This is a genomic window from Reichenbachiella sp. MALMAid0571, assembly GCF_040151475.1.
Classification (GTDB): domain Bacteria; phylum Bacteroidota; class Bacteroidia; order Cytophagales; family Cyclobacteriaceae; genus CAXBNB01.
In genome coordinates, this window is record NZ_JBDKWG010000120.1 from 1 (window position 1) to 57671 (window position 57671).

Here is a 57671-nt window from a genome sequence, read left to right on the forward strand (position 1 = left end):
ATCACCCCTAAATCCCCTAAAGGGGACTTTTTGATCACCCCTTCAGGGGACGGGGGTAGTTTTAGGAAATCGAAAAAATCTTTTCTCATTTCGTTTAAACGTACTTTTTCAGGGTATTTAAAATTTAGTCGGACGCCACTAAATATTTTCTACAGATTCATATTTTCAACTTTACTCATTTATCGAAATTCTTTAGTTGGAGCAGATATAACTCCAAGCTTATGAACGTCTTCGAACAACTCGGTATGCATGATGGTTTCTGATTCTACCGACCAGGTGATTTCAAAAGTGCCATTTGGCTCTGCATCAATTTCTTTATAAGTAAAATTGACTTCCGGATATTTCTTTTCGAGCTGAGCCATTATTGGGTGGATGGATTCGGGTATTTCCTTTGTGTATGAAAAGTCAACATTTGTAAGTGATTCTTCTTTGCAGGTAAAGAGGGTTATCATAGACGCTGTAACACCCAGACACACCAAACCTTGAAACCAATTTCTGTTTTGATGATCCATAAAAGTCGAATACCAACTAATTACTTAGTTAAAGAGCTTAAAAAAATATTATTTTTGATATGCGATTATTACCATTTCTTCTAGTTGTGGTGCTTCGATTTTACCCAGTCGCTTTGAATTGTAGTTAGGAGTATTTTCTCCTGGTTTATCAAGTTTAAAAGTAATAGGAAGAATCATTCTTACATTTACTTCTCTGCCTTTTTGCTTGCCTGGAGTCCATAGACCAGCATTTTCAATTACTCGAACTGCTTCCTCATCGCATCCGGCACCAATACCCTTTACTGGTCGTATGTTGGTTAGTTTTCCTGACTTATCTACAACGAATTGCACAAACACACGCCCTTCAATTCCCAAATTTCTGGCCACCTGAGGATACTTCATGTTCTGAGCTATATATTGATAAAACTGTGACATGCCACCTATTGGAGTGGGTTGATTCTCAACTATGTCAAAAACCTCATCGCCTTCATAGCTAACATCTTTAGTGAGTTCTGCCAATTTATGAAAATTTGCCGTGGCTGATAGTATGAGCCCTAGTTTGTTTCTTTCTGTTACTTCAACTATAAATTGCACTGTTTGCATGCTTATGTTGTTTTCTTTTAAAGTATTCAACATAACTTCTCCTTCGGCAGGCTTGTTCACTTCTACATAAACAAAATTTTCCTTCGGGAAATTATGCTTTAAATTATCCATAGCATCTTGTGCTTTTTGCGGAAGTTCCACTACCATTTCAGCCGACTGGACAACTTCGACCAATTCATCATTGCATGCAAAAAAGCACATCATTGTTATCGTAGAGGCCAGAGCTGCTCCGGCCTTCACCCAATTGGGTTTACTCCTTTTTTCATTCATCATATTTATTCGTTTTAAAGTTTGAATTTTAGCAAAGTAATTCCCTACCAATTGCATCTGATCGACGGTCATTTTTATGAGTAATTGCTGGTATTCGGATATGTCGTGCTGCTTCAGTGTGAGTTCATCGGCAATGAACTCATGGTTTTCGGCTTGGGTCTTTCTAAAAAACCATACACCGGGATTGATCCAAAATACTGCCCTCATGACTTCCAGCATTACGATATCAACACTGTGCCCTTGTTTGATATGAACTTGTTCATGAGCTATAATTTGGCTTCTTTCCAGTTCATTGATGTTGTCATAATTTCGAATGACCAGGTACTTGAAAAAGGAGAAAGTAGGATAATTTTTCGTCGTTTCAATCAAAGCGTAACCATCCTGACGACATCTTTTTGCGGTACTGTCCTGCACGATTTTCCAAATAGAAAAAAGCTGCTTACTAAACCTTGCCAAAAACACCATTGCAACCAACCCATAGCTTAAGATGAGATAATGAGACCAGTGTAAGTGTGATATTGTGCTTATTGATTTTCTTTCCTCACCCATCACAAACTCAGGTAGCATTATGGTAGCAATACCTTTTGGTAGAAAGTTTTCAGTAGCAATATTCTGGCTGAAACTCACAGAAACCAAAGGAATCAATAGTGTGCTTGTGATTGCAGTGAGGATAAATATCCTCCTGAACTGGAAGTTGGGCTGGTCCTTAACTAATGTGTAATAGACCAGTGCAAATAACAGCAATATGATATTTGCTTCGAGGAAATAGTTGAGCAGGTTAATCATTTTGGTCTTTAAGATTTTGTTTCACTTTGGACAACAGTTCGTCCAGTTCATTGACATCCATATCATTTTCCTTAGCAAAAAACGAAACCATATTTTGGAATGATCCTCCGAAATATCCTCCAATAAAGTTGGAAAGGAAGAATTTGCTGTATTTGTCTTTGTCAACCAGGGGGTGGTATTGATGTGTCTTGCCAAATGCCTCATAGCCAACAAATCCTTTTTTCACCAGAATCCTGACTATTGTAGATACAGTATTGTAAGCGGGTTTAGGATTGGGCATTTTTTCGATAATGTCGTGAACAAATCCCTTTTCGATTTTCCAAAGGATTTTCATAACCTGTTCTTCTGCTTTCGTTAATTCTTTCATTTTAAAATGTGCTAGTTGTACTGGTTAAAATATTGCTTCTATAAAAGATACGAGCCAAATATATAACTAAACATATAGTTATGCAAATAACATGTTTACTATTTTACTGTACATAAAGTAAGGGCACAAAAAAACCCGCTCAGGGCAGGTTTCTTCAAAACTGTGTTTTTCTTAAAATTACTTCTGATCTGCAGGAGGAGTGATTCCTAATTTTTTAAAGATCAGATTGTTTACATCATACTTTTCATCAGCAGCAAGTACTACGTCAAGACCCTGAGTTCCTGTACTCAATATCATTGCGTATCCGTTTTCGCTTTGTACATCTTTGATTGCCTTTCCTATTTTATCAAATAGAGGTGCAAAAAGTTCTTGTTGCTTCTTTTGAGCTGACTTCTGAGCCTCTTGCTGAAAAGCGTCAAGACGTTGCTTTAATCCCTGTAATTCAGCTTCTTTGTCTGCTCTTACCAATTCAGTCATAGTTGCAGCGTTAGCCTGGTATTCCTGCCCTTTGGTTTGAAATTCCTGTCCTTTAGCCTGAATTTGGTTTTGTAGCTGAGTTTCGAATGCTTTGTATTCAGCTTCTATTCCTTTTAATTCCGGCATCAGGCTTAATATATATTCAACGTTTGTATAGCCGATTTTGAACTCTTGCGCCTGAGCTGTAAAAGCCAAAATAGTAGATACAAAAACAAAAATTAATGATTTGATTTTCATGGTTTAATTCAATTAGTTATTACTTATTACATCGTTTTTATCACCTAATTTTAACTCTTCCAAAACATAATCGGTGTAATCGTGAATTGGGTCTGTATATATCATTACTAAATCACCAGATTTATCGAAAACAATACTTAATCTGTGATTCTTTGCCACTTTTTCGACAGCTTCAAATACCTTGTCCTGCACTGGCTTGATTAATTCTTTTTTCTTTAGGAAAAGAAGTCCTTCAAAGCCAAAAACCTTTTTTTGGTATTGCTTCACCTCGTCCCATTTTTCATTTATTTCAACCAACCGGTCATCTTTCATTTCTTTGGTTAGCAAAATCTCTTCTGCCTGCAAGGCCGATTCTTTCTTTTGTACTTCTTTGTACATAGCTTGAATCTCCTCTTCCCAAAGTAATGAAATTTTACTAATTTCTTCCTTGGCCTGTTGGTATTCGGGCATTTTATTCAACACAAAATCTGCATCAACATACCCAAATTTTTGTGCAAAAGTATCATTTAAATTGAAAACGAAAAGAAAGAGACAAAGAGATAATATTTTAATATGTATATATTTTGTTCTCATATCGTTTGAAGAATTTATTTCTATTCGAGAAACTTTTACTCTTAGTACTCAAAAGCTGTGCCGGATTAACTGAGTATCCTGATTCTCAAATATATAATGTGATTCTTTTGTTCTATTTAATTTGAATAAAATTACACTAATTGCTGATTATATAATCGTATTTATTTGAAAGTTATTGTTTGTTATCTTAATAATTGTCCGATTGAGAAATGGAACTGCGCTCCGCTTCTCTGACCCGTAGTTGGGTCGTTATCAAATCCATATCCCCAATCCAATCCTAGCAGTCCGAATGCCGGCATGAATATTCTGGCACCAAATCCCATGGATTTTTTCAATACATTGGGGTTAAAATCGCTGAATTTGTTCCAGTTGTTTCCTGCTTCCGCAAATGCCAGCACATAAATAGTAGCAGAAGGGTTGAGTGAAACCGGATATCTTAATTCCATCACATATTTGTTGAAGATGGTGCCACCTCGGATATCATCACTACTGTCTGTTGGTGTTCCAGAGTCGTCATTTGGTACAATGGAGTTGTTAGGATATCCTCTTAACCCAATTACTTCATTGCCTAAAAGGAAGTTGGTACCCGTCAGTCCATCACCACCCAGTTGAAACCTTTCAAATGGCCCAATTCCTGCTTTGCTGGTGTATTGCCCTATTACTCCGATATGTCCTCTTGATTCCAACACAAGGTTGCCGATTAGCTTCAAATAGTATTTGGCATCAAACATCCATTTATGGTATTCCACCCATTTGTATTTATCAACGTTTTCGGCTGTTTCGTAGTTGATATTTCTAAACAACGAGAACGGAGGAGTTAACGCTATGTTCAACGATACTGATGATCCTCCACGAGGGAACATAGGATTATCAATACTGTTCCTGGCAATGGTTGTGTTGAAAGTGAAGTTGTTTGCCACACCTGAGCTAAACCCGAGAGACTGCCCAAAGTTGTACAAATCATAATTGAGATACGACACAGAGTTGCTTATGGTGAAATAATCATCGGGCCATTTAACCCTTCGCCCTAAACTTACAGTAGCTCCTAATACCTTTAGAGATCCCAGTGTTTCATCAGTAATATAATTGATCGATCTTTGAACAGAATAGTTGAAACTTACACCAAATGAGTTTGGTTTTTTGCCTCCTAACCAAGGTTCAGAGAAGCTTGTGGAATAGCTTTGAAATTGCCTTCCATTTGCCTGGAATCTTAAGGATAACTTTTGTCCATCTCCTACAGGAAGAGGTCTCCATTTATCAAAATTAGGAATGTTCCTAAGTGAAAAGTTGTTGAAAATCAAACCTAAAGTACCTACAAATCCAAAGGTACCTCCCCAGCCTCCTGAAAGTTCGATTTGGTCACTTGGACGCTCTACAACTGACCATTCAATGTCAACAGTTTCATCTGCCGGATTTGGCAGTGGAGTAGGCGATACCTGTTCAGGATCAAAGTAGCCTAACTGAGACAATTCCCTTTGAGTACGGATTAACTCTGCTCTACTGAAATATTGCCCTGGTAAGGTTCTGATTTCCCGCATGATCACGTGATCATTGGTTCTGTCGTTACCTGTCACATATACCTTATTAATTTTAGCCTTTGCCCCTTCAAAAACTCTCATTTCTACATCTATAGAGTCACCTTCGATCTTAACTTCCACAGGGGTAATGCTTGAAAATAAGTAACCATGATCAAGATATTGAGAACTGACATCAAGACCGTTTGGATTGAATTGTAGCTTTTTGTCAAGCAATTCAAGGTCGTAAACATCTCCTTTTTCTATGGCTAAAATTTTATCCAGATATTCATCTTCATACACGTAGTTGCCTTTCCACATGATATTTCTGAAGTAGTATTTTGTACCCGGGCTTACGTGAAAGTCTATGTCAACAGATTTTTCGTCGTATCTATATAACGTGTCTAAAACTATTTCGGCATCTCTGTATCCTTTCGAATTATAAAACGAGATGAGCTTTTCTTTGTCTTCTTCATATTTGGCTTTAACAAACTTGGAAGACTTAAAGAAGTTAAGTTTCACGTTGTTGTTTAAGAACGATTTGGCTCCTTGCTTGGTAATCAGAGCAGACGTATCCATCAAAGGTTTCTTCTGTTCTCCACTTTTAACAAATTGAATGGTTTTTGAGATTAAAGCACTAGGAAGTTTGAAACGAACTCTTTCTCCAGTATTTTTTAGCTTTTTCTTAAGCTTTGAAGAAGAAAAGTTCTCATCACCATAAAAATTAATATCATGAACTTTGACTTTTGATTTCTTATCAACATCTACCTCAAGCACCACATTGTTATTCATAATGGTATCTTTCACATAGTTGATGTCAACTTCAGTATTTAAATAACCTTTTTCTGCAAAATATTTTTTGACTGTTAATTCAGCATTTTTGATAACAGCATCCGTCATTACCCTTCCTCTTATCAGGTTGATTTTTTCCCTTATTTCTGATTCCTGACTTTTAGTAATACCTGTAAAGTTGAATTTGCTTAATCTCGGTCTTTCCGTTAGAGAAATAGTTAGAAATACTTTTCCATTTTCCACTTTGGATGCGAATACCTTAATGTCACCTATTAGTCCTTGTTTCCAAAGTTTTTTGATAGCACTACTGATATGATCTCCCGGTATTTTAATTTTATCACCGATTTTCAAACCTGAAATAGAGATTAGGGCATTAGAGTCTAAAAACTCCGATCCTTCTACATTTATTTCTGCAATTTCATAAACCTGTGGGTTGGAATAACTCATACTGATATTGCCATCAGACTTAGGGGATGTGTTTCCTCCATACCGTATTTGCGCAAAAGATAATGATGAGAATATCAGTGCAGATACTAAAAATGTAATTTTTAAGCGCATTCTGTATTTATTACTTTCTTTAATTATTTCAACAATTGTTCACTTGTTTTACCAAATCTACGTTCTCTTGCCTGGTAGGAGACAATTGCCTCGTGTAAATTAGATTTTCTGAAGTCAGGCCACAATATATCCGTGAAATAGAATTCAGTATAGGCCATTTGCCAGAGTAAAAAATTACTTACCCTCATTTCTCCACTTGTTCTAATCATTAATTCAGGATCAGGTATATTTTTTGTATATAAATATTGTGAGATCAGACTTTCGGAAATGTCTTCAAGGCTAATCTGCTTTTTGTTAATATCAGAAATCAAGGCTTTCACTCCGTCACATATCTCTTGTCTTCCACTATAGTTCAATGCCAACATCAATGTCATTCCATCATTATTGGAAGTTTCTTGTACTCCTTCTTTTAATTTCTTCTGAGCTTCCTCTGGTAAATGCGATATATTCCCAATAGGTTGCAACCTAACGTTGTTTTTCATTAGAGTTGGTATCTCCTTGGTAATGGTAGAAACCAGTAATGACATTAACCCATCAACTTCACTCTTAGGTCTGTTCCAATTTTCAGTAGAAAAAGCATAAAGTGTCAGAAATTTCACGCCAAGTTCTGCACAACCTTCAGTTGTCTCTCTCACAGCAGTGATGGCATTCTTATGGCCAAAAATCCTGGAAGCCCCCCGGGATTTTGCCCATCGTCCGTTTCCATCCATGATTATGGCTATGTGATTGGGTATTTTTAGCAGATCAATCTTCTCTTGCATTCCTTCTTATTGGCACAAGGCCAAAAAAATAAGGCACAAAGTTGTGTATTTTTTCAGTGATATGGAATAATAAGACTAATTATATATTGACTTATTTGGAATGTACTTGTAGAGACAGGGGATGTTGTATAGGATGTAACTTAACGAAATCCCTCCGTAATGGTACCAATCCTTGTCATTAGGGTTACCATACTGATAATCTTTGTTGAAAATATCTACAGTATCTGAAACTCCATCGAGTTCATCCAAAAATATTTTCCGGGCTCCCAGTTCTAAATCGATGCTGAAGCGTTTGCCAATCAAATGTTTGAAGCCCAAACCAAAAGGCACTACGGGTTGTATTTTACTAAACTTATCAACGGCCGGATCCACACCGAATACTTTAAAAAAACCAAATCCACCAAACACATAAGGAGACCATTTAACTTGCGATTTGTCATCCTTATAATCCAGAAAATGGTATTCAAAAACAGCAGCAACTTCCATAATTGAATGGCTAAAGGAAGCATTTCTCAAGCCTGCTGCTGCATCAATAGGTGAACTATCATCTCCTGATATCTTTCCAAAGGTAGCACTGAATTTAGTGCTTACTATTTTACTCAAATTCATCCTGTAATGACCCTGAAATCCAAAGTTTTGATTGGCGGCTTTGATTCCCCTGGACAAATCTCCGGCATAACTCATAGTACCAACCCCTCCCCCGAATTCTATCAGCTGAGCATTTAAAGTAAGCGAAAATATAAGAAAGGCCGATAAAATCGGCCATTTAATGAGTTTGAACATATCTTGTTAACAGTGTAACATCTAAATTATTATCTGAACTTGGCTTTCTTTCTTGATACCTGACCAAAAATATAAACCAGTCTTAATTGGGTAATAATATAAAGATCTTTTTGTGCAGAACTGCCTCTTACTCCCCCTTTCTCAGCTATATTATCATATCCGTAGTTGCCTCCTACACGATAGGATACTGTAGATCCATCAGAAGTTTTGAATCCCCAATTGGTTGAAGTAATTGGAGCGTCGTTGTATATCCTTTCTTGTTGAGCAAGTACTGCGGTAGTTTCTCCGGATCTTTCAGACATTGCACGTGCCAAATCGCTATCAAGTAAGCTTAAATTAGGATATGGCCCCCCAACATCATCTAAATAGTCTGTAAATAATTGTCTGAATCCAATTTCAAAATGAGCATCAAAATTATTTGGAAGTCGAACCTTTACACCTAGCCCTACCGGCAATGCCAGTTGGATTAGACTATAGGGTTTTCCTCCATCCAAATTTTGACCTTCAGTTCCGAGTGGCTGTAAATCTACCCACTGACCAGCTTCGGGTAACCTATTGCCAGAGAGGTCAAATTCGGGAGCCATTGCCTGAGGATTGTGCTTGAATACTGCTATTCCCAGAAACAAATAAGGATTTAATGGAAATCTGTTATTAGCTCCCCCATTATTAGGTATTAAATTAAATTCTATGCCCCAGGATAATTCCAGAATAGAATTTTTAAAATGGAGATTTCTAAGGTACAAGTATTGGGTTGGAGGAGCACTGTTATCAGCATTGAAATCATCTCCTGATATTGTGCCATAGTTCAATCCAAATCGCCAAGCTGCTTGCGGATGGAATACCTTGGAATAGGTGATACCAATTCCTGGTTTTGTATATGCTACGTCAGTACTAAATCTCGATGGTGTAGGTGTGATATCACCAAAATAGTTCATAGCATTTAAACTAAGGCCTACTGTAGAGTATCGTTTGATACCAATACCTCCATGACCGACACGCCCGCCACGATAAGCTGTTTGTTTTCTACTAGTATTCATCCCATACTTTCTGTTTTGGGCATACACTTGCGTGCATAAAGCCAAAATCAGAAGAGCAATTAAGGGTATTAATTTTTTCATTTTTGGAAAATAGACAATCTGTTAAATACAAATTAGTCCATAGCTATTCTGGTGTAATTCTCACAAAAGTAATTAAAATGTATTGTTTAAAAAAAATACAAGCTTCAATTAATTCCTTATATCATGACCCCAATTAAGTTTATTCCTGAGGGTGTCAAAAAAATTATAACCTTCTAACTTGATTAATTTGGCTTTGAAGCTTTCTCTTCTCAGGGTCAGTTTCACCTTGTTATTCAACGTGTATGACCTTGAATCCAGAGAAGTGAGGAATTTTCGGCCATCTCCATTTATTTCCAATGTAATGACACTGGATCCGGAAACTATGAGTGGTCTTACATTCAGGTTGTGTGGACTTATAGGGGTAATAATAAAATTGTCTGACTGAGGTAGTACGAGTGGGCCGCCACAACTCAAAGAATATCCGGTGGAGCCGGTAGGGGTTGCCACCATGAGACCATCTGCCCAATAAGTATTGACGTACTCGCCATTTATTGAGCAGTTTACAATTATCATAGAAGAAGTGTCTCTTTTAATAACAGCAACTTCATTGAGCGCAAAATTTTGATCTCCAAAAATCTCTTTTTCACTTTCCAGATGTATTAAAATACGTTCGTCGAAAGTGAATTTCTTTTCAAAAAATAAATCTATAGCTTCCTGAATATTGGTTTTGGATATGGTAGCCAGAAATCCCAATCTTCCTAAATTGATTCCTAAAATAGGGATTCCAAGTGATCCAACGTGTGTCACTGTTTCTAATAAAGTACCGTCACCTCCAAGGCTGAAAATATAATCAACATTTTTCAGGTCAGATTTACTTTCGTACACAGGGTATTCTCCAAAATTGATTCCTGAGTTTTTACTTTGTATGACAAATGCTTTAGAAACTATTATTTCAATATTTTTCCGAATAAGCTCTTCGAAGATGGAATTGACATAGGGATAGCTTTCTTTATTGATTTTTCTGCCGTGTATTGCTATCCTCATTTTGTAAAATGTATGTGGTGTCGAAACGAATGGTATAGAGACACTGGTTTAAATTTTCAAATACTTCATCAAAGTATCTAATCTCTCTTTTTCTATTTGGTCTTCATCTTCTTTTCCAAATATAGATGATATGGTAAAACCAAACCTTTCTAATGCAGATATAATGTTTTTTGCATTTTCTACATTTAGCTTAATGGTAAGCCTGATCATCGATGAATCTTCAGGATGGTTTTCGATAAAGCTACTTAATATCTTGCCATATTCTGATTCTATGATCCTGGCTATTTCTGACAAGGAATAGTCAATCTGTTTCATCGGAATAACGAGTATTACCCCGGGACTCCTTACCGAAGACATTTTGGAGAAAGCCTCAACAACATCCTGGATTGAAATGACTCCAATATACTGATCGATATCATCAATAACGGCAACCAGATTCAAATTTTGGGTGTAAGACTTTTTTAATATTTCATAGTAATGCTCTTGAGGAAATACAAAAATGTCTTTACCTATTAAGTCATATTCTGCAATCGTTTTTTTGTCGTTTTTATCATCAAAAATTAAGTCCTCATTAAACACCCCAAAGTATTTGCCATTATCAACTACCGGGAATTCCCTTGTATGAAATTCCCTCATCCATTCCTGAGCTTTTTCAATTGTATCAGAAAGCTTTAATGGAGGGATAGTATAGTTGATGAGGTCTTTTGCTGTCATGCTACTTCTTTATTTAAAAACTCTTCCAATATTTTATTGAATTGTTCAGGTTGTTCCATCATTGGGGCATGACAACACTTGTCAATAAACCTCAATTGTGAGTTGGCAATAAGCCTGTTGAAATCATGTCCTACCATTGGGGGGGTGATAGTGTCATTTAATCCCCAAATCAACAATGTTTTAGCTTTGATTTTATGTAATTCTTTTGCAAGGTTGTTTCGTTGGGCGGATTTGGCAATACTTACAATTCTCAAACACTTGGGTATGTCTTTTGTTGTTTCAAAAACTTCCTGGATGTACTCTTCAGTAGCAGTATTTGGATCGTAAAAAGTATATTCCACTCTTTCTTTGATATAGTCGTAGCTTCCACGTCTGGGAAAAGATCCACCCATTGCATTTTCGAACAGACCGGAACTTCCTGTGAGTATCATTCGGTTCACCTTTTCAGGGTGCTTTAATGTGTACATAAGAGCCATATGGCCACCAAGAGAATTGCCCATTATATCAAATTTTTCTAAGCCCATGTGGTCAATAAATGACTCAAGAAATTCAATTAATTTTTCCAGGCCTGCCTGACGTACAGGGAGTTCATATATTGGCAGCATTGGAATGATGATCCGATGTTTGCCGGAAAATTTATTCACAACTTCTTCCCAGTTGCTTAGAGCTCCAAAAAGACCATGCAGTAGCAGCAATATTTCTCCTGATCCCTGATCAATATACTTAAAGCCCTGCTCTTCTTTCATTCCTATAGCTTGTAACATGTGGTCAATATTGTGAATTAATTTAATTAAACGATTAAAATAAAGATATTATTCGAAAAGCGTACGGTCAAACTGAAAATTCTTTTTCCTCTATAAACTCTTGTGAGTTGTTGAAAAATTCTTCAATAAAAGGAAATATAGATGAGATCATTCCAAATAGCCTGGGGGCAAAGTTTGAAACAGGTTCGTAAAATATAGAATCTGCTGTCAACTCTGCGTCGAGTTTGCCACCAAAAGAGCTAAAAACCCATAAGAATATACTTAGAACCAATGCCCATTTTACAATTCCCAAAATAGCACCGGTTATATCATCGAGGCTACCAAAAAGTGTCATATCAAGTACTTTTTTGAGTAATCTTCCCAGCCAATTTAGTAATACGATAATACTGATGAAAATTACAGTAAAGACTATTACCGGAAGGATGTTGTCGTACCCGACAATGTAATTGGATAAAAATGCTACACCAATATCTAATAATTTTATTCCTCCGATAATGGCAACAAAAAAAGCACCTAACGATATAATTTCAAGAATAAAGCCTTTTCTGAAACCGGAATAAGCACCAATTCCAAAAAATACAAGTATGATGATGTCTATTACGTTCAAGATATTAGTGTATAAATGAAACAGGTAAAACGGACTGATTCAGTTTTTTTAAGTATTAAGACAGCAAAGTTTTTACTAATGTGGAAATGATCTTGCCGTCTGCTTTTCCGGCCAGAGATTTAGTAGCAACACCCATTACTTTACCCATGTCTTGTGGACTGGAGGCCCCTACTTGTGCTATTATTTTTTCCAGTTCAGTTTTTATTTCGTCTTCTGATAATTGTTGAGGTAAATAGGTATTGATCACATCAAGTTCATCCTTTTCTATTTTCGCCAGATCTTCCCGGCCTTGTGCAATAAAAAGCTCGTATGAATCTTTACGCTGTTTCACAGCTTTGGTCAAAAGTTTCATTTCCACATCCTGACTGAGCCCGTCTCCGGCTCCTTTTTCAGATTCTGCAAGTAAGATCATGGATTTGATCGCACGTAGTGCCCTTAGTCTGTCTTTTTCTTTTGCAAGCATTGCAGATTTTATATCACCATCTATTTGTTGTTTTAAGCTCATTTTTGTAAAATTTAAATTCTATAATGATTATTTTGCGGCAAATTTAATCATAAAGACTTCATTGAGTAGGATTTTTTGAGAATCTGACTGAGAGTGTTAAAAATGCAAATAATTTGATATTTAAAATGTAGTCTGCTAATTTCAGTTCATATATTTCACTGATTAAGATGGTGAAAGTTCTCCTTTAACAAATAAAAATCTTTAAATATTGTACTTATATATGTTTGATTCAAACGATAGGGAGCTTTGAAACTTAAGGAGAATATCTGATTGTTCTATTTTTCTAAAAGTAGAATTTACTCTGATGTTGTGGGGAATAGTACGGATGGTAACTGAACTGAATACTGTTATATTTGTATTGTGAAGAAAATGTACATCATAGCAGGACCAAACGGAGCAGGTAAAACTACTTTATCTTATACTATTCTACCTGAAATCTTCGACTGTGATGAGTTTGTTAACGCTGATGAAATCGCAAGGGGTATCTCTCCTCTGAACCCAGAAAAAGCTGGCATCAGAGCTGGTCGCATAATGCTTGATCGCATCAACGAACTTGTCTCAAATGGAGAATCCTTTGCATTTGAAACAACTCTTTCTACCAGATCATACGGAAGCTTTATTAAAAAAGCAATGTTACTGGGCTATGACACAACCTTGCTTTTTCTTTCTTTGGATTCAATTGAACTTGCCAAACAGCGCGTAAGAACCAGAGTACTGGAAGGTGGGCATAACATACCAACAGATACTATTGAAAGACGGTATTCCAATGGTCTTTCTAACTTTTTCAAAATATACAAATCACTAGTTAATAGATGGATATTAGTTGATAATTCAACCGAGAACTTTGAATTTATTGCTGAAGGATCTGGTACAGATGTCATTATACGAAGTGAAACAAAGTGGTCACAATTAAAAAATGCATACAATGGGAATTAACGAACAACTCCGCGAACTGGAAGAGAAAGTAAATATCGGGCTGAAAGAAGCCTATAGAAAAATGGTTGAGTTCAAAAAAAAGAATAACAGCCCTCTGGTTGTTTCCCGAGATGGAAAGGTAGTATCAATACCTGCTGATGAAATACTCCCCACAACAAACGCTAAAAATGAACCTGCCTAAAGGACGGCAGTCAGGTTTGCGAAATGAGCACTTGGAAAGTGCTTTTGCAAAATAGAAACTTAATCATGTCTAGCTACTGGGGCGCATACTCATTTTAGCTGGACGGTAATTCTTAATTGATAGAATTCTCTGAGGCTCTTTTTCAAGATTTTTTTACTGATCAGGATAAATAACAAAATCGACATGGTTAGCATACAAAAAGAAATTACTTTATCGGCTTACTCTCGTGGTTTTCATCTTATAACTAATAAAATATTACGTGAACTGCCAGAATTAGAGGCCGTTGATGTTGGAGTATTGCAGGTGTTTATCAAGCATACATCAGCTAGTTTGACTATTAATGAAAATGCAGATCCTACTGTGCGTATTGACATGGAAGCGAGTTTCAACAAACTTGTTCCGGAAAATGCTCCTCATTATAAACATACCATAGAAGGTTCGGATGATATGCCAGCTCATATCAAAACTTCTCTATTGGCTAGTTCGGTGAGTATTCCGGTCACCAGAGGTAGATTAAATATGGGAATTTGGCAAGGGATTTACCTTTGCGAGCACCGCAATTATGGTGGAAACAGAAATTTAGTACTTACTTTGATGGGTAGTTAAGTTATTCCTTTTCAAACATTATCAAAACTTCTAAATCTTCTTCAAGGCCAAAAAACTGGTGAGGTACTTTATCTTTTACATATAGAAAGGTGCCGGGTACTACATTTACAGTGTCATTTTTACCAAGAGCAAATTTACCTTTTCCGTTTATGACAAGGCTAAATTCGTCAACTTTGTGTTTCACCATTTCATGCCCGTTTTTCACTTGTGGCATCATGGAGAGTCCGAGGTTCATGGTTGGGGCAATTAGGAATGAATTGGTAGTATTAAACTTCGGATGACCTTCTTTAAGCAATTCCTCATAGTCGAAGTATTGGTATTGGGTGTTACTTGGCTTGGGGTGTCTTTTACTAAAAAAAACCAAAACCAACAGGTCTTCGGTAATATTTTCAAACTTATGTTTTGCATTGGCCTGGACGTAAACTATTGATCCTTTTTGTACATCTTGTTTTTTGCCCTGAACATCCAGAGTTGCTTTTCCTTTCACTATATAATATGCTTCATCAAGCCTGTGGGGTTCTTGCACATCTTCACTACCTGCCGAAAGCCTGTAAAGCCCACAATCCATGGAAAGCTTTTCAATGAAAGGCAACCAATTTTTTCCAGACTTAACAATAACCTTTTCCAATGAATCCATTGGGTAAGCCGCCCAGTTTTTTCCATATTGGGCAATTGATGTTTGGGACATAAAGAGAAACAAACAACCGAGTAGTGCAATATATCTTTTCATTTTTTTGTGAAAATAGTGTGTTGTTTCAAATTTATGAAGATATGTAGAAAGAGGAAGTATATGTAAAGAAGTATTATGATTTTCTATTTTTTTAACCTGACTGTTAATGAGGCATTTAACGCTAGGCCATTGATCGAAATTGATAATTTATTTCCTGATGTGGATTCGTTTTTTGTAGCTGTTAGTTATTTTAATCGCATTAATAATATGTTATAACATTTATTAATTATGATTGTTTTATGAAATCACAGTGGTTAAATATTGCCATAAACTCATTTAAATGCTTAAAAATACGTTATTTTGACAAAACAGACATTATGTAAGAAAAATATTAAATAGTGTTATTATTTGTTATCAAATGAAATAAATAATTCAAATATTATATTTATATTGCTTATAATTGATTTCAACCATCAAGTGATATTTATTATTTAAGTTATTTTTTTCAAACAGCTATGAACGGATATTTTATTAGACCAACAAGGGTATCTCCCTCCATTTATTTTAATCCCCAAAAAGGACTAATGGATATGAGAGGAAGATCTTGCCCGGAAAACCCTCTGAAGTTTTACGATCACTTGTTTGACAGCCTTGACAGGTTTATGTCCGAGGGTTATCATACTCTAAAGACCAACATTGCTTTTGAGTACTTCAATACCAGCTCGTCAAAATGCTTGTTCATTTACCTTAAAAAACTAGAATTAATGCACAGGAAGGGAAAGAAGATAATTGTGAATTGGTTTTATGAAGATGGAGACAATGACATGTATGAGTCGGGAGAAGACTTGAGTAGTTTTTTCTGCCTTCCGTTCAATTTTGTCATGGTAGATGAGATTAAGATACTAGGTCAAAAAAAAGAAATCTCTAAATCTCAGCTAGTGGCTTGAGGAAGCCCTGAAAATCTGGTACTACATTATATTCGTTAATTCTCTTTGTGGTCAAAGAGAATCAATATATTTGCTGCTTTGTTAAAAATGATCCTACAAGCAGAAAATATTAAAAAGTCCTACGGAGATCTTCCGGTTTTGAAAGGCATCAATGTATCTATTCAAAAAAGTGAAATAGTTTCTATAGTCGGATCATCCGGTGCAGGAAAAAGTACACTTCTTCATATTCTTGGGACTTTGGATCAGCCCGATTCTGGTTCTTTAGCCATCAACAATAAATTGATAGCATCTTTTTCTCAAAATCAACTGGCCGCATTTAGGAATGTTGAAATAGGTTTTGTTTTTCAGTTTCACAATCTTTTGCCGGAATTCACCACCTACGAAAATATTTGCATGCCTGCATTTATCCGTGGGGAGAATAATGGAGCCCTGAAAAACAGGGCAGATAAACTAATGAAATTGCTCAATATCACTAATCGAAAGAATCATAAACCATCTCAACTTTCAGGGGGCGAGCAGCAAAGAGCTGCTGTAGCCCGGGCACTCATCAATGATCCTTCCATTGTGTTTGCTGATGAGCCTAGCGGCAACCTCGATTCCGTCAATGCCAAAGAATTGCATAGTTTGTTTTTTAACTTAAGAGAAAGCCTTGGACAAACTTTCGTAATTGTCACTCACAACGAAGAACTGGCAGATATGGCAGATAGAAAAATTGAGATGAAAGACGGAATGATTCTTTGAATTATTCCATTTCAAAGCATTGATCCTCAAATATGACAAAAGGTGTTAGGTACATGTTGTATGCTACTTTCATTTTCACGTTGATGAAAGTGTTGGTGAAATCTCTTCCAAACATTCCCCCAATAGAGATTATTTTGTTCAGGTCAATTATTTCATTGGTTATCAGTGGCTCAATTTTAATGTCAAAGGGCATTTCGGTATGGGGCAATAATAAGAAAATTCTGATTTTTAGAGGTGTAGCTGGTGCGGTAGCACTATCTTCATTTTTTATGCTTTTGCAACAAATTCCGTTGGCCGCTGCTTCTACATTGCAATATCTTTCACCTGTTTTTTCGGCCATTTTAGGAGTTTTTATTTTGAAAGAAAAAGTGAAATGGTATCAATTTGTGTTTTTTACTTTCTCATTTCTGGGAATAGTATTGATTCAGGGTTTTGATTCCAGGATTTCATTGGAGCATACTTTGATAGGGATAGGGTCTGCCTTTTGTACCGGGCTTGCTTATAATTTTGTAAGGAAACTAAAGACTACCGAGCATCCACTTGTCATTATCTTTTATTTCCCTCTGGTTACTTTGCCTTTGGCACTTACCTACTCCCTGTTCCATTGGGTTACTCCTGTAGGAATGGACTGGGTGTATCTTTTACTTATAGGTATTTGTACGCAGGTGGCTCAATATTTTATGACCCGATCGCTTCAAATAGAGGAGATAGCCAAAGTCTCTATTTTGAACTACACTGGTATCATTTACTCCCTTGGATTTGGCTTTTTTATTTTCGGAGAACAATACAATCTTTTTACTTATTTGGGAATGGCTTTGGTTCTATCTGGAGTTGTGCTGAATGTGTGGTACAAGAGTAGAAATTCATACAAAGAAGAAGTGTTGAATTAGTAAAGGGCTGGGTGGTTAATGAATTTTAGTTTCATCTCCTCACAACATTGATTGTATTTGGTTAAATTAGAGAAGAAATTACATAGAATCCATGCGATAATCGTCCAAGCAGCCATAATCCTCAAATGTAGATTTAGACAGAGCTTTCAAACTTGACTCTATTATTAATATTACATGAAATTACTCTCCGATTTATATTCCGGTTCTTTGACCTTACTTACTGATTTGTATCAATTGACCATGTCTTATGGTTACTGGAAATCTGGTAAAGCCAATCAGGAAGCTGTATTTAATCTTTTTTTTAGAGAAAACCCATTCAAAGGTGGTTACACTGTGGCTTGTGGTTTGGAGTATGTGATCGACTATATCGATAACTTTGAGTTTACTGAAAAGGATCTGGAGTATCTATTGGAAATGAAAGGCAATGATGGAAGACAATTATTTGAACCAGATTTTATCTCATTTTTGAGAAATATGGAATTTGAATGCGATATAGATGCGGTACCGGAAGGCACAGTGGTTTTTCCTCACGAACCCATGATTCGAATAAGAGGCCCGGTATATCAATGTCAATTGCTGGAAACTCCGCTTCTGAATATGCTCAATTTTCAGACTTTAATCGCAACCAAGGCTTCCAGAATTAAGGCGTCTGCAAAAAATAATTCCGTACTTGAGTTCGGTTTGCGCAGAGCGCAAGGTATAGATGGAGCCCTGGCTGCAAGTAGAGCTGCGTATATTGGCGGTTGTGATTCTACTTCCAATGTATTGGCAGGAAAGCTTTTTGATATTCCTGTAAGTGGTACTCATGCGCACAGCTGGGTAATGTCATTCGAGGAGGAAAAAGAAGCATTTGCAACCTATGCTAAAGTTATGCCCAATAATGTTGTTCTTTTGGTTGATACCTATGACACCATAGAAGGTATAAAGACAGCAATAGAAGTTGGTAAAGAGATTAAGCAAAGGGGGGAGGTATTTTATGGTATCAGGCTTGATTCCGGAGATTTGGCCTATTTCAGCAAAGTAGCTCGTCAAATGTTGGATGAGGCTGGTTTTTCTGAAACTAAGATTGTAGCCAGTAATGATCTGGATGAGCATTTGATTGCTAGTTTGAAAAATCAGGAAGCAAAAATTGATATCTGGGGTGTAGGCACAAAGTTGGTCACCGCATTTGACCAACCAGCACTTGGAGCTGTTTATAAACTTTCCGCAATAAAAAATAAGGTTAATGAATGGGACTATAAGATAAAACTTTCGGAGCAGACTTTGAAAATCAATAACCCGGGAATTCAGCAAGTAAAGCGGTTCTCCAAAAATGGTAAATTCATCGGAGATATGATTTATGATGAAAGCTTGCCAGACAAAAGAGCATTTAAAATGATTGACCCTTCAGATGCTACTAAGCGTAAATCTTTTTCCCTTGAGGAAGAACAGGTTTTGAATCTTTTAATTCCGATTTTCAGGAAAGGAGCTAAAGTTTATAATCCTCCGAAAATCAGAGAAATAAAAAAACATGTTTTTAAACAGATGGAAAGTATGGATGGTAGTGTAAAGAGGTTTGAGTTTCCACACAAATATCCGGTAGGCTTGGAAGAGAGCCTTTTTGCGCTAAAAAATGAATTGATACTGAAACTTAGAAATCATTAAGAGGGATGAAAAACTGCTTAATAATTGTTGATGTACAAAATGATTTTTTGCCGGGAGGAGCATTGGCTGTTCCAAATGGAGATGAAGTAATACCATTCATTAATAGTATTCAGAACCAATACGACTTGGTGGTGGCTACTCAGGATTGGCATCCGGCCAATCATGGTAGTTTTGCTGCCAATCACCCGGATAGAAAACCAGGAGAAATCATCAATTTAAATGGGCTTCAGCAGATACTCTGGCCGACTCATTGTGTACAAAATTCTTTGGGGGCGAAATTTTCTGAAAAATTGAGAATGGATATAGTTCAAAAAGTGTTTGTGAAAGGAACTGATCCGGGTATTGACAGTTACAGTGGTTTTTATGATAATGGAAAATTACAATCGACAGGTTTACATAATTATTTGCAATCTCAAGATGTGGGGAGAGTGACTGTCGTTGGGCTGGCTGCCGACTATTGTGTGAAATTTACAGCTATAGATGCTACGGAATTAGGGTACAGTGTGAAAGTTCTGAAGCAAGGTACCAGAGCAGTTAACCTGAAGCCAACGGATTTCGAACAATCAATATTGGAAATGAAATCTGTAGGAATCATTGTAAAATAAAAAAGGCTGCCAATGGCAACCTTTTAATTATTTTAACAATGCTGTTGGTTAACCTTTTGAATTAATAAATTCTACCAGTTCAACAACTTTAGTAGAGTAGCCCCATTCATTGTCATACCAAGCAACAACTTTCACAAAAGTATCGCTCAATTGGATGCCGGCACCTGCATCGAAGATTGATGTTCTACTATCTCCCAAGAAATCAGTAGAAACCACATCATCTTCAGTATATCCAAGAATCCCTTTTAGCTCACCTTCAGAGGCTTTTTTCATGGCAGTCTTGATTTCCTCATAAGTTGCGGGTTTTTCAAGATTTACCGTTAAATCTACTACAGATACGTCAGCTGTAGGAACACGGAAAGACATACCTGTTAATTTTCCATTTAGTTCAGGAATTACTTTACCTACCGCCTTGGCAGCTCCTGTAGATGAAGGAATAATATTTTGGTAAGCACCACGTCCGCCTCTCCAGTCTTTTGCCGAAGGCCCATCAACAGTCTTTTGTGTTGCTGTAGCAGCATGAACTGTTGTCATCAAGCCTTCTTTGATTCCAAAGTTGTCATTCAAAACTTTGGCAATAGGAGCAAGACAATTGGTAGTACAAGAAGCATTTGATACAAATTGCATATCAGAAGTATATTTGTCCTGATTTACCCCCATTACAAACATAGGAGTATCATCTTTAGAAGGAGCAGACATAATTACTTTCTTAGCACCTGCATCGATGTGCCCCTGAGCAGATTCCTTTGTAAGAAAAAGACCTGTAGATTCCACAACATAGTCAGCACCTACATCACTCCATTTCAAATCTGCTGGGTTTCTTTCAGAAGTTACTCTGATTTCATTGCCGTTTACGACCAACTTGCCGTCTTTTACTTCAACAGTTCCGTTGAATTTTCCGTGAGTAGAATCATACTTTAGCATGTAAGCCATATATTCTACATCAACAAGGTCATTTATACCTACGACCTGGATGTTAGATTTCTCTGCTGCAACTCGGAAAACCAATCTTCCGATTCGTCCGAAACCATTAATTCCAACTCTAATCATTTCTCTTTAATTTAAATTTATTTCAAATGTTTTGTGCAAAAGTAATATTCTGCTTTGCTATTCCAAACAAAATATGCTAATCAATAGTTTCATGAGGTTGTATTATTTACAAAAGCATTTCACTTTATTTTTAATAGTATTATTTTTAATGTTATTAAAATGTATAAAATATTTGATTATTTTACTTTATAATATAAATTAGCGATAAATAACTATCTAATGGAGTTATTACCAGCTATTACTAATGTTATTTGATTACTCCATTTAGATCTTTTCAACCGGCAGGAACAGGTTATTGATGTACAGGTTAATATACTAGGGCTGGCTTTTATAGAGCTAGCTTTAGTTCCTGCTCTAGTCTAATTTCTTACAAAAAAATTCAGATAATTTATATTTGACAGGCATTCATTGCTTGATCCGAATTGATTTTGAAATCCAAAATTCGGAAAATCCAAAAACAAGGTTGTTCAATTTGAATGTATCAGAATATGTTAACTAAACTTTTCTACCTGATCATACCATTGTGCCAGTTTAGTGAACCCTACACCTTTGTCTTTTACATTTTGTGATAGATGCGGTCTAATTGCTAAGCCAGTTCATAGGCTTTCTCAAGGTGTGGATAAACTGCTACTTCGATTTCCGTACTTCTCTCTGTTGTAATTTCATTCGAAAAAAACTTATCTTCGAATGCCTATCATAACAAATGAGCAAAGATTGGAATGAAAAAAAAGTGGCTGCCATATATGCATACCCAACTAATCAGGTTTTTACTTGGAATAATCTCTTTCTTCTTACTGTCTCATCAATCTCAATCCAAAAACAGTGATCCTGTAAATCGCCAGGACAGTATCAGTGCGGGAGAGTTTCATCTTACTATGTGTTTGTTTTATTCCGATCAAAATAAATACGACAGTGCGATCGTCCATGCCGAAAATGCAATAGCTATTTTTACAGATATAAAAGACTCCTTAGGTCTCATAGATATGTACCATGAATTGTCTTTGATCAATCTGGATATTGGTATTTATGACGAGGCACTCGCTTACAATGAACGTGCTCTAAATATTTCAAAAATACTGGGTGATTCTTCCAGAATAATTCATCACTATAAGGACAATGCCATTATTTACCATGATTATAAAAAATATGACAAGGGTATCGAAGATGGTAATATTGGATATTCTCTGTCCAAAATATTTTCAAGGGTAAAGTCTTCAGAAATAGCCGACGTGTTGAACAGTATTGCGGTAAATTATCAATCCAAACAACAATTCTCAAAAGCACTAGACTTTCACTTCAAATCTCTCAATGCCTTTGGAGATATCCAAAAAAACAATATTGAGTTACTCACTTATGAGGACTCAATAAAACTCGCCAAAGTAATGAACAGTATTGGTGGTATTTATCTGGAAACAAAAGACTATCAAAAAGCAAAATCCTGGCTCACCCGTGCTCTTAGTTTGAATACCCTGCTAGCTGATGATTTTGAACTAGCAAACAATTTCAATAATCTGGGAACTACTTTTTCTATGCTCAAAAAATATGATTCGGCAAGTTACTATCTTAATAAAGCTCAGCAACATGCCATTTCCAGTGGCAGTATTGAAAACCTCATGGATGTATATGCCTCATTAAATATCTATAACCGATCACTGGGAAAATTGAATGAAGCTCTGATATTTCAGGACAAACGACTACAACTTCAGGATTCGGTCTCTCAACTCAAGCAAAACAGGGCACATGATGCATTGGAAGCTCGCTATCAAATCATTAAAAAACAACAAAAAATAGATAATCAAAATGCTGAACTCAAGGAACAGGAAGCGCAATTAAAAGTCAATATATTAATTATCATTGGATTATTCCTTACACTTATAATAGCAGCTCTTATTTTCGTGTTTTGGCAATATAACATTAGAAACAAGCAAAAAGAAACTCTGAGGGTACAGGAACAAAAATTGAAAGAACAACAAACCTCCGCAGTAATAAATTCTCTTGAGAATGAAAGAAAACGGATTGCACGAGACATTCACGATGGACTAGGCCAATCGGTTTCTGCATTGGGACTCAATATATTTAGCCTCCACAAGTCCGATAGTTCTGATGCTTCCAATCAAACAACCTTCGAAAACTCTCAGGTAATACTTAATAACATTCATGATGAAATTCGAAGCATTGCTTTTACATTGATGCCGCATAAACTTATGAAAGCCGGTTTGACAGAGGCTCTATCAGAGTTGATATTCAGAATCAATGAATCAAAAACTTTGAGTATAAAACTGAATACGTTCGACGTTCCAGAAAACTTAAATGAGACTGTAAAATTATCGCTCTTCCGGGTAATTCAGGAATTGTTGTCTAACATAGTAAAATATGCAAAAGCAACTAATGTGGAGCTTCAATTGACCGGATATTCAGATGAATTGATCATTCTGATAGAAGATGACGGTACCGGATATGATATCAATCTGTTCAAAAATAGCAAGGGAAATGGGTGGAACAATATACAATACAGACTAAACTTAATTAACGCCAAAATTGATTTTGATACCCAACCAGAGAGAAAAGGCTCTACCATTACAATTGAAGTACCCTGCCAATAAAGTATTCTGGAATAGAAGATCAATAGTTATTTCCTGTGATGAACAAAACACCTTTATTCTTATATTGCTTTTTCACAAAAATGAATGACCTCATCTTTTGGCAGAGCATATTTTGTTTGTTGTTCGATAGAAAGTTGGTTTACAAAATTATCCTCTGCTACCACAAAGCCTACTGACCTCAAACGATCAGGGTAGTCCTTACCATAAAGCCTTACATGATCATCCTGGCCATAATGCTTCTCTCTGTCTTTTGGATCTGTAATACCAGAATCCTCTAAAGTAATGTCAGGAACAGGATGAAATATTGGAATTTGAATAATAGCAAAACCACCTGGCTTAAGAACCCTAAAAATTTCCCCCATTGATTTAAAATCGTCAGCTACATGTTCCATCACATGATTACAAAATACTACATCGAAACTATTGTCTTCAAATGGCATTTCGTGTATGTCCATTTTCACCTTCGCCAGAGGAGATTCTAGGTCGGCGGTGATATAGTTCTCCTTATGGATATTCTCAAAAAGCTCTATAAAACATATTTCAGGGGCAATATGGAGCACTTTCTTTTTTGAAGTAAAAAAATCTGTTTTTTCCTTCAAAAACAACCACATTAGTCTATGGCGTTCCAAAGAAAGGCAGTTTGGACACAATGCATTCTCTCTTGCTTCTCTCCCATAAGGTAAAAACTTCCTGAAGTTACTTTCACAAACAGGGCATTGTACTTTATTTCCTACGTAAAAAATAGAAACTATTTTCAATACAACATGACTGAAAAGCTGCAAATATTTCCTGGGAACATTCTTTAAAAAGAAGCTGATAATTTGTTTCAATAGTCTTGATTTTTTGGAAAGCAAATATATGATTTTGATTTTAGATAACTCAGCGTTGAGTCTAAGACATCCAGTCCAAATAACATTGAATAATTCCAGCCAGCCTAACGGTGTGCATTTTTCAAGAGTGCACACTCATTTATTGGCCATAAAGTGGTATAAAATAACTACTTACACTTTGTATTTTATGCTGTTCATATATCTTTGCGCAAGTTTTTTAAAAGGGCTTCATGCCCTTTTTTAATTATGCAAATGACTAACTAAATCTTTAAATAATGAATAACATAATTTATGTGCCAATTGCTTTGGCTTGTGTGGGTTTAATATTTATGCTGATCAAAATGGCATGGGTAAAAAAGCAAAACCCGGGAAATGAAAAAATGCAGGAAATTTCCAAAGCAATTAAAGAAGGTGCTCTTGCCTTTCTTAATGCAGAATACCGTCTCCTTTTGATATTTGTCGTAGTTGCTTCAGCTGCTCTGTTTGGCATTTCAACCTTGGTAGATACAACTAGCTGGATGATAGTACCAGCATTTATTTTCGGTGCGGTTTTTTCTGCCCTTGCAGGAAACATAGGAATGCGGATTGCAACAGACTCGAACAATCGTACCGCAGAAGCAGCCAGAACCAGCTTACCTGAGGCTTTAAAAGTTTCATTCAGTGGAGGTACCGTTATGGGATTAGGAGTAGCAAGCCTGGCCGTTCTTGGTTTGAGTCTGTTCTTTATGTTTTTCCTAAGTCAGTTTATGGGAATGGAAGGCTCTTTCTATGAAAACATGACTGTTGTACTTGAAACTCTGGCAGGATTTTCTCTTGGTGCAGAGTCGATTGCATTGTTTGCAAGAGTAGGTGGGGGAATTTACACAAAAGCAGCTGATGTAGGAGCTGATTTGGTAGGTAAAGTGGAAGCAGGTATTCCTGAAGATGACCCAAGAAACCCCGCAACTATCGCTGATAACGTAGGTGACAATGTAGGAGATGTTGCAGGAATGGGAGCCGATTTGTTTGGCTCGTATGTAGCAACTGTACTTGCCGCTATGGTTCTGGGAAATTATTTAATAAAAGACATGTCTGCTGCTGGTCAGTTTACGGATGGATTCAATAATATGGGACCAATTTTACTTCCAATAGTTATTGCAGGTGTAGGTATTCTTGCTTCTATCATTGGAACTGTATTCGTAAAAATTTCCAGCAATGAAGCTAAGGAATCTCAGGTTCAAAAAGCACTGGATACAGGAAACTGGGTGGCTATTTTAATCACCCTAATTGCAAGCTGGTTTTTAATCGACTGGATGTTACCAGACATACTTACGATGAATTTCTTTGGAGAAGGAATGAAAGAAATACCTTCCAGACATGTATTTTATTCAGCTATGATTGGATTGGCTGTAGGAGCATTAATATCTTTTGTAACTGCCTACTACACCAGTTTGGGTAAAAAACCAGTAATGGATATTGTGCAAAACAGTTCTACCGGAGCTGCTACCAACATTATAGCAGGATTGGCAGTCGGAATGAAATCAACATTCGCTTCAGTAATCTTGTTTGCTGCTGCTATTTATGGTTCTTATGCTTTAGCAGGATTCTATGGAGTAGCCCTTGCGGCATCTGCGATGATGGCTACCACTGCAATGCAATTGGCCATTGACGCTTTCGGTCCTATTGCTGACAATGCAGGCGGTGTTGCTGAAATGAGTGAATTACCAAAAGAAGTTCGTGAGAGAACTGATATTCTTGATTCAGTGGGTAATACCACTGCTGCAGTTGGTAAAGGTTTTGCCATTGCTTCAGCAGCCTTAACAGCATTGGCACTGTTTGCAGCTTATGTCACATTTACGGGAATCGACGGCATCAATATATTTAAAGCTGACGTACTGGCTATGTTATTCGTTGGGGGAATGATTCCGGTTGTATTCTCCGCTTTGGCCATGCAGTCTGTTGGAAAAGCTGCTATGGAAATGGTGCAGGAGGTTAGAAGACAGTTTAGAGAAATTCCAGGAATCATGGAAGGAACTGGAACTCCTGAGTATGCAAAATGCGTTGATATTTCAACAAAAGCAGCACTCAAAGAAATGTTACTTCCGGGGTTAATCACCATCATTACACCTATCGTCATAGGATTGGTTTTTGGTGCTGAGCCACTTGGTGGATATATGGCCGGAGTATGTGTTTCCGGTGTGATGTGGGCCATCTTCCAAAACAACGCAGGAGGAGCGTGGGACAATGCCAAAAAGTCTTTCGAGGCTGGAGTAATGATAGACGGTGAAATGACTTACAAGGGGTCTGAGGCTCATAAGGCAGCCGTTACTGGCGACACAGTAGGTGATCCTTTCAAAGACACTTCCGGTCCATCAATGAATATATTGATCAAATTGACTTGTTTAGTAGGTTTGGTAATTGCTCCAATTTTAGGAGGAAACCATAATAGTTCTCATGAGGTTAAGGCTAAAACCGAAATAACTACAAAAGAAACCGCTCAAATCATCAAAGATTTGAAAAAAGATATTGAAGTAACAGAAAGTAAAAAATAATTTTTTTTACAACCCTGAAAAGCCTTCTCGAATTATTTTGAGGAGGCTTTTTTGTATCCTTTATCCCGTACTTTAAAATCCCACTTTAGATAATTTAATAATCTATTTTTAATTTAAAGTAGAATTGTTGAAATTGACCCGTTATGAAAAACTTTATCAAACAACATTTCACTCATTTGTTAGTATTGCTTGTACTGGCTTCTTGTTCTTCTGGCAAGAAAATGCTGGAACAGGGAGATTACTATAATGCGGTTGTTAAGTCTGTTGAAAAACTCAGAAAGAACCCGGAAAACAAAAAATCAAGGCAGACACTGAGACAAGCCTATCCATTGGCTCAGGAGTTTTATTTGTCGAACATCAGAAACCTCAAATCATCTAATCACCCATTTGTGTGGACAGAGACCGTTTACTCATACAATAAGCTAAACGCTTTATATGAAGAAATCCAACGATCTCCCGCTGCTAAACAAGTTATACCGTCTCCTGCCAACTATTATCAAAATTTAAGCGAGGCAAAAAACAAAGCTGCTGACGAACAGTATCAGGCAGGACTTTCTTCATTAAATTTAAATACCAGAGAAAGTGCAAAAAAGGCTTATTTTCATTTTCTGGATGCCGATGCATTCGTTCCAAACTATAAGGATGTTCATGCAAAGATTGACCAGGCCAAATATGCAGCGACACTGAAAGTAATAGTTGATCAAGTGGCAGTACCATCCAGAACTTACAAAGAAAGCGGAGAGCAGTTTCACAATCTGGTTGCAGACTTTCTTCGAAAATTAGAGATGAACGAATTTGTAAGGTTCTATTCCTATACCCAAGCGAGAAAGGAAGGATTAACCAACCCAGACCAAATTATAAAAATGCAATTTGATGATTTTATAGTGGGCGAAACACACACCTTGCAACAAGTGCGAGAAGTAAAAAGTGACACCATAAAAGTAGGAGAAGTAACTCTGGATGATGGCACTAAAAAAGCTGCTATGGGTGTGGTAAAAGCAGACATGAAAGTTAATCGTATGGAAATAATATCCAAGGGAGTCCTAAGCCTGGAAATAGTAAAAGGCCAGACAGACTCCAGAATACTCCTCGAAAATTTCGCTGGCGAGTTTGTCTGGTTCAACGAGTGGGGTACATACAATGGAGACAAAAGGGCGCTTAGCAAAAATGACCTTAGCATTGTGAAAAACACACAAATAGCCCCACCTCCACCGAAACAAATGTTTCTTGAGTTTACCAAACCGATTTACACGAGATTAACCAATCGTCTAAAAGAGTTTTATAGAAATTATTGAAGGTGAAGGAAAACTATGTCTTTTTATATGCTCCCCATATAAAATACTCATAAAGCCAAAAAATTCCCATGCCAAAAAAAACACCGGCAAAAGCCCCAACCAAAACATCTCCGGGATAGTGTACTCCTACGTAAATTCGGCTGTAGGAAACAATTCCAGCCCAAACAAACATCAAAACAAATGCTTTATATTCCTTTCTAAAGAAAAGCCATAGAAAAGTACCAATGGCAAAAGTATTGGCCGCATGTGAGGAAGCAAAACCAAACTGGCCTCCACATTTTCCTATATTGTAAACCAAATCGGATAAAAGGGGATTATGACATGGCCTCAACCTTTCAAAAAATGGTTTCATCAAACCTGAAGTAAACTGATCAGCCACAGTGATCAACAGTCCTATGGCTATAAAAACCCAGATGCTTTTCCATTTTGTTTTATAAATAATCAAACCAACGAATAAAATATATAGGGGAATCCATGATTTTTTATCAGTAATCCAAAGCATTACAGCGTCCATTCCCTGAACATGCATTCCATTGAGTACCAGAAACAATTCTTTGTCAATCTGATCAAACCATTCGATCATTCTCTTGTCCAGTTTATTCCCTTTTTGAGCAAGCTTAGCGTTTCAGCTTCATTCGAGCCTTCAGTCGGTTGGTAATCATATACCCAGTTGGCCTGTGGTGGCAGGCTCATAAGTATCGACTCGGTTCTCCCGTCTGTATCCAATCCAAATTTTGTGCCTTTATCAAGTACCAGATTGAACTCTACGTATCGTCCTCTTCTTAAAAACTGCCACTTTTTCTCATTCTCACCAAAAGGAAGGTTTTTATTTTTGGTCATGAGATGAGTATAAATTGGTGCAAAAACCTGTCCCACTTCCTGTACAAATGCCCAGCGATCTTCCATGAAAATGTCACCCTTAGCAGACAACCTGTCAAAAAATATTCCACCTATTCCACGTGTTTCATTTCTATGTTTTACATAAAAATAATCATCCGCCCAGTTTTTAAATTCTTTATAATAATCCGGATGATGACGATCACAAACCGCTTTCATTGTTTTATGGAAATACCGGGCATCCTCTTTATCTACATAATGGGGTGTAAGGTCGATTCCCCCACCAAACCAACTGATTCCATTACTCATTTCGAAATAACGAACATTCATGTGAATAATAGGCACCATCGGACTAGACGGATGCATCACGATCGACACTCCGGTAGCAAAAAAATCTGCCTGATCTAATTTTAAAGCATCCAGTATTTTCTGAGGCGTAGCTCCATATACGGCAGAAAAATTCACTCCTCCTTTTTCTATCACACTTCCATTCTCAATCACTCTGGTTCTACCCCCTCCACCATTCAGTCTGTCCCAGTTGTCTTCTTTGAACTTTCCACTCCCGTCTGCTGATTCTATTTGACCACAAATGTCATCCTGCAATTCCTTGAACCAATCTCTTATTTCTTCTTTATTCATTTTTTCTTCTCTTCTTATTTCTCAGAAAGGATAACCAATTCCTATATTGAACACCAGCCTTTCGTAATTTTTATATGACGGGTCTTTAAATCCTGCATCTCCAATAAATTTAGCTCCCGGAGGACCTGAAGGATCATAAATTTTCATCCCAACATCAAATCTCATCAACAAGAAATTGAAATCGAACCTCAATCCATAACCTGAACCAACAGCTATTTCTTTATAAAATCTATCGAACTCAAAATGAGCACCGGGACGAGATCCGTCTTCCCGTACCGTCCAGATGTTACCAGCATCAACAAAAATTGCTCCATATACAAATCCAAAAATCTTATGCCTGTACTCTATACTGGATTCAAAAAGAATCTCTCCCTGTTGCTCAAAATTATTGGAATAATTGCCGAGAGTATCGGCAGGATAGTACGATCCCGGCCCTAATCGCCTCGGTTCCCACGCCCGCACACTATTACTGCCTCCTGCGAAAAAGAATTTCTCATAAGGAAGCGTTTTGTTCTCTCCATAGGGCAAAGCATACCCTACATGAAATCGGTACGCAAAAGATTCTTTAGAATTGATAGGAACGGTCGAACGGTAATCAGTTCGGATTTTTGCAAATTGAAATTGCTCTACTCCTTCTTCCAAATATTGTTCTCCCAACAATTTAAAGAGGTTTCCTCCTACTTCTAAAGAGTATCTCAGGTAAGAAGACTTTTGCTTTTTATTGCCATAATCGTTGTAATTATTGATCACTGCAAACTTGGTACTGCTTACAAATGAATTGCTAAATGAATTGATCAGGTTGTTACCCTGAGCCTTATATTCCTCCAATGTTTTTCTAAAGCTTTCGCTTGTAATATCAGATATGATATAGCTTACATCTGCGATAGTCAGGTTATAAATTCTATCTTGCCTGTTTTGCCAGTTGTAGCTCATTGAGGAGCTGATATTCGAACGAAGATATTCAGGCCTGTCCGTATAGGTAAGTCCTGATATGATTTTGGTTTGTGGATTATATCTACCTATACGGGATTTAAACTTTTCTCCAAAAGGGAATAAAAACTGAGGGAAAGTAAATGTCAAATTGACTCCATACTCCAAACTGGAATAACCATTCCCACTCTTCGATGCTCCTCCCAACCCTTCAAAACCTACCCTTCCGTTGAGTTCCATAACCTCTAACCCTTTAAAAGTATTTCTGTTTTTTAGATTAAAATTCACAAATGGGCCCGGCAGTCCCTGACTCACATTGATGCCTCCTTCTGTAGAAGTCTGATATTTTTGAAGTGGACTGGTAAATATGTTGGCTATAAATTTCCCTCCTGTAGTATCATAATTCACATTTATAAATTTAAAGATGTCCAGATTTGAAAACTGACGTTGTGTTTCGAGCGTATTTGCTTTACTATAGATACTATCAGGATAAATAAATACCCTCCAATCCATTAGCCTTTTCGCATATCTTTTTTTATAAAACTGATAACTAACGGTATTGTAAGTAGCTTGTTGACGAGTTGATCTGACGCCTTTGATATCTGCATCTGTGGTGAAAATTACGGAATCGAGTTTATATACCTTATAACCTTCTTTTTTGGGCGGATTTTTTATCAAAATACCAATAGTCACTTTGTTATTCCCCAGGTATGCAGTATCTACCTGAAAGTTCAAAAACTGTCTGTTAAAGTCATAATATCCATTGTTCAGCATCAAATCAGTAATTCTTTCTCTCTCCTTCACTATATTTTCCTGATTGTACACATGCCCCTTTTGGACATGAGCACTAGTATTGGTACTGATCAGCAGGTTCTTTACTTTAGAGTCTGAAATGCCATAATAGATCGAATCAATTAAATAATATTTTCTCCTATTCACCTCATATATGACTTTTACCATCTTCTCTCCTATAGGCTCGGTAGAATAGGAAACCTCAGCATTAAAATACCCCCTCGAATCAAAATATGACTTTAACTTTTCCACAGTAACCCGCTCCAGCGTAGTATCGTACACCGCCAGTGGTTCTCCTATACGCATCCCCAGATTTCCTTCCTTTATGTTTTTATCCTGCTTGTCTATTTTCCGAACTAACTTCGCCTGTAGTTTCTTCTCTTTTTTGGAGTTGTCGTTTGCTTTTTCTATTTTCCTTTCATACTTTTTTCTCAGCTTTTCTTTTTTAGCTTCATATTTCTCAGGATCAAACTTCCTCAATCCATCCTGATACAAATAAATATAGGGTGCAACAGGTAATAATGGCAATCGCTTGTTTGGCTTGTTTTCATATAAAGACTCAATGTCTTCCATTTTAAAGCCTTTGGCACCTTTGATGGATTGACTATGAAGAATTTTTTCATTGGTTTTTAAAAACTTCACACCCATACAACTACTCAAAAGTGAGACAAACAAGATGTAAATCAGAAAATAATAGAGGCGATCAGCCTTTGGAATGATAACTGTATTTTTAAAGAATGAAAAGATATATTTAAGCATTAATATACTATGTTTGAACCATCCATCTTAATCACAGTTATTTTCAAACTATAAACGAAAATCAAGTCAATTGTTGTCATTTGTAAAAATGTAATTTACCATTGGCCAGACTAGACTACATGACAATAGCATTTACAACATTCTCTTTATATTGTAACACCAAATAAACCCTTCGATGATCACAAATAAAGATGCAAAATTCATTAAATCCCTACAATTAAAAAAATACAGAATAAGGGAAAAAGCATTTGTGGTAGAAGGTGAAAAAAATGTGCAGGAATTATTAAATTCTAAGCTAAAAATCAACAACTTATTAATCACAGAAGATTTTCTGAGTAGAAATCAGGAACTTATAAACAAATGTCAAAGACCATTTGAATTAGTCACTGAAAAAGATTTAGTGAAAACAGGTTCATTTCAAAGCAACGCTTTTGCATTGGCCGTAGTAAGTACTCCTATACTACCTGCTCTACATTTGAATTACGGACATTTTCTTGCTTTCGATAATATTCAGAATCCGGGCAACCTCGGTACAATTATCCGCATAGCGGACTGGTATGGTTTCTCTTCTATTCTGTGCTCAAAAGATTCTGTAGATGCCTACAACCCAAAGGTGATTTCAGCTTCCATGGGTTCTTTTACAAGAATAAATGTGTATTATGAAAATCTGCACGAAATCATTCAAAAAACAAAATTACCTGTTTATGGTGCCACTTTATCGGGCAACAATGTCCACGACATCACTTTTGGTGGTGATGGGATATTTTTATTCGGTAATGAGTCTCAGGGAATAAGTCCAAAACTCCTTTCATTAATAACCAATCAGATTAAAATTCCTGGCTATGGACAAGCCGAGTCACTCAATGTGGCTATAGCCACTGCAGTAGTTTGCGACAATTTCAGACGAGGCATTCCGAGTTAGAAAATAAGCTTTACACAAAAAACAGCTACCGTCATTCCAATAATGGATATCAGAGCTAATAACTTTAATAGTCTAATACGGTACTCTCTGATCATCTTTTTTCTCAAAGCACTTATTAACTCTTTAGGGCTCGGTTTTTCATTGAGATAAAATTTTGAACTTTTAACGTTATCTAATTCTCTATAGAGCTCCTTCAGCGATTTTTTCTTACCGAGCAATGCCTTATTGTCCTTAAGGCTTTTGTTCATCATGCCAAGAGCTCCAAATCCTCCCATAGTTAATTTTATCCGTTTTTGTTAATGCATGATTGTCTTTGATTCTGACAATCGAATCTACGATAGATTGCTTAAATTTATATAAACATAATTTCAAACAAATCCCACTACCATGGAAGAAAACGTCAAACTGATCAGGAAGTTCTATGATGCTTTTTCGAAAGGAGATACAGACACCATGCTTTCTTGCTATCACATGAATGTAAAATTTAAAGACCCTGCCTTCGGAAAACTCAGCTCAGAAGACACACGATATATGTGGCAAATGCTGTTATCAAAAGGAGGTAATTTGGAAATATCCTATAATGGAGAATGGGCTGATGAAAAAAATGGCGGAGTAAATTGGGAAGCCAAATATGAGTTTGGATCAAAAAAAAGGAAAGTTCATAATAAAATCCGGGCAAGGTTTCACTTTGATCAGGGTAAAATCGTAGAACATACGGATGTTTTTGATTTTTGGAAGTGGTCGAGTATGGCTCTTGGACTGCCTGGCCTATTGTTGGGTTGGTCTCCCATTATCAGAAATAAAGTGAGGAAAACAATTAAAAAAAGATTGCAAGACTATAAAGCCAAAGCCTGAATATGAAAAAAGCCATTACAAATTATTTGCAACGGCTTTTTTTACATCAAAAAATATCTATTTCAAACTCACACCAGGTAAATTCAATACATCAACTTTGTGTAATGTTGATCCATACTTGGTATTGATCGCATCAATAAAAGCATTAGCAATAATTGCCTGACCTCTTGGATTTGGATGTAAACCATCTGTAGAATAAAAGCCATTAGGTGAAAAATCAGGTTTCAACATTTGTCCATCTACTTCAATGCCACCACCAATAGCGGCACTAATCATGAGGGTATAAGCATCTACAAATGCCAGATTACTGGTAGTCGCCTGAGCAGAAATTACTGTATTGAAATCTGCCAGTCTTGAAGCATGTCTTGCTAATTCATCAACCGTTAATGTATAATTATCTGGCAATGGCCAGGTAACACCATAAACATCTATGGCTGTCCTGCCTTCAGGGACTGTATTGAGAACGGTTGCGGCTGTTAATAATACCAACTCATTCGCTTTAATAGGTCTCATTTGTCCTCTACCTTCGAGAGAAGGATCATACTGAGAGATATCGTGAAGCTGATCATCCTCTATCAGAATAGGGTTGGCACCTGCAACAAGACTAACTTTTCTTGCATCAGCATCCGCTTGGCTAATAAACCCAAAAAAGGCCAGTTGATCCAAGCCGTCGTTGTAATCATTAAACCCGTCATCTCCATTTGGCCCTGCCATCAGATAAGCTGCAGTAGCAGCATCCAGTGGAATGGCATTGTATGGAACTGCTCTAAAAAATGGAGTAAAGGTTGCATCAGTTAAATTGGCTATAACCCCACCTTTTTGACCTCCAGCAGTCATATTACCCGCTACAGCAGCAAGAGCTCCTGTAAAGTTGGTAACATCAGTAAGCGAAGATGGATTTTGAATTGCAGCTGGATTTTCTTCTACATCTTCTGAAGTACCACCACTCGACAAGTAGCCTAACAAATCGTTTTGGCCTATCCAAATGCTAACAAACGAACCGTTAGCCGTAGCAGCATCTCCTAAGACAGTAGAAGTTTCAGGATCAGAAGCAAACCTCACATAATATGGATTTCCTTCTGGTATTCCATCTCCATTTTTATCAGGAGTACCATAGGCAGCAGCTACCAAATCAACCACCCTGGCAGCAGGTACGCCAAAATTATTCAAACTTCCAGAGTATGGAGTTAATATTGATGCAATGTCTCCAGGACCAATTGGAACTGGACCAGGAATACTTGTATCTAAGACAAACCTTCCCAAAATGACTCCTTTGGAAGGATCTGATGCAGCACTGTTATAGCCATCTGCTGAATTAATATCGGGTTGATTAAAACTCCCTCCACCGGCGAGCAACATTTGTTTTGAAATTAAATTAGGGTAAGCATTTGCTTGCCCTGCATTGTACAAAGCTGCATCCATCAAACCAGCAGTAATCGAATTACCAACAGCGACATATTTTGAAAAGTCCGCAGTACCCGAACTCACTTGGGCACTTTCTCCCGGGTCATTTTTCAACAATAATTCTGTCTTTAATTCATCTTCCGAATCGATACATCCATTGAGAACAACAAGGAATGTAAAGAGTATTGATATATATTTTGTTTTTTTCATCATCTTCATGGTTTTGTATTAGTTGAGGAATTCATCGAATGTGATCGATATGTAATAAAGTGATCCAAGACTAGGATTACCAAATGAAGTAGTATATCGTTTGTTGAAGATGTTGGATCCTCCAATTTTCACCATGGACTTCATGCTTGACAATTTGTAACTAATTTGTGCATCAACTGTAGTGAATGAAGGCACAACATTACCAGCAATCTGGCTAAATGCCGATTCCCATTTGTATGCATCCTGCCATTTCAAAGCAGCACTAAATCCAAGGTTCTTTATAACGTTTCGGTTGCTAATATTGAGGTTTGTTTTGTACTCCGGAGTGTTATATGCAGCTCTAAAGCCCTGGTCAACCAATTCCTTTTCACTTAGCAGCTTATTGAAAGAGATATTTCCACCCAAATGCCATCCCTGACCCAACGAATAATCTCCACCTACAGCCCATCCGTGAGAAGTAACATTTCCGGTTGCGTTGACATCAAATCCGTATTCCTGAGTCAGTCCTCCAGGCGTAATGAAAGCCATCTTGTCTCCGGGTCCGGCATCAGGAATAGAGCCGGAAGGAGTGGACTGTACCAAAAGAATCTCAGCAATAAAATCTGTATATGAACTGTAGTAGTAATAAGAATCTATAAATAGTCTGTCAAACAACTGTCCTTTATAGCCCACTTCCCATGTACTGATTTTTTCTGTTTTAAACTCTTCAAAATCATAAGGCTTGAGATTATCTACATTGTTAGCAGCAATGGCAGCATCCACATCCTGGCGTAGATAAACCGGATTAGACTCCATATGGTACTTGTTAATCCCTATTTGATTGCTTCCTACCAGTCTTCTCACAACCACATCTAAGTCAATAAATTGATCCTGAGCTGTAGGGTTTCTAAATCCTCTTTGAAAAGAAGCTCTAAAGTTATGGTTTAAGGTAGGAGAAAAAACCGCTGACAATCTCGGGGAAAACTGACCTGCAAAATTTTCATTTTTATCGTACCTCAAAGAAGCTGTCACCTTCAATTTGTCATCTGCCAGGGCTTTAGATGCCTGAGCATAGGCTCCATATTCAGCCCATCCAACTTCGTCTCCATTTTCATCCAGCAAAAACAGCGTTTTTTCAGAATTCAAACTATATCGTCTATAGTTTGCTCCTACAATCAGGTCAAATGCTTCAATTTGTTTTGAAAAATTGTACATCCCTTCAAAGTGCATCATACTAGACTTATCTAAGAACTTAGCTCCTGCAGAAAGACCATCAATTGCTTCGCTTCTAATATCAGATACAAGATTGTTAAAAGCAGTTGTACCCGGAAGTGACTGTTGAGAATTAGCATAAGCACGTGCCGCAGCATGAGCTTGTTCCGCCGTAGCAGGATTGGAGCTTGTTCTGGCTCCTACAAAAGCCCCTAAATAGTTGCTGTAATAACCATCACGGAGGTTTAGTATAGTAGCCAGGGTATTGGCGGCATAACTATCCCCGGCATCTTCCTGAGTTTTATACCCTCTCACATAAAAATTGGATCCTTTTACTTCTGCTTTGGCTGTCCAAATTTTAAACCCGTCCAGTACAAATCTGTCGTTTGCCGTATATACCGTACTTCCTGAGCCCCAGTTTCCCTGCACAAAAGCTTCTATTTCATCATTGATTCTATAATGAAGTGCTGCATTGAACTTGAGACTTTCAGTTGTATTATCGACAAAACTTGCTTCAGTAAAACCTCTGGGTGTAAATACATCATTTGGGATCAATGTTCTCACAGCAGACAACTGACTTGCTGTAGCTATATCTGAAGCTGATGCACCAGGAGCAGATCCGGCCGCAATTGCTCTATCGGCAACCTGTGTACCCAAGTTAAAACCGGCGTTTCCATATACATTTACTCCATCGTAAGCCATATTAGCAGCACGGTTTGTAGCATAATCATTTTCTTGTCTTTCAAGCGCAGGATTGCTTCTGTCCCTATAATCTACTCCCATATAATCCTGGGCGTTTAAGAATGAAGCATTTACTTTAAATGCAAATTTGTTATTGAACGCTTTGGCATATCTTATTGAAAAGTCCTTGTAAAGAGAGGCATCATGATCTCTACCATCAGCATGGGTTACACCCAGTTTGGCTGAGGCACTTAGTCCCTGATACTCAAAAGGACTCTTGCTGTTCATCAGCAATATGCCATTAAGTGCGTTTGGTCCATATAGGGCAGAGGCTGCTCCAGGCAACAATTCCACACTCTCTAAGTCCAAATCTGATATACCTACAATATTACCCACAGAAAAATTAAGCCCGGGAGCCTGATTGTCTATACCATCAATTAGCTGTACCATTCTGGTATTGCCATTGGCACTAAATCCACGGGTGTTTACCGACTTAAAAGTAAGACTTTGAGCACTCATATCTACTCCTTTGAAATTTGCCAAAGCATCGTAAAAAGTTGCGGTTGGTGCATCCCGAATCGCCAGAATATCCATTTTTTCGATGGAAACTGGTGATTGCATGATGGATTCTTCTACTCTGGATGCGGAGACTACCACTTCCTGACCAAGTATGGCATTCTCTTCCAAAGTCACTTCTAGTCCATTTACCTGCGAGTCGTTAATCTCTATTTCCTGACTGGCATAACCAACCATCGAAAAAATCAAGGTGAGAGGAGGAGCGGATTCTACATTGAGGGAAAACGTACCATCCGTTCCGGAAATTGTCCCTAATACTTTTCCCTTAACCAGAATGTTGACCCCTAGTAAGGATTCCTGGGTGTTGCTGTCCTTGACACTTCCTGAGATGCTCGTTTGTGACATTGCCTGGGTGCAAGCAAAAAACAACAAGCATAACATGAGCGTCTTAGTAAATAACTTACTCATATTTTTTTTCATTTTTTAAGTAATTTGTTTTAATTGAAAATATTTCAAGAAGAAATACTTAAGGATAATATTACTTAAAAAATCACAAAATAAGAGGGTATTTTTACAATATGTTCAAAAAAATCTAATTCTTTATTAAGGTTATTGAAATTTTAAATATTCGACCAATTTTTCACAAAGGTTTTTAATTTCCTCAGCCATAAACTCGTCTCCTGTAGAGTTCAGAATAGTATTTGAAGCTGCTCCAAGCATATTGATATAGAACCTTTTCATTTCATCGGTATTCATATCCTTGGTCCATAAATCCAGTGACAAAGAATCTTGCTGTTCAGAATCCCATATAGAAATGGAAACGGCTTTAGATTCCATCCATTTTTGATTTGGATGATCATCTGCCTGCCATCTGATTTTTTCGGGGATATTACCTTCATCAAGGCTTACTTCTACATTGATATTGGATTTCTTCATTTATTTTGTCTTTAGGGTTCAAAATAACAGCCTTTCTTTAGAAGGATGAAATTTAATCCGCAAAGTTAGGAGTTTATCATTATATGAAAAACAATATTATCATTGATGAATGATGCTCCTTACTAAATAAAATCAGTCTTCTATCTGATATAAAAGTTCATCATTTAAAAAGTCGTAGAGTGTGAGCCTTCTTAGTTCAAAATATGCAGTCCAGAAAGCCCTTAGTGCTGACAAATAACTTCTTTTCTTTTCATCTTTTTCCTTAAGTGCAATGTTGAGATTGGTAATGTCATTTTTACCAATTAAATACCTGTTTTGGGTTACATCATATCTTTCTTGCGCTACTTCATCGGATTTCTTAGCAATCTCTACTTGTGCTCTCAATACTTCAAATTGGCTCACATTAGTAATGATTTCCTGTTCGAAATTTTGAAGGCCTTGGGCTAATGTATATTCACTGAGTTGCTGCTGTGCTAGCGCAATTTGTACCCTCGACTTGCTTCTGCCCCAATCCAATATAGGAAAAGAAAGAGATACATTCACTCGCTGTTGATCATTGGGATCAGAGTAAGAATCGCTAAAAGTAGTACCCGCCTTATTCAAACCAAAGGAGGCATTTAAATTTGTTTGAAATCGTTGAGATCTGGCTCTGTCCACTTCTCTTTTTGCTTCCAACTTACTTCTTTCAAAAGCAATATAATCCGCTCTGTTTTGTTTTGCATAGAGTATGGCCTGTTCAAGAGGAATGTCAAATTCAGGAAGCTCCTGTGGCGACAATAGCTCTAACTCACTATTAGCCCCTCCCTGCAATCCAATATAGCTCGCCAGTCTCAATTTGGTAGTTTTCATATCCAAGCTGGCTTGAGTTACCCCTTGACGTGATGTCAGCAGTTGAAGCTCTACTTGTAGCAATTCATCTCTGGACGAAGTACCAATGTTGTACCGTCCCTGTTGTATGTTGTAAATCGTGTCATTGTTGGCCAAGTTGTACTTTGCAATTTGTAAATCTATCTGAGCGGTCAGGTAATCAAAATACAGCTCTGTTGCTCTTTGAGAAATGGCTTCCATTTCTTCTACATACGATCTTCTGGATTCTTCATACCTCAGAGGTTCAGTCTGTTTATCCCACTTCAATTCGTTAAATCCGAATATGGGTTGAAACAATTGAATATTGAACAATGTATTGTTGTATCCTTTGGTGTTGTATGTTATATTTTTAATTTGGTTTATTCTACTATTGATACTAACCGTTCCGCCAGTTGCAGCTATAGGTTGCTCAAGCCACAAACCTAACGATGAAGATAATTGCTCCCTGGGTTGATATACATATTCTCCATTGTCCAATAGATTTTGATTAAAATCTCTATTGTATCCTGGAAGATCACCTGAAAAATATAAACCGGGATTATAATTCGATTTAAATTGTCGGAATGCCCAATATTGAGTTTCTTTCCGGGTTTCCTCTATTTTAGCTGAAGGAGAGTGGGCTTTGGCCATTTCTATCACGTCATTGAGCGATAATTTCAGGCTCTGCGCACTTACATTAAGTACTACAAACATAAGTACACATGCAATTTTTAAATGCTTATTCATATCGTAAAGATTGGATTGGGTCTTGCATTGCAGCTTTTCTGGCGGGAGCGATTCCGAAAATCAAACCAACCGATGCTGCTACACCAAATGATAATATGATTGAACTAATTGTAATTACAGTAGGAATTCCAGCCAGAGTACTTACCAACAAGGCAAATGTGACACCTAAAATGACTCCTATAATACCTCCGGTAATACTAATCATCATGGCCTCAAACAAAAACTGATTAACAATATCCTGTTTCTTAGCTCCCATAGACATCCGCAATCCAATTTCCTTTATTCGTTCCAACACGGAAGCCAGCATAATATTCATAATACCTATACCTCCCACAAGTAAGCTGATGCCAGCAATGGCTCCCAGTACATAATTAAAAATATCATTGGTTCTTTGTTGCTGTTTGAGTAGAAGTTCCGGTATTTCTATTTCATAGTCTATAGTCTCATTATGTCTGCGAGTAAGTAGTCTATTAATTACTTCAGCAATCGGATTTAAAAGCTCCGTTTCACCCACTTGAACAACCATTTTGTCTAATTGATGATAGTTCTTACTTAATTCTACTTCTTCTTCTTCTTCACCACCACCAATGATAATGAAGCTACCACCACTTGCCTTATTTGCCTCCATCAACATTTCCTCTGTGATCACGGCTCTATTTTTGAATCGAATAAGTACGGTTTTTATAGGAACATATACATCCATGTTAAAATCCCTTATACCAAGATTTTCGATACTATTGGATGAGATCAATCTTCCTTCAAGGATACCAATTACTTTTAACCAAATATTCCCACATTTAATATATTTTCCTAGTGGGTCTTCAAACGGGAAAAATTTTGATTTAATAGACTTTCCAATAATGCATACCGGACTTCCATGTTCAAGATGATATTCTGAAAAGTTCCTGCCTCGTTCCAGATCAAAATTAAATATGTCAAAATAGCTTGGTTCAATTCCGACCAATTTTGCTGTCCTCCTAATACCATTATTAATAAGATAAGTATCAAGAATAATTTCGGGACTTACCTTTTTAATTCCAGGAATAGCTGTCTTCAATGCTTTTAAATCCAAAACATTCAGGCCTGCCGAAAATTGTTTTTTTTCTTTTTCTCCTTCTTCATTGGCAATGACCTCTTCGGTCTGTTCAACTACTGGCCGAATGACAATATTATTGACGCCAACAAGTTTCATTTGGTCAAGGACTTCCTGCTGCGCACCACTCCCTATGGCCAACATAGCAATAACAGCAGCCACTCCAAATATTATACCTAATCCTGTTAGAATTGAGCGCATTCTATTTGCTAATACAGCTTCTAAAGCTATATATAGGTTCATTAATAACTTGTTAGAAATCATGCGCTCGGCTTAGGCTTTCTTGGGAATTGCTTCTGGGATTCGTTGTCTTTGAGTCCCTTTTCTAACTTATCGACATTATTTCTTTTCCCATCTAACTCTGGCAAAAGAAGAATTTCTTCTTCCTCAGATATATTTGGCATGGACATATAAACCTTATCATTTTCTCCGATTCCTAAGAGGACTTGAGCATGGGTTGCGTTTGTTTCACCTATTTGAACTTCTTGCTTGCGGTAACTGCCCATATCTCTAATGAAAACAAATGATATAGAATCTTGATAATTTTGTAAACACTCTAATGGTATTGAAAGTGTTTCATCAATTTTAGCTGTATATATTTTATTGCTTGTAGTCATTCCAGGCTTAACCATTTGATCAACTTTATCTATTTCAATCATTACCTCAAAAACTTTACTATCAGAATTTGGTCTTTTCTGACCAGCATTTGCTACTCTGGTTATTTTACCTGTAAGTTTTTTATCAGGAAAGGCGTCCAAACCAATATCTACTACTTGTCCTTTCTTTATTCGCCGTATATCTACTTCGTTTACATAGGTCTTGGAATTCATTGTGGTCAAATCTGGTAAGGTAGCCACCACAGGATTATAAGTACTGATTTGACTTCCAGTTTTTATTGGCTTTCCATCCCAACTCTTCGCATATATAACCATCCCATCTTCTGGAGCAAGAACTCTAAAATTGCCTCTAATTTTCATTAGCTCATCCAGTTCTCTTTGAACTTTATCCCTAGCTGCTCTTGCTTGCACCATTTTAGCCACATTCTGCTGTTTCTTAATTTGGTAGTTTTCTGTTTTTTGATCGTAAGCTCTCTTTGATTTTTCAACGGCTATTTCATTTTTTTTTATTATCGCAGGGGGTTCATATTGAGATTGGTCAAGAACAAGTTGTTTCTCTTCAACATCATACTTAAGGTTTACCAATTCATCCCTCTTTTCTCGCATTTCTAAAGTAGTATCTAATTTCACAGTAATATATTGCGACTCAGCAGTCTCCAGCTCAATTTGTTTATCTTTGATTTTCCCCGATAATTCCGATTGGTCTAGACTAGCTACAAAATCCCCCTTCTTAACTACAGTTCCCTCAGGGATTATGTTTTCAACCTTGATACCATATATTCTAAATTGTCTTACCTCATTCCCAGGTCCCATTATTTTTACAGAATTTCTAGATTCCAGTTCGCCAGTCACATTTATATCAACTATAAACTCGCCTTTAGAAACATCCACAATAATAGATGCTGATTCATCAGAGCCTGATCCATAAGTAAAGAAAATAATAACTAGCACCAGTGCTACACCAATTATTACGTAAGTAGTTTTTTTGTTCATAGGTCGAGGATTTACAACTATTAGTTTAGTTTATGAAAATAGCAACGTTAATAATTAAGCAATTGTTGTGCTAAATCTTGTTCTATATGAAAAAAGTTTATTAATAGTTAATAATAGCAATGACCCTGAACAGGTATTGGTTGCTTTCTATCTACTAAATCAGACTCCAAGGAGGGTTTTGGTAGTAATTTTGTCATGAATCAATTGATTTTTCAACTCAGAAATATTCTCGAATTTTTTTTCTTCTCTAATCCAATTGATAAAAGATACAGAAATATATTTATTATATAAATCGCCTGAAAAATCGAATATATTCACTTCCATCTTTTGAGAATTACCATCAACGGTTGGTCGGAATCCTATGTTCATCATCCCGTCATACATTTGATCAGCCACCATTACTTTTACAGCATAAACACCATTGCCAGGGATCAATTTATATTCTTCTGCCACTTCAATATTAGCCGTAGGAAATCCGATTTGAGCACCAAGGTGGTCTCCATGGACTACAACGCCCGTAAGCTCGTAAGGACGTCCCAAATATTCATTTGCCACTTCTACCTGGCCTTCGATCAAGGCATTCCGAATCTTCGTAGAACTTACCCCGATATGATCCACATCCTGTCTTGGAATTTCCTGAACTTCAAAGCCGAACTTCTCTGTGTTTGACTTTAAGTAATCGAAACTCCCTTCCCTGTTTTTACCAAAATGATGGTCATATCCAATCACTAACTTTTGAGTCCCAATTTTATCGATTAGGATTTGCCTGATAAACTGCTCTGAGCTTAGCTTGGAAAATTCTTTTGTGAAAGCCAGTTTTATCAAATAATCTATGTTGGATTCTTCAATCAATTTTGATTTTTCTTCGAACGTAGATAGAAGCTTCAACCCTTTTTCGTTCGGGTTGATAATGAACCTTGGATGAGGCCAAAACGTAAGAACAACACTTTTTCCTCCATATTTTTTTGCCTGCTCACTAATCCCATTTAATATCTTTTGATGACCAATATGAACTCCATCGAAAGTCCCACTGGTCACGATGGCATTGGGAATTTTATCAGTTAGCTTATCTCCTTCTAATACAATCATTGCTCAATGCATTCAAGATAATTCACTATTTTTCTCCGCTCTAATTTTCTCCGCTTGGGCAATCAACTGCTGCATGTCATACGCATCATTCACCCTAAAATCACCAATAGCTGTCCTCCTTAGGTATTTTAAGTAAGCTCCACAACCTAGCTCCTTTCCGAAATCATGAGCAATACTTCTGATGTAAGTACCCTTTGAGCATACTATTCTAAAATGAACTTCAGGTAAATCAATTTTAGTGAGTTCAAATTCATCAATCTGAACGGGTCTTGATTTCATAACCAGTTCCTCATTTTTCCTGGCACTTTTGTACGCTCTCTTTCCATCCACCTTAATAGCTGAGAAGACCGGAGGAATTTGATCAAAGCTACCAGTTTGCAATTTTGCAGCTTGTAACAAAGCACTTTCTGAAATATTGGTGTAATCTGCCTCCGAATCAAATTCTGTTTCCAAGTCGTAAGAAGGTGTGGTTTTACCAACTTCAATTATGCCCTCATAGGTTTTATCCATGCCTTGAAATTCATTTATTCTCTTGGTAAACTTACCCGTACATACGATCAACAACCCTGTCGCCAGGGGATCCAGTGTTCCGGCATGTCCAATTTTCTTAACCTTCAGGGCATACCTGAGTTTTTTAACTATATCAAATGAAGTCCAGGTCTGAGGTTTGTCAACAAGTAGTACCTCTCCTTTTTCAAAATCAAAATCCCTCATATCAAACAGGCTATTATTGCAACCCCTCCTATAACGAAACAGTAAATGGCGAAGTAAATCAGTTTCCCTTTTTTCACAATGGAAATCATCCATTTGCATGCCAATAACCCGGAGATAAATGCAGTCAAAAAGCCGACAGTTAATGACAATAACGATATATCTGATGCCAGCTCGGGGGTTTCTATGAGATTCTTCACTTTGAGGAGCATCGCACCAAGAATTGGAATCAAAACCATTAAAAAGGAAAATTTAGCAGCTTTTTCTTTATCAACACCCAGTAGCAGAGCTGTCGAAATTGTAGCTCCAGACCTTGATATGCCAGGCATGATCGCTATGGCCTGAGCTATTCCAATTAATACTGCCTTGGGGTAAGTTACACTGCCTTTGGTTTGTCCTCTGAAAAAAGTAAATAATAGCAACAACCCAGTGAGCAGGAGCATAGACCCGACCAGTAAAATCTGACCTCCAAAAAATGACTCTATTTTATCTTCGAATAATACACCCACTACGCCAACAGGAATCATTGAAATAATCATCTTCAATGAAAACTCCACTGAATCGTTCCATTCAAATTTAAAAATGTCTTTGATGATCTGAAAAATATCTTCTCGAAAAACAACAATTGTACTAAGTGCAGTAGCACCATGCACCACTATGGAAAACAGTAAATTGTCTTTCGATTTCACTCCCAAAAGTACCGTTCCGATTTCGAGATGTCCACTACTACTTACTGGCAGAAATTCAGTAAGACCCTGAATTATCCCCAGAATAATTGCTTCCAGAAATGTCATTTATCCTCTTTGGACTTGTGCAGAATAGCAAAAAATTGAATAATAAACCCGGCTAAAACAGTCATGGGGCCAATAGTCAGACCCAATATACCGAACCCGTAAGGTTCTGTATCCATCGACATTAGTATAAAACCCAAAATGAGTACCACTATACCTGCTACCATCAAGATATAGTTTTGTTTAGTAAAGGCAAGCTTGTTATTCTTACTCATGGCTATCAATATAATTCATCCAAAGATAATTTGAGGTATTTTTTAATGGCTGCAAATGTACTGATAAAACCAACAACCGTTCCCAAAACCAGTATAATACCGGTCAAAATAAGCAGCTTGTCGTTTGACTGCAATTCACTTAAACCCTCAATTTTAGTGTTGGCAAAATAAAGTAGCACACCTAAAATGGCAACTGCTAACACACCAGAAATAAACCCGTATAAAGATGCTCTGATCAAAAAAGGTTTTTGAATAAATGTGGAAGTAGCTCCAACCAATTGCATACTTCGTATCAGAAATCTTTGTGAAAACAACGCCAATTTGATTGTATTGTTTATTAAAATGGCAACTACAAGAAACAGTATCAATGAAAATCCAATGAGTACTACACTAATCTTAGCCAGATTCTCATTTATGCTATTCACTAAATTTTCGATATAAGTGACCTCATAGACACCTCTGATTGTTGCGATTTCCTTTTTGATTTCAGCCAGATTCTCTGACAGGTGAAACTCTGGTTTTATTTTCAAAACGACAACATCCCTAAGTGGGTTATCACCCAAAAAACTAACAAAATCTTCTCCGGTTTCTTCAATGAATTGTTTTGCGGCTTCTTGTTTAGTAATTGTGGTTACCTGAGGTATCTCATTTTTCACGTAAACATAATCCTTGGAAGAAAGTGTTTTAGATATCTTGGTGACTTCATTATTACTCAGGTCTTTATTCAAAAAAACCTGCATTTCCACATTTTCCTGAATGTTTTGAGTCAGTTTATCGGTTAGTATTACCAATAAACCAAATAAGCCTATCACAAATAAGGCGAGCGTAATACTAAATATTACACTGACAAAGGGATAGCTTCCCAGTTTTTTCTTTTTGAATTTTTTTTCTTTTACAGACATTGAACCCAAAATTAACGCCTAATATGTAAAAGTAGCTTATCTGATAAGAATAAAATGTGCAGCAAAAGCAAGTGAACCGTAAAAATTTTCTACCAAGAGCTTATTAACTCTTAGATTTTATAATATTCAATTCCCTAATTACTTCAGAATCCTGAATACTTAATAAGGGGGATATTTCTTTCACGTCCTGATTCAACCTGAAATAATTTCCATTGTAATAAAAGAACAACTTTTTACTTTGAGAACTGTTGATTTCTATTATCTCATACGGAGAAGCTTCAAACTTACCATACAAGTAGAGTTTGTTATGATCTAACTTATAATGAAACTTATATCGATTATTAGTAATATTTTCAATGTCTATCTTTTCAATCTTAGCCACATCGGCAAAAGGAGCATTCCGTGAAACTGCTTTCTCTAAAATTTGATCCGGCTGAGGGTCAGTGTCGCCAGATATATTTTCACTTATCTCCGGCACATGAAAATCAATAATATTCGGTTCAACTTCTGATTTTTCAGCAGCCTCTTCATTTTTCATTTCTGGGATAGACCAGCTTGCTGCATTGGTGTTTTTGGTGTACCTGTAATCAAGTTTTTCCTTTGAGCCTTTCAAGTCCATTGGAGAAGAAATAAAGTCTAGCTTTGATTCCACATGCGACAAAGAATTGACCTTTACTGTAGTTTCACTAGAAAAATAATAGTAGGCACCACTACCTGTCAAAATAGAAGCAGCAACTATTGAAAGCGTCTTCATTGAAGCAGATTGGGAAATAATCCCCAATAACCCCGGAGTAATGCTTACATTGTTTAGTTGGGTTTTAAGTTGGTTTTTTCTATACTCTTTGAGTCCCCCAATGATTTCATTTTGATGATCAAACTCTGCTTTGAGTAAAGGATCACTTGTAAGCTGATCTTCGAAAATATACTTTTCCGATCCCGACATATTATTGTCGAGATATTTATTAACTAATCTTGAATATTCGCTTTGAATTGACATATTTAATCTAAAAAGTCAGAAGAAGAATACTTCCTTTTTATTAACAAATCCAGTTTCTTCTTACACTTATATTTTTTTGTTTTGGCAGTATCTGTATTTGCCAAATTTAATTTCTTAGCTATATCTGTCATTGACATACCATCAAAATAATGATAAGTCAATATATTACGACAAGTATCTCCCAACTCTTCAATACACTCATGTATTATCCTTATCCTTTCTTTCTTCTCAAATTCTTGAAAAGTAAACTCTTCCTTGTCACTTTCTGCAAACTTTCCTTTCCGGTCAAGTTCTTTTCTCCACAAATTTAAACATACACTGTAAAGGTACGTGCTAATCTTCGATGTTAACACCAGATTCCCAGCTATTGCCTTTTGCCAAAATGCCACAAGAGCCTCCTGATAGATATCTTTTGCTTCATCTTCCGTTCCATTATTATTGATAACCAGTCTGGTCATCATCTTATAATGCTTCTTATAAAGATACTCCAGAGCCTTTTCATCTCCCTGACTTACTTTTTCAAGTATCTCCCAATCTTTCATTGTCAAAAAGCTCTCGCTTTTGTTTTAATACTACAATCAATTGAATTGTAACCACCTAACCCTCAATAATTCTGGTAATTACGAAAATTAGACAGTAGTAATTTAACTATTTTTGTCAAAAAAAAAGCCCTAATCCAAACAAACTGCATAGAATAGGCGTCAGTGTAAACCGAATCTCAAATTAATTTCTTAAAGGCTGTGATAAACATAATCAATCTATACCAGGCTATGGACTATATAAGGGCACATTATGGTTATCGTAATCATACGTACTTGGTTTGATACCAAAACCATCAGCAAATAAAATCAATTTACAGGAGTAGTACCCAGACCTGACAGGTTTTGGAGACCTGTCAGGTCTCTTTCTACACTGGCAGTACTTAAACCTGTAAGGTTTCTAAAACCTTACAGGTTTGAATCAGCCTACTTCGAGTAACCTGATTACTTTAAAACCGCTTTGTCCATAGACCTGCCTGTAAAGGAAATTATCCCCGAAATTTCGGGTAGAGCAGACCCTGATTGTGAATGCGCCTGCCTGAGCGGGAAAAAGTACCCTGCTTCCACTGCCTTCCTGAATGAGCCCTGGATGGCTGGCAAGAAGATATACATACTGAATGGCCGCCAAGACTATCGCTTTGCGCATGGCATATTTTCTGGGTGAGGAAGTCGGCAAAACGGTCGGCTACCGCATCCGCTTTGAGAGCAGGGATCGGTATACACACGTATAGAAGTACTCACAGAGGGTATCCTTACCCGCATGCTCCACAGTGGCAATGAGTTGAAAGCGGCCATGGCCATCTTCGATGAGTTTCGCAAGAGAGACCTGACAGGTTTTCAAAACCTGTCAGGTCTGCATTCAGTAATCCGGTTACTACACAAGTCTGCGAAATCAGCTTAAAAAGTCAACCCATATTTCAAAGAGAAGGTCGTTCCTGTTTCTAAAAACGATGCTATTTGATCGGCAGCTTCATAATTCTTAAAAAACTGCTGTCTCTTGGAATTGAGGATATTGGTTATCCTGAATGTCACCTTAGAACGCCTTTCTAACCCAAAACTTCTGGATACATTAAGATTTAAAGCGTGGAAGGCTCTGTTGTAAGTGTCAGGAATGTTTCCTGAACCAACTATCGCCAGGCTCTCTCCCTGAACATTGTAAGAAAGGTTGAAGTTGTATTTTTCATCCAAATCGGCATAGTTTAAAAATGCATTGATCAGGTATGGAGCCTGACCAGCCATTGGCCGGTTATCCTTAACGGTCTCGCCTGTTCTTGCCAGTTCAGAACGAACGTCATATTCTGTTCTGTCTCTTGCTTCATTTACAAAAACCTTGGTAATATCAACCTCCGTATGAGAAACCGACACATTTGAACCCAGTGTCAAACCATTGGTGATGAATTCAAGATTCTTTCTGAATTCGAATTCAAGGCCATAAACGAAGCTTCCTGCTACATTTCTTGGAGTAATCTGAGTAGCATCTACTTCAAACCTTGTGATCTCTATATGTCCGTCAAATTTCTTGTAAAAGGCTGATACGGAAAACATCTCTCCATTTCCGAAAAAGTTTTCAAGTCTCAGGTCAAAATTATCTACTGTGGTTTTTTTCAAATCAATGTTGCCATTAAACAATACTCCTGCAACCGGATCGGCTATCTGCGCAATAGACTTTTCTTTGAAAGAAGGTCTGGCCAAAGTTTTGCCGTAAGAAGCCCTTAAGTTGACATTTTCACTTAAAGAATATACCAGACTGGCCGCCGGAAGAATATCTGTTTCATCAAAAGTCTTTTCATTGGCATATACAATTGATCCTGAGTTGTTTTCACCTGTATAATACATATCTGATTTCTCAAGTCTTGCGCCGTATATGGCTCTAAGTTTTGAATCCAGAAAACGCATATCACCCATAGCATAGAAAGCATATACATTTGATTTTGCCTCAAAATTATTTGGTGCTTCGTAGTTCCCTTTGATATAAGTTCCCTGTCCTGATTCAACAGTCCAAATATTTTCATCTTGAAATAACCAATCCGGATCGTCCTGAATACTTTCAGTTCTCGAATTGTTATCAACTAAATAGTTGTCTGTAGCAAAATCTCTTGATTTAAGCAAAGCAGCTCCCCCAAACTTGATCTTATTCTTCTCTTGCAAAGAATATGTTAAATCAAACTTAAAGTTTTCGTTTGTTTCTTGCAGGTCTCTGAAAAACCTCGCTGATTGTCCTCCTTGTCCTCCGGCTATTGAATACCGAATGTTATTTTCGTCTGACTCATCTACTCCTATTCTGGTAACCCTGAAGTCCGGATCATTGATTTGAGCAATCGTATAAGAATTAGCCCACTCCAATTTCAACTTGTTGAAATTATGCTTTCCTGATATAATGTTATTTGTAATTGACCTCTGTGTATAAGTTAATATATCTTCTAATATGGTCTGACCTGTTTCTTCATAATCATTTATGGTTCTGTCTGATGTGGTTTTAATGCCATTCTGTGTCCTCAAAATACTTGTGCTGAACTCGTGGTTATCAAATTTGATTGATCCTGTTGCCAATGCACTCCAAAGCACATTGTTTCTACCCAAAGCACCACTCGTAAATTTGTCGTTGTTCAACTTCGTTATATCTACTTCTTCTGCTTTGGTAAAGAAACCTACCTGATTATTGTCGTAGTATTCAGATTTGTTTTGATAGTTTAGGATAACTCCATATCCTATAGTGGATTTCTCCTTCTGAATTTGATTGCCGTGGTTAAAAGAGAAGCTGGTATTCATCAGGTTAGAGCCTTTCTGGGCACCCATTTGAGGATTAAAGCTTCTGGTCAGCTTTTCCAATTCAGGATCGTCCTGTTGTGTAAAAGGGATTTCTGTTTGACGGTCAAAAGGTAGCTTTCTTGTTCCATCATCGAACCCAAGGAAATCAAGACCTCCACCATTATAAGTAACAAAATCATTTTTGAAATGCATTTTAGGATTGTAACCAACACCTACAGAAACTGATGTGGTTTTTTCTTCAGGAAAACTTTTGGTTTCTACGTTCACCATTCCACCTGTAAAATCACCAGCCAAATCAGGTGAGTAGGTCTTATATACCACTACATTTTCCAGAATAGACGTTGGAAAAATATCTATTTGCACATCATTTCTTTCAGGATCCAAACCGGGAATGCTCATTCCATTCAAGGTGGTTTTGGTATATCGGTCACCCAATCCCCTCACATATACATACCTCCCATCTTGTACCGAAACCCCAGTCACTCTCTTCATAGCTGATGACAAATTAGTGTCACCAAGTTTTTTGAACGCCTGAGATGATATCCCATCAATGGTATTGGCAGATTTTTTCTGTACAGACATTAATGCCGCATCTGTATCTCTTAGCAATTTGGCGGTGATTACCACCTCCTCCAACTGCTCTGTTGATTCTCCTAACTCAATATCTAAAGAAGTAACTTTCTCAGCAATAATTTCAATTTCGCTGACAGTTTTTGTCTCATAAGAAAAAAATCGGAATTCAACAGTATAAGTACCTGGTTCTAATGGCAGTGAATAGTTTCCGTCAAAATCTGCTGATGTACCTGTAGTTGTACCTTGTTTAGAGATTGTGGCTCCAAATAGGCCTTCTCCGGTTTCTGCGTCTATTACTTTTCCCCTGAGAAATCCTTTCTGAGCAAATGTGATGGTGGAAAGGCTGATCAATAACAACAATAGAAAACTTTTTTTCATTTTGTATGGCTTAAATTTTGTGCAAAAGTAGCACTGACTGTTGGCTGAAGGTTGGTCAAAACTTTTATGAAATATTTATCATTTTGAATCTTCCTGAGCTTTGAATTAACATACAGGTAACATAAAATCTTGCATTTTTCACTTAGAAAGACAAACTATAATAATTGACCCAATCAGGAGATTTAATCGTATTTTAACAATGATAACATTTAGATAATATTAGTACTGTTCACGATATCCGGATTTCAGGAAAATAAAAAACCCCAGCTGAATCAGCCGGGGTTTCACAATCATATTTTTAGCCTTTATTATAGCAAATCTAAGGCGTAAGATAAAGTCCAGTTATTCCAAACAGTTACATCAGAGGCACCTGTTGCTGTACCATCTGTTATTTTGCCTTCAGCAGCAGTTTGATCTACAGCAGGCACTGTACAAGTTACAGGGGTAGCAGCTCCATCATCAGATTCTGTGTAAACTGATACCGAACCAAAGTCAACATCTGTAAACGTCAGGCTTGGAGTTGCGTCTGTTAAATTTGTAAAAGAATCTGACTTAGCAGTAGTACAATTAGTGTAGCTCGCCCTGATATAAATTTTTGCATCATCATATCCTGTCCAGAGTACATTGCTTACGGCAGCCATAGCTTTAGATTTGAATGTTGCAGCTCTTCCCTCACCGTCAACAGACTTGATAGTTCCGTCTTTGAGAGTAAACTGGCCATTCAAAGCACCTTCAGGGCCGTCAATTTCCAAACCATCGTTACCAGCAGAAGACTGAATCAACATAAAGTTGCTGATAGTTCCGCTATATGCCTGATCAACATCCAGCCCATCATCACCTTGAAATGCAATGATTACATTAGAGATATCTACTGTACCTCCGAAAAATTCTATACCATCATCCAGGTTGGCAATTATCTCTATATTTTTCAAAACAGTTCCTTTACCTACTCCACCAAGGGTCAACCCATTGATGTCTTTTCCAGCCACAGGATCAATAGTAGTACCACCGTGACGGATAGATACATACTGTAGTTCTCCAGAATCATCATCCTCGTCTGTTCCACCATATAGTCCAAGAGGTTCGCTTGCAGGAACACCTTCAATTTGTGCTTCCGTTCCAGATCCTACTGAGACAGGTGCTTTACCCAACAATACTACTCCACCCCATAACTCACTATCCGTTTCATCAAGGTTAGGACTCGTAATACGCCCAGGGAAAATATCATCCAAAACAGTAGTGAAAATGATAGGCTTAGTTGGTGAACCAACCGCTTCTATTTTACCACCTCTGGCAGCATACAATCCTGAAGCATTCGTTCCTGTTCCGGTTTGTCCTTTTATTACGGTTCCTTCATTAATTGTAAGTACAGCTCCTGATTCAACAAAAATCTTTCCTGTTAATACATAAATTTTATCAGCAGTCCAGGTAGTGGCAGTGGTAATGTTGTTGCTTACAGTTACTTCTTCAAATTCAGGGTAAGCCAAAGTAAGCACTTGTGTAAAAGTTGCTACATCTCCATCTCCATCAGTCAATGTAAATTTGATTTCAGTAGTTCCAGCCAATGTTTCAATATCAAATTCCTGGGAAAAAGATGCTGTATAAGGAGAGGTTTCCGCAGAAATATCTAAATCATCAACCAATACATCTCCACCTACGATCTCAACTCTCCAGGTATCAAACCCGTCTTCTGCTGTCAGAACAATGCCACTTATTGAATAAGTTTGACCAACAGTAGTTGATCCGGTAGTAGTAATACCAGCAATAGTTGGTACTGCACTTGCAGAGATTGTGATAACCGCAGTAGATACCTGAGTATCGCCTTCATTATCAGTTATGGTTAAGATTACTGAACCAGCTCCTACAGTAGCTCCTGCAGTGAATGTAACAGTAATAGTACCTGATTCAGCATCGGCAGTTCCGTCAGTTGTGATAGTAGCAGTACCACCTGTGGCAGTTACTGAAGAACTTTTGAAACCAGCGGCTGCAGCATAAGTAAAGTTTAACGCCACTTCATTAGACACTTGTACTGAAGAAGCACTTGGAGGTGTCAGGGTTGGAGCATCCAGGTTCACCGGATCGTCTTCACCACATGATACTGCGAAAAGCATTGTTCCAGCTATTAATGCCAGTGTTAAAATCTTTTTCATTTCTTTTTTAATTAGATTAAAATTCAATTTTTAACTTTTTATTTGTTCGGCAAAATTGAATCTTAATTGTTAACAGGTGAGGAACTGCCTGTTATACTTAGGTTAAATAATGAGGGCAATTGTTAACCTAATTTTATGATTGTTAAGAAATTGTAAAGGAGGCTCAATTGGACTACTCCAAGGAAATTAAATTTAAAAGCCAGCTTTTTTCGAAGAAGCAATTCCTTCCGTCATGTGATTTTAGAATACTGAATTACAGTAAGATAGTTTATACCGTTCAGTAGCGAACTACCTGTTAATATTAATTTTTTTCAACAGCGTGTCGATAATATGGTGAGTGGTTACTCCATCAGCTTCAGCTTCATAATTGAGGATGATTCTGTGGTTCAACACGTCATCTGCGATTTCCTTGATGTCTTCTGGCAAGACAAAATCACGCCCTTCAAGATAAGCCACTGCTTTCGCTGCAAGGTTGAGATTAATGGAGGCACGGGGAGATGCTCCAAATTGGATGTAATGTGCTTCTTCCTTCATTCCATATTGTTCAGGATCTCTGGTTGCAAACACCAGTTCTATTATATATTTCTCCAGTGATTCTGAAAGCTTAATGCTATTGATTTCATCCCTTATGCCAAATACATCCTCTTTTGTCAACATGGTCTGCACTTCTCCTTTAAATCCCAGGTTAGACATCCTTCTCATGACTTCTAATTCGTCCTCTTTTGAAGGATAGTTCACATGCACTTTCATCATGAATCTATCTACCTGAGCTTCCGGCAATGGATACGTTCCTTCCTGATCCACAGGGTTTTGTGTAGCCAACACCAGAAAAGGGCGGTCGAGTTGATAGGTAGTCTCACCAATAGTTACTTGTCGTTCCTGCATAGCTTCCAGCAGGGCTGACTGTACTTTCGCCGGTGATCGGTTCACCTCATCTGCCAGTATCAGATTGGAAAATATCGGCCCTTTTTTTACCTCGAAATTAGAAGCTTTTTGGTTGTAGATCATGGTACCAATCAAATCTGCCGGCAGCAAATCAGGTGTAAACTGTATCCTTTTAAAATCCAGGTGCAACACATTGGCCAGCGTGTTTACCGTAAGCGTTTTCGCAAGCCCTGGAACCCCTTCGAGCAGGATGTGGCCTTGAGTAAACAGTCCTATCATCAGCCTATTGACCATGTACTCTTGCCCTACTACCACCTTCTTCATCTCTTCAAAGACACTTTTAATCTTTTCCTGATGTTCTTTTTTCAAATCAATGCTTGCAGCTGCTTCCATGTTCATTTACTTATTTTTAAGAGGGTAGCAAAAATAAATTAAGTTTTGTAGATACAAAATGATATTACCAAGCCTCTACCACCAATTCTGTTAAAAATTGTTAATTCGAGGTTTAATAGAGTGAGAATGACTTATTTATTGATGGGCTGGCTTCAGTAAATCATTTACTGTCTTTACGGGATTGAAAGTAGAAAGTGGCACTTCCACCATCACAGAATTCCAATTTGCCATAGAACCATTCCATAGTCCGGGCAATTCCTGCGCTTTTAAGTCTCTTCCACTTTTAGATTTACTGGTGATAAAACCCGTCTGGGGATCTCTGTGTTCCATTAGGTCATACTTGTTGCCATTTCGATCTTTTATTCCACACACCAAGTCGGTAGGGCTAAAATGTGTTGAATTCTTCAACATATTTGCCTGATCAGGATTAGACAAATCTATTTGGGCTGTTTCTCCAATCTGTATGGCTTCTGTACCATCCTGATCTTTAACCCAAAAAGGCCCACCTCCCGGCTCTCCTGTGTTTTTCACCATTCCGCAAACACGAATCGGCCTATCAAGCTTAGATAACAAGTACTTTACTTTTTCTTGTGCATTCATATCTGCGTAACTTTCAGGTAATTTCAAATTTATTTTGTCTCTCAAAAATTGTTCTGATTCTTTAATTGCCGAATTCCCATCCTTCAACTTTTGCGTCAACTCAAATACCTTGTCCTGAAGCTCCAAAAGCAATCCTCCAATCACCTGCTTATATAGTATGGTTGATTCTTTCAACTTGTCAGGCACCACATTGTCAACATTCTTAATAAACACAACATCTCCATCCAGATCGTTCAAGTTACTCAACAGTGCTCCGTGCCCGGCAGGGCGAAATAGTATTTTTTCTTCTTCTTTAAATGGTTTATTGTCCAGATCAACTGCTATGGTATCTGTTGATTTTTTTTGCTGTGAAAAAGTTACTTCATAGGTAACGCCAGACAATTGCTCGTAATATGGTTTAATCTCATTCACATGCTTTTCAAATTTCTCCTGATGCTCTGGAGAAACCGTAAAATGTAAGTACACAACATTCCCATCACTCACAGCGTATGATGCCCCTTCTGAAAAATGCTCTTCAGCAGGGGTTCTCGTTCTATCTCCATATCTATGGAATTTCAACAGCCCCTTGGGCAAACTGCCATAGTCCATACCTTCTGAAGATAACAGCTCAGATATTACAGGACTATAATCCTTATCTTCCAACGCTTTTTCTACATTTATTCTCTTTGATTTCAAATTCGACACTAATTCATCATAAAATGCGAAATTGCTTAGGCCTGCAATAAATTGCTGAACAGCCTTATTCTTTTCAAAATTCTTATCTTCTAAAAAAGCAAACAGTTCCTTGAACATTCTGCTGGCCGCTCCTGAAGCCGGGACAAATTTGATAATCTTTTTACTTTTTGATTTATCTACATACAACTGCTGATAGTGCTTGACTTCATCATCACTGAATTTGAGAATACCATCTCCCACTGAAGCCGCTCTTCCCGCATTCAAAAAAGGAAATCCGTTAATAAAGTTCTCAACTTGCTGCTCAACCTGTGCTATGTCAGAACCTCTTTCTTCTATCTGCTTTTTTTCTTGTTCGCTAAACATAATGTTGTAATTGGTTTATTAGTTAAATGGTTTTGAGTTTAAAATTTGTGATTTCTATTACAAATCTACCTTTTATGCCTCTATTGAAACACTTTCAGTAGCAAGCAAATAGGCTTTTTGATATTCGGAGTATAGATTTTTCCAATCAAAAACCTCAGAGAGGTCTTCAGATTTATTTCTCATAGTAATTCTTTCTTTTCTGGTCGTCTGAACAAATCTGAAAAGAATATTAGCCAAATC

Annotated in this window: 53 protein-coding genes (1 of these 53 running past the window's edge); 13 read left to right on the forward strand and 40 right to left on the reverse strand. The window is 37.2% G+C overall.

Translation table 11 applies throughout. From position 1 onward, the window contains the following. Positions 1-179 precede the first annotated feature (179 nt). From AAOP42_RS08225 to AAOP42_RS08290, 14 genes are all read right to left on the reverse strand, one after another. A complete protein-coding gene (locus tag AAOP42_RS08225) occupies positions 180-512 on the reverse strand; it encodes a hypothetical protein (RefSeq protein ID WP_349528009.1) in 333 nt (110 codons plus the stop codon). 48 nt (positions 513-560) lie between these two features. Further along, positions 561-2150 carry a TonB family protein gene (locus tag AAOP42_RS08230; RefSeq protein ID WP_349528010.1) on the reverse strand — a complete coding sequence of 530 codons (1590 nt, stop codon included), beginning with the start codon at positions 2148-2150 and terminating at the stop codon, positions 561-563. Further along, positions 2143-2517, reverse strand: a complete 375-nt coding sequence (locus AAOP42_RS08235; protein ID WP_349528011.1) for a BlaI/MecI/CopY family transcriptional regulator — start codon at positions 2515-2517, stop codon at positions 2143-2145. The genes AAOP42_RS08230 and AAOP42_RS08235 overlap by 8 nt, the downstream gene beginning before the upstream one ends. A 177-nt stretch (positions 2518-2694) precedes the next feature. Further along, on the reverse strand, positions 2695-3231 hold the full coding sequence (locus AAOP42_RS08240) for an OmpH/Skp family outer membrane protein (RefSeq protein ID WP_349528012.1): 537 nt from the start codon (positions 3229-3231) through the stop codon (positions 2695-2697). Between the two features lie 12 nt (positions 3232-3243). Next, complete coding sequence (locus tag AAOP42_RS08245; protein WP_349528013.1) at positions 3244-3804, reverse strand: OmpH/Skp family outer membrane protein; 561 nt, start codon at positions 3802-3804, stop codon at positions 3244-3246. A 182-nt stretch (positions 3805-3986) separates the two neighbouring features. After that, entirely contained in the window at positions 3987-6668 is a 2682-nt protein-coding gene (locus tag AAOP42_RS08250; RefSeq protein WP_349528014.1) for a BamA/OMP85 family outer membrane protein, read from the reverse strand. Positions 6669-6691: 23 nt separating this feature from the next. Continuing rightward, the gene (uppS, locus tag AAOP42_RS08255; protein WP_349528015.1) at positions 6692-7429 is read right to left on the reverse strand and encodes an undecaprenyl pyrophosphate synthase; all 738 of its coding nucleotides are present in this window, start codon (positions 7427-7429) and stop codon (positions 6692-6694) included. Positions 7430-7504: 75 nt separating this feature from the next. Further along, the gene (porG, locus tag AAOP42_RS08260) at positions 7505-8212 is read right to left on the reverse strand and encodes a type IX secretion system protein PorG (RefSeq protein ID WP_349528016.1); all 708 of its coding nucleotides are present in this window, start codon (positions 8210-8212) and stop codon (positions 7505-7507) included. 29 nt (positions 8213-8241) lie between these two features. Further along, positions 8242-9330: a DUF6089 family protein gene (locus AAOP42_RS08265; protein ID WP_349528017.1), complete on the reverse strand. Its 1089-nt coding sequence runs from the start codon at positions 9328-9330 to the stop codon at positions 8242-8244. 108 nt (positions 9331-9438) lie between these two features. Beyond that, the gene (locus AAOP42_RS08270) at positions 9439-10314 is read right to left on the reverse strand and encodes an NAD kinase (protein WP_349528018.1); all 876 of its coding nucleotides are present in this window, start codon (positions 10312-10314) and stop codon (positions 9439-9441) included. 48 nt (positions 10315-10362) lie between these two features. Further along, complete coding sequence (locus AAOP42_RS08275) at positions 10363-11028, reverse strand: CBS domain-containing protein (protein ID WP_349528019.1); 666 nt, start codon at positions 11026-11028, stop codon at positions 10363-10365. Continuing rightward, positions 11025-11792 (reverse strand): alpha/beta fold hydrolase, encoded by a 768-nt coding sequence (locus AAOP42_RS08280; RefSeq protein WP_349528020.1) that lies wholly within the window; start codon positions 11790-11792, stop codon positions 11025-11027. Before AAOP42_RS08280 ends, AAOP42_RS08275 begins: the two co-directional genes overlap by 4 nt. A gap of 67 nt (positions 11793-11859) precedes the next feature. Beyond that, the gene (locus tag AAOP42_RS08285; protein ID WP_349528021.1) at positions 11860-12399 is read right to left on the reverse strand and encodes a CvpA family protein; all 540 of its coding nucleotides are present in this window, start codon (positions 12397-12399) and stop codon (positions 11860-11862) included. Positions 12400-12454: 55 nt separating this feature from the next. After that, the gene (locus tag AAOP42_RS08290) at positions 12455-12904 is read right to left on the reverse strand and encodes a GatB/YqeY domain-containing protein (RefSeq protein WP_349528022.1); all 450 of its coding nucleotides are present in this window, start codon (positions 12902-12904) and stop codon (positions 12455-12457) included. 369 nt (positions 12905-13273) lie between these two features. Here AAOP42_RS08290 and AAOP42_RS08295 point away from each other — a divergent pair, with 369 nt between their 5' ends. The 3 genes from AAOP42_RS08295 (at position 13274) to AAOP42_RS08305 (ending at position 14627) form a co-directional block, all read left to right on the forward strand. Next, complete coding sequence (locus tag AAOP42_RS08295; protein ID WP_349528023.1) at positions 13274-13840, forward strand: ATPase; 567 nt, start codon at positions 13274-13276, stop codon at positions 13838-13840. Continuing rightward, positions 13830-14021 carry a DUF8506 family protein gene (locus tag AAOP42_RS08300; protein ID WP_349528024.1) on the forward strand — a complete coding sequence of 64 codons (192 nt, stop codon included), beginning with the start codon at positions 13830-13832 and terminating at the stop codon, positions 14019-14021. Before AAOP42_RS08295 ends, AAOP42_RS08300 begins: the two co-directional genes overlap by 11 nt. Before the next feature lie 183 nt (positions 14022-14204). Further along, positions 14205-14627 carry a secondary thiamine-phosphate synthase enzyme YjbQ gene (locus tag AAOP42_RS08305; RefSeq protein ID WP_349528025.1) on the forward strand — a complete coding sequence of 141 codons (423 nt, stop codon included), beginning with the start codon at positions 14205-14207 and terminating at the stop codon, positions 14625-14627. A 1-nt stretch (position 14628) separates the two neighbouring features. Here AAOP42_RS08305 and AAOP42_RS08310 read toward each other — a convergent pair whose 3' ends face one another. Next, a complete protein-coding gene (locus AAOP42_RS08310) occupies positions 14629-15357 on the reverse strand; it encodes a cupin domain-containing protein (RefSeq protein ID WP_349528026.1) in 729 nt (242 codons plus the stop codon). A gap of 455 nt (positions 15358-15812) precedes the next feature. Between AAOP42_RS08310 and AAOP42_RS08315 the strand changes: the two genes are divergently transcribed. The 5 genes from AAOP42_RS08315 (at position 15813) to pncA (ending at position 20124) form a co-directional block, all read left to right on the forward strand. Continuing rightward, positions 15813-16244 (forward strand): DUF1987 domain-containing protein, encoded by a 432-nt coding sequence (locus tag AAOP42_RS08315; protein ID WP_349528027.1) that lies wholly within the window; start codon positions 15813-15815, stop codon positions 16242-16244. Between the two features lie 90 nt (positions 16245-16334). Beyond that, entirely contained in the window at positions 16335-16985 is a 651-nt protein-coding gene (locus tag AAOP42_RS08320) for an ABC transporter ATP-binding protein (protein WP_349528096.1), read from the forward strand. 32 nt (positions 16986-17017) lie between these two features. Next, a complete protein-coding gene (locus tag AAOP42_RS08325; protein WP_349528028.1) occupies positions 17018-17875 on the forward strand; it encodes a DMT family transporter in 858 nt (285 codons plus the stop codon). Between the two features lie 174 nt (positions 17876-18049). Continuing rightward, complete coding sequence (locus tag AAOP42_RS08330; RefSeq protein WP_349528029.1) at positions 18050-19519, forward strand: nicotinate phosphoribosyltransferase; 1470 nt, start codon at positions 18050-18052, stop codon at positions 19517-19519. 5 nt (positions 19520-19524) lie between these two features. After that, positions 19525-20124, forward strand: coding sequence for a bifunctional nicotinamidase/pyrazinamidase (gene pncA / locus AAOP42_RS08335; protein ID WP_349528030.1), 600 nt, complete (start codon positions 19525-19527; stop codon positions 20122-20124). Between the two features lie 48 nt (positions 20125-20172). Here pncA and gap read toward each other — a convergent pair whose 3' ends face one another. Further along, the gene (gene gap, locus AAOP42_RS08340) at positions 20173-21174 is read right to left on the reverse strand and encodes a type I glyceraldehyde-3-phosphate dehydrogenase (protein ID WP_349528031.1); all 1002 of its coding nucleotides are present in this window, start codon (positions 21172-21174) and stop codon (positions 20173-20175) included. A gap of 719 nt (positions 21175-21893) precedes the next feature. On the opposite strand from gap, the gene AAOP42_RS08345 reads away from it, so the two are divergent. Then, on the forward strand, positions 21894-23777 hold the full coding sequence (locus AAOP42_RS08345; RefSeq protein ID WP_349528032.1) for a tetratricopeptide repeat-containing sensor histidine kinase: 1884 nt from the start codon (positions 21894-21896) through the stop codon (positions 23775-23777). A gap of 59 nt (positions 23778-23836) precedes the next feature. Here AAOP42_RS08345 and AAOP42_RS08350 read toward each other — a convergent pair whose 3' ends face one another. After that, a complete protein-coding gene (locus tag AAOP42_RS08350) occupies positions 23837-24607 on the reverse strand; it encodes a class I SAM-dependent methyltransferase (protein ID WP_349528033.1) in 771 nt (256 codons plus the stop codon). 275 nt (positions 24608-24882) lie between these two features. Here AAOP42_RS08350 and AAOP42_RS08355 point away from each other — a divergent pair, with 275 nt between their 5' ends. Together AAOP42_RS08355 and AAOP42_RS08360 are read left to right on the forward strand one after the other, a co-directional pair. After that, a complete protein-coding gene (locus tag AAOP42_RS08355) occupies positions 24883-27138 on the forward strand; it encodes a sodium-translocating pyrophosphatase (RefSeq protein WP_349528034.1) in 2256 nt (751 codons plus the stop codon). Between the two features lie 143 nt (positions 27139-27281). Then, positions 27282-28433 carry a tetratricopeptide repeat protein gene (locus AAOP42_RS08360; protein WP_349528035.1) on the forward strand — a complete coding sequence of 384 codons (1152 nt, stop codon included), beginning with the start codon at positions 27282-27284 and terminating at the stop codon, positions 28431-28433. Positions 28434-28446: 13 nt separating this feature from the next. On the opposite strand, the gene AAOP42_RS08365 is transcribed toward AAOP42_RS08360, so the two are convergent. The 3 genes from AAOP42_RS08365 to tamL are packed head-to-tail and all read right to left on the reverse strand — an operon-like array spanning position 28447 to position 32390. Then, positions 28447-29016: a phosphatase PAP2 family protein gene (locus AAOP42_RS08365; protein WP_349528036.1), complete on the reverse strand. Its 570-nt coding sequence runs from the start codon at positions 29014-29016 to the stop codon at positions 28447-28449. Then, entirely contained in the window at positions 29013-29909 is an 897-nt protein-coding gene (gene hemF, locus AAOP42_RS08370) for an oxygen-dependent coproporphyrinogen oxidase (RefSeq protein WP_349528037.1), read from the reverse strand. Before hemF ends, AAOP42_RS08365 begins: the two co-directional genes overlap by 4 nt. Positions 29910-29930: 21 nt before the next feature. Further along, on the reverse strand, positions 29931-32390 hold the full coding sequence (gene tamL, locus AAOP42_RS08375) for a translocation and assembly module lipoprotein TamL (RefSeq protein ID WP_349528038.1): 2460 nt from the start codon (positions 32388-32390) through the stop codon (positions 29931-29933). Between the two features lie 175 nt (positions 32391-32565). Between tamL and AAOP42_RS08380 the strand changes: the two genes are divergently transcribed. Beyond that, positions 32566-33312, forward strand: coding sequence for a TrmH family RNA methyltransferase (locus AAOP42_RS08380; protein ID WP_349528039.1), 747 nt, complete (start codon positions 32566-32568; stop codon positions 33310-33312). Here AAOP42_RS08380 and AAOP42_RS08385 read toward each other — a convergent pair. After that, positions 33309-33587, reverse strand: coding sequence for a hypothetical protein (locus tag AAOP42_RS08385; protein WP_349528040.1), 279 nt, complete (start codon positions 33585-33587; stop codon positions 33309-33311). The two genes, AAOP42_RS08380 and AAOP42_RS08385, sit on opposite strands and share 4 nt — an antisense overlap. 112 nt (positions 33588-33699) lie before the next feature. Here AAOP42_RS08385 and AAOP42_RS08390 point away from each other — a divergent pair, with 112 nt between their 5' ends. Next, entirely contained in the window at positions 33700-34167 is a 468-nt protein-coding gene (locus AAOP42_RS08390; protein ID WP_349528041.1) for a nuclear transport factor 2 family protein, read from the forward strand. A gap of 57 nt (positions 34168-34224) precedes the next feature. Here the strand turns inward: AAOP42_RS08390 and AAOP42_RS08395 are convergent, their stop codons facing one another. From AAOP42_RS08395 to AAOP42_RS08485, 19 genes are all read right to left on the reverse strand, one after another. After that, complete coding sequence (locus AAOP42_RS08395; RefSeq protein WP_349528042.1) at positions 34225-35784, reverse strand: SGNH/GDSL hydrolase family protein; 1560 nt, start codon at positions 35782-35784, stop codon at positions 34225-34227. 15 nt (positions 35785-35799) lie between these two features. Further along, positions 35800-38637 (reverse strand): TonB-dependent receptor, encoded by a 2838-nt coding sequence (locus AAOP42_RS08400; protein WP_349528043.1) that lies wholly within the window; start codon positions 38635-38637, stop codon positions 35800-35802. Positions 38638-38778: 141 nt separating this feature from the next. Continuing rightward, entirely contained in the window at positions 38779-39105 is a 327-nt protein-coding gene (gldC, locus tag AAOP42_RS08405) for a gliding motility protein GldC (protein WP_349528044.1), read from the reverse strand. 132 nt (positions 39106-39237) lie between these two features. Then, on the reverse strand, positions 39238-40698 hold the full coding sequence (locus tag AAOP42_RS08410) for a TolC family protein (protein WP_349528045.1): 1461 nt from the start codon (positions 40696-40698) through the stop codon (positions 39238-39240). After that, positions 40691-42034 carry an ABC transporter permease gene (locus AAOP42_RS08415; RefSeq protein ID WP_349528046.1) on the reverse strand — a complete coding sequence of 448 codons (1344 nt, stop codon included), beginning with the start codon at positions 42032-42034 and terminating at the stop codon, positions 40691-40693. The genes AAOP42_RS08410 and AAOP42_RS08415 overlap by 8 nt, the downstream gene beginning before the upstream one ends. A 17-nt stretch (positions 42035-42051) precedes the next feature. Then, complete coding sequence (locus AAOP42_RS08420; protein WP_349528047.1) at positions 42052-43401, reverse strand: efflux RND transporter periplasmic adaptor subunit; 1350 nt, start codon at positions 43399-43401, stop codon at positions 42052-42054. Positions 43402-43560: 159 nt separating this feature from the next. Further along, a complete protein-coding gene (locus tag AAOP42_RS08425; protein WP_349528048.1) occupies positions 43561-44490 on the reverse strand; it encodes a bifunctional riboflavin kinase/FAD synthetase in 930 nt (309 codons plus the stop codon). 12 nt (positions 44491-44502) lie between these two features. After that, positions 44503-45204, reverse strand: a complete 702-nt coding sequence (gene truB / locus AAOP42_RS08430) for a tRNA pseudouridine(55) synthase TruB (RefSeq protein ID WP_349528049.1) — start codon at positions 45202-45204, stop codon at positions 44503-44505. Next, positions 45201-45995 carry an undecaprenyl-diphosphate phosphatase gene (locus AAOP42_RS08435; RefSeq protein WP_349528050.1) on the reverse strand — a complete coding sequence of 265 codons (795 nt, stop codon included), beginning with the start codon at positions 45993-45995 and terminating at the stop codon, positions 45201-45203. The genes truB and AAOP42_RS08435 overlap by 4 nt, the downstream gene beginning before the upstream one ends. Next, the gene (locus AAOP42_RS08440; RefSeq protein ID WP_349528051.1) at positions 45992-46207 is read right to left on the reverse strand and encodes a DUF3098 domain-containing protein; all 216 of its coding nucleotides are present in this window, start codon (positions 46205-46207) and stop codon (positions 45992-45994) included. Before AAOP42_RS08440 ends, AAOP42_RS08435 begins: the two co-directional genes overlap by 4 nt. Before the next feature lie 5 nt (positions 46208-46212). Next, on the reverse strand, positions 46213-47109 hold the full coding sequence (locus AAOP42_RS08445) for a cell division protein FtsX (protein WP_349528052.1): 897 nt from the start codon (positions 47107-47109) through the stop codon (positions 46213-46215). Positions 47110-47212: 103 nt separating this feature from the next. Next, positions 47213-48106, reverse strand: a complete 894-nt coding sequence (locus AAOP42_RS08450; RefSeq protein WP_349528053.1) for a hypothetical protein — start codon at positions 48104-48106, stop codon at positions 47213-47215. Positions 48107-48108: 2 nt separating this feature from the next. Further along, positions 48109-48648 carry an RNA polymerase sigma factor gene (locus AAOP42_RS08455; protein WP_349528054.1) on the reverse strand — a complete coding sequence of 180 codons (540 nt, stop codon included), beginning with the start codon at positions 48646-48648 and terminating at the stop codon, positions 48109-48111. A 418-nt stretch (positions 48649-49066) separates the two neighbouring features. After that, the gene (locus AAOP42_RS08460; RefSeq protein WP_349528055.1) at positions 49067-49291 is read right to left on the reverse strand and encodes a hypothetical protein; all 225 of its coding nucleotides are present in this window, start codon (positions 49289-49291) and stop codon (positions 49067-49069) included. A 251-nt stretch (positions 49292-49542) separates the two neighbouring features. Then, a complete protein-coding gene (locus tag AAOP42_RS08465) occupies positions 49543-52365 on the reverse strand; it encodes a TonB-dependent receptor (protein ID WP_349528056.1) in 2823 nt (940 codons plus the stop codon). 308 nt (positions 52366-52673) lie between these two features. After that, the gene (locus tag AAOP42_RS08470) at positions 52674-54515 is read right to left on the reverse strand and encodes a beta-helix domain-containing protein (RefSeq protein WP_349528057.1); all 1842 of its coding nucleotides are present in this window, start codon (positions 54513-54515) and stop codon (positions 52674-52676) included. 288 nt (positions 54516-54803) lie between these two features. After that, positions 54804-55793, reverse strand: coding sequence for an AAA family ATPase (locus AAOP42_RS08475; RefSeq protein WP_349528097.1), 990 nt, complete (start codon positions 55791-55793; stop codon positions 54804-54806). A 135-nt stretch (positions 55794-55928) separates the two neighbouring features. Continuing rightward, positions 55929-57431, reverse strand: a complete 1503-nt coding sequence (locus AAOP42_RS08480; protein ID WP_349528058.1) for a DUF4301 family protein — start codon at positions 57429-57431, stop codon at positions 55929-55931. Between the two features lie 72 nt (positions 57432-57503). After that, positions 57504-57671, reverse strand: the 3' end of a protein-coding gene (locus AAOP42_RS08485; protein ID WP_349528059.1) for a glycosyltransferase. The gene runs 1656 nt beyond the window's last position; 168 of the gene's 1824 nt are visible here — the last part of the coding sequence; the start codon falls outside the window, past its right edge; its stop codon occupies positions 57504-57506.

Coding starts and splice junctions, on each gene's coding strand:
- AAOP42_RS08360 (WP_349528035.1), top strand. CDS start 27,282: ATGAAAAACTTTATCAAACAACATTTCACTCATTTGTTAGTATTGCTT.
- AAOP42_RS08245 (WP_349528013.1), bottom strand. CDS start 3,804: ATGAGAACAAAATATATACATATTAAAATATTATCTCTTTGTCTCTTT.
- AAOP42_RS08465 (WP_349528056.1), bottom strand. CDS start 52,365: ATGAAAAAAAGTTTTCTATTGTTGTTATTGATCAGCCTTTCCACCATC.
- AAOP42_RS08325 (WP_349528028.1), top strand. CDS start 17,018: ATGACAAAAGGTGTTAGGTACATGTTGTATGCTACTTTCATTTTCACG.
- AAOP42_RS08235 (WP_349528011.1), bottom strand. CDS start 2,517: ATGAAAGAATTAACGAAAGCAGAAGAACAGGTTATGAAAATCCTTTGG.
- AAOP42_RS08240 (WP_349528012.1), bottom strand. CDS start 3,231: ATGAAAATCAAATCATTAATTTTTGTTTTTGTATCTACTATTTTGGCT.
- AAOP42_RS08225 (WP_349528009.1), bottom strand. CDS start 512: ATGGATCATCAAAACAGAAATTGGTTTCAAGGTTTGGTGTGTCTGGGT.
- AAOP42_RS08460 (WP_349528055.1), bottom strand. CDS start 49,291: ATGCGCAAAGCGATAGTCTTGGCGGCCATTCAGTATGTATATCTTCTT.
- AAOP42_RS08475 (WP_349528097.1), bottom strand. CDS start 55,793: ATGGAAGCAGCTGCAAGCATTGATTTGAAAAAAGAACATCAGGAAAAG.
- AAOP42_RS08455 (WP_349528054.1), bottom strand. CDS start 48,648: ATGAAAGATTGGGAGATACTTGAAAAAGTAAGTCAGGGAGATGAAAAG.
- AAOP42_RS08265 (WP_349528017.1), bottom strand. CDS start 9,330: ATGAAAAAATTAATACCCTTAATTGCTCTTCTGATTTTGGCTTTATGC.
- AAOP42_RS08390 (WP_349528041.1), top strand. CDS start 33,700: ATGGAAGAAAACGTCAAACTGATCAGGAAGTTCTATGATGCTTTTTCG.
- AAOP42_RS08290 (WP_349528022.1), bottom strand. CDS start 12,904: ATGAGCTTAAAACAACAAATAGATGGTGATATAAAATCTGCAATGCTT.
- AAOP42_RS08380 (WP_349528039.1), top strand. CDS start 32,566: ATGATCACAAATAAAGATGCAAAATTCATTAAATCCCTACAATTAAAA.
- AAOP42_RS08275 (WP_349528019.1), bottom strand. CDS start 11,028: ATGACAGCAAAAGACCTCATCAACTATACTATCCCTCCATTAAAGCTT.
- AAOP42_RS08435 (WP_349528050.1), bottom strand. CDS start 45,995: ATGACATTTCTGGAAGCAATTATTCTGGGGATAATTCAGGGTCTTACT.
- AAOP42_RS08300 (WP_349528024.1), top strand. CDS start 13,830: ATGGGAATTAACGAACAACTCCGCGAACTGGAAGAGAAAGTAAATATC.
- AAOP42_RS08365 (WP_349528036.1), bottom strand. CDS start 29,016: ATGATCGAATGGTTTGATCAGATTGACAAAGAATTGTTTCTGGTACTC.
- gap (WP_349528031.1), bottom strand. CDS start 21,174: ATGATTAGAGTTGGAATTAATGGTTTCGGACGAATCGGAAGATTGGTT.
- AAOP42_RS08385 (WP_349528040.1), bottom strand. CDS start 33,587: ATGGGAGGATTTGGAGCTCTTGGCATGATGAACAAAAGCCTTAAGGAC.
- AAOP42_RS08410 (WP_349528045.1), bottom strand. CDS start 40,698: ATGAATAAGCATTTAAAAATTGCATGTGTACTTATGTTTGTAGTACTT.
- AAOP42_RS08345 (WP_349528032.1), top strand. CDS start 21,894: ATGAAAAAAAAGTGGCTGCCATATATGCATACCCAACTAATCAGGTTT.
- AAOP42_RS08310 (WP_349528026.1), bottom strand. CDS start 15,357: ATGAAAAGATATATTGCACTACTCGGTTGTTTGTTTCTCTTTATGTCC.
- AAOP42_RS08295 (WP_349528023.1), top strand. CDS start 13,274: ATGTACATCATAGCAGGACCAAACGGAGCAGGTAAAACTACTTTATCT.
- AAOP42_RS08395 (WP_349528042.1), bottom strand. CDS start 35,784: ATGATGAAAAAAACAAAATATATATCAATACTCTTTACATTCCTTGTT.
- AAOP42_RS08230 (WP_349528010.1), bottom strand. CDS start 2,150: ATGATTAACCTGCTCAACTATTTCCTCGAAGCAAATATCATATTGCTG.
- AAOP42_RS08270 (WP_349528018.1), bottom strand. CDS start 10,314: ATGAGGATAGCAATACACGGCAGAAAAATCAATAAAGAAAGCTATCCC.
- AAOP42_RS08480 (WP_349528058.1), bottom strand. CDS start 57,431: ATGTTTAGCGAACAAGAAAAAAAGCAGATAGAAGAAAGAGGTTCTGAC.
- truB (WP_349528049.1), bottom strand. CDS start 45,204: ATGAGGGATTTTGATTTTGAAAAAGGAGAGGTACTACTTGTTGACAAA.
- gldC (WP_349528044.1), bottom strand. CDS start 39,105: ATGAAGAAATCCAATATCAATGTAGAAGTAAGCCTTGATGAAGGTAAT.
- AAOP42_RS08330 (WP_349528029.1), top strand. CDS start 18,050: ATGAAATTACTCTCCGATTTATATTCCGGTTCTTTGACCTTACTTACT.
- porG (WP_349528016.1), bottom strand. CDS start 8,212: ATGTTCAAACTCATTAAATGGCCGATTTTATCGGCCTTTCTTATATTT.
- AAOP42_RS08440 (WP_349528051.1), bottom strand. CDS start 46,207: ATGAGTAAGAATAACAAGCTTGCCTTTACTAAACAAAACTATATCTTG.
- AAOP42_RS08305 (WP_349528025.1), top strand. CDS start 14,205: ATGGTTAGCATACAAAAAGAAATTACTTTATCGGCTTACTCTCGTGGT.
- AAOP42_RS08355 (WP_349528034.1), top strand. CDS start 24,883: ATGAATAACATAATTTATGTGCCAATTGCTTTGGCTTGTGTGGGTTTA.
- AAOP42_RS08420 (WP_349528047.1), bottom strand. CDS start 43,401: ATGAACAAAAAAACTACTTACGTAATAATTGGTGTAGCACTGGTGCTA.
- hemF (WP_349528037.1), bottom strand. CDS start 29,909: ATGAATAAAGAAGAAATAAGAGATTGGTTCAAGGAATTGCAGGATGAC.
- pncA (WP_349528030.1), top strand. CDS start 19,525: ATGAAAAACTGCTTAATAATTGTTGATGTACAAAATGATTTTTTGCCG.
- AAOP42_RS08445 (WP_349528052.1), bottom strand. CDS start 47,109: ATGTCTGTAAAAGAAAAAAAATTCAAAAAGAAAAAACTGGGAAGCTAT.
- AAOP42_RS08400 (WP_349528043.1), bottom strand. CDS start 38,637: ATGAGTAAGTTATTTACTAAGACGCTCATGTTATGCTTGTTGTTTTTT.
- AAOP42_RS08280 (WP_349528020.1), bottom strand. CDS start 11,792: ATGTTACAAGCTATAGGAATGAAAGAAGAGCAGGGCTTTAAGTATATT.
- uppS (WP_349528015.1), bottom strand. CDS start 7,429: ATGCAAGAGAAGATTGATCTGCTAAAAATACCCAATCACATAGCCATA.
- AAOP42_RS08315 (WP_349528027.1), top strand. CDS start 15,813: ATGAACGGATATTTTATTAGACCAACAAGGGTATCTCCCTCCATTTAT.
- AAOP42_RS08470 (WP_349528057.1), bottom strand. CDS start 54,515: ATGAAAAAGATTTTAACACTGGCATTAATAGCTGGAACAATGCTTTTC.
- tamL (WP_349528038.1), bottom strand. CDS start 32,390: ATGCTTAAATATATCTTTTCATTCTTTAAAAATACAGTTATCATTCCA.
- AAOP42_RS08425 (WP_349528048.1), bottom strand. CDS start 44,490: ATGATTGTATTAGAAGGAGATAAGCTAACTGATAAAATTCCCAATGCC.
- AAOP42_RS08450 (WP_349528053.1), bottom strand. CDS start 48,106: ATGTCAATTCAAAGCGAATATTCAAGATTAGTTAATAAATATCTCGAC.
- AAOP42_RS08415 (WP_349528046.1), bottom strand. CDS start 42,034: ATGAACCTATATATAGCTTTAGAAGCTGTATTAGCAAATAGAATGCGC.
- AAOP42_RS08250 (WP_349528014.1), bottom strand. CDS start 6,668: ATGCGCTTAAAAATTACATTTTTAGTATCTGCACTGATATTCTCATCA.